The organism is Cupriavidus sp. 05N39, assembly GCF_056397325.1.
In genome coordinates this window covers 1-48937 of the sequence record NZ_JBFTNE010000057.1, presented here as the reverse complement: position 1 = coordinate 48937, position 48937 = coordinate 1, and the positions used below count along the sequence as shown (strand labels likewise).

Sequence of the window (48937 nt, the reverse complement as noted above, 5' to 3'; positions counted from 1 at the left end):
GAATACAGCAAGGAGACCAATGATTCCACGAAGGTCATCGCAACCTTCACCAAGACCGACTGGAAGCTGGACAAGGATGGCTACAACACGGTGACCTACACGTTCACCGCGGCCAAGAGCCAGTACTTCCGCCTGCGGGGCACCAATCTCGGGCTGAACGTGCCGGGAGAAACCGCGAACGGCAACCCGCTGCCCGACACCAAGACCGACCTGGTCGAGAATGCGGCACGCTTCGATGCCATCAACGCGCGCAACTACAACGACCTGTGGTTCTATTCGAACCCGGTGTTCGTGACGGTCGCGTCCGGCGCGTAAGCGCGTAGGCACGTAAGGCCGCAAGCCGCTGGACCGGCATGGCGATACCATGCGATCTGAACGTTTTCGATTGCAGTGTTCAGATCTTTGCGCATTGCCATGCCGGCGGCACGATTACGCGGCACCGCGTCTTGACGACAGCGATGAATCGGCTTTCACTGGCGGGCCGGACGCGCAATGCACCGGCCCTTAGCGGCGCGGCCTGCCCGGCAATGGCAGGCGCGCTTGTGAAGCCTCCTGGAGCAAGGACACGGATCGCCATGGCCATTACCCCCAGCGTCAGCAAGAAGACGTAGCGACACCAGCGGACCACCCTCGATCAACAGAACCCACTCGCGCACCAGTTCAAAGGCAGCCTGGCCCCGGAGAGCCTGGCCGCGCGGAGCGTGACATCGCGCGAAATCCGCTCCGGAGCGTGTCTCAGGGCACATTCAACGGCCGGGACGCYGGCCTACACTGGCGACATCCATCCGGGGAAGGCCGCCATGAACAAGCTAAGGTCCAGCCGTCTGCTCGATCGTATCTCGCCGCTGGTGCTCGCCGACCTGCGCCGCATGCAGGCCGCCGCCGAAGCGGGGCGCGACCCGGCGTCGCAGGTGCAGCCCGCGCCGCTACCCGTGGTGGGTGCGGGTGAATTCGATAAAAATCAAAAAAATGCTGCCAATTGCGCGGAAATTGCCCGCTATGACCCGGAACGGGGTATTTTTGTGATGGAGCTTCGCCTCGCCGGCCGGCGTATCCGATAAGCGCGCCGCCCGCGCAGTTCCGCTGCTGCTCTTGTCGCACGGCTCCGGCTCGCGCCCCCCGCCAACACCCACCTTCGGCTGCCGGCCGCGCCCATGGCGGGACTTGGTATAATTGCCCACTACCCCAAACACATGCCGCCTTGTGCTGCGTGCCTGGCCGCGGCGACTAGCCAGGGCGAGGCAGCACAGCAGCACGGCGGTTCAACGCGTGACGAGGAGTTACGTGGCCGGAACAGAAATCGCAGTGCAAACCGTCCCGCCAGCGGGCAATGCCGTCTCGTCCGGCAGCTCATTCCATACCGCCCTCAAGATCCTGCCCCCCGCGCAACGCGAGGCGATGTTCGAGATCTATGGCTTTTGCCGCGCCGTGGACGATATCGCCGATGGCGACGGCCCGCGCGCCGCGCGCCTCGCCGGCCTGGATGCGTGGCGCGCGGATCTCGCCGCGTGCTATGCCGGTGCGCCGCCGGCCGCGCTGCGTGGCCTGGCCACCCAGATCCAGCGCTTCGGATTGCTGCAGGAAGACTTCCTCGCCGTCGTCGATGGCATGGCGATGGACGTCCTGGCCGATATCCGCGCACCGGACAACGCTACCCTTGACCTGTACTGCGACCGCGTGGCGAGCGCGGTAGGGCGGCTCGCAGTGCGCGTGTTCGGCATGGAGCACGACACCGGCGTGGCGCTGGCGCATCACCTCGGCCGCGCGCTGCAGCTCACCAATATCCTGCGCGATATCGACGAAGACGCCGGGCTCGGCCGCGTCTACCTGCCGGCCGAAGCGCTGGCGGCCGCCGGCGTGCCGCTCGGCGCGCCGCAAGCTATCGTCGGCCATCCCGCCATCGGCCGTGCCTGCGCGGAAGTGGCGCAGCAGGCTCAGGCGTACTATGCGCAGGCTTTCGCTATCATGGCGGGTTGTCCTCGCCGGATCGTGCGCTCGCCGCGCATCATGGGCGAGGTCTACCACGTAGTCCTGCAGCGTTTGCTGGCCCGCGGCTGGGCCAATCCGCGCGCGCGCGTTCGCGTGCCGCGGGCGCGGCTGTTCTGGATTCTGCTCCGGCATGGCCTCATCTGAGGCGATCCCGCGAGGTATTGCTGATTGCGTTGTTGAAAAGAGGACATCGAGACCGATGAGCCAAGTAGCACTATCCCCCACGCCGGCCACGGCCGTGCAGGGTGCGCCGGAGCATCACGAGCTGCAAGGCACGCTCGACCGTGCGCTTGACGCTTTGCTGGCGACCCAGCGGCCGGACGGCCACTGGGTATTCGAGCTGGAGGCCGACGCCACGATCCCGGCGGAATACGTACTGCTGGTGCACTACCTGGGCGAGACCCCGGATGCCGTGCTGGAAGCGCGTATCGCGCGCTACCTGCGCCGCATCCAGAATGCCGACGGCGGCTGGCCGCTGTTCCATCAGGGCCGCTCGGACATCAGCGCCAGCGTGAAAGCGTATTTCGCCCTCAAGATGATTGGCGACGATACCGAATCCGAGCCTATGCGCCGCGCCCGCGCGTCCATCCACGCCCAGGGCGGCGCCGAGGCCAGCAACGTCTTCACCCGCACGCTGCTGGCGCTGTACGGCGTGATGCCGTGGCAAGCGGTGCCGATGATGCCGGTCGAGATCATGCTGCTGCCGCTCTGGTTCCCGTTCCATTTGTCCAAGGTCGCGTACTGGGCCCGCACCGTGATCGTGCCGCTGCTGGTGCTCAACAGCCTGCGCCCCCAGGCCAGGAACCCGCGTGGCGTGGGCATCGACGAATTGTTTATCCGTCCTTGCCAGGCGGCCCGCCTGGCCCCGAGGGCGCCGCATCAGAACCGGGTCTGGTTCACCGTGTTCAGCGCGCTGGATGCTGGCCTGCGCGTGGCGGAGCCGTTGTTCCCCCGCAGCCTGCGCAAGCGTGCCATTGCCCGTGCCGAGAAATTCGTGCGCGAACGCCTGAACGGCGAGGACGGCCTGGGCGCCATCTTCCCGGCCATGGCGAACGCCGTCATGATGTTCGACGTGCTGGGCGTACCGCGTACCGATCCGGACGTGGCGGTGGCGCGCGCTTCCATCGAAAAGCTGCTGGTCGTGCATGGCGACGAAGCCTATTGCCAGCCGTGCCTGTCGCCGGTCTGGGATACCTCGCTGGCCAGCCACGCCTTGCTGGAGGTCGGCGGCCCGCGCGCCGAGGCGGCGGCCGAGCGCGGCCTGCAATGGCTGCGCCCCCTGCAGGTGCTGGACGTGCGCGGCGACTGGATTGTGCGGCGTCCCGACGTGCGTCCCGGCGGCTGGGCCTTCCAGTACGCCAATCCGCACTACCCGGACGTGGACGATACCGCCGTGGTGGCCATGGCCATGGACCGCGCGGCGCGTTCCGGCGCGGCGGCGCCGGCCGTCGCCCCGGCGAGCCATCGCGCGCGCTATGACGAAGCGGTTAGCCGCGCGCGCGAGTGGGTGGCCGGCATGCAGAGCGGCAACGGCGGCTGGGGCGCTTTCGAGCCCGAGAACACGCATGAATTCCTGAACAATATTCCGTTCGCCGACCACGGCGCCTTGCTCGATCCGCCCACCGCCGACGTCTCGGCGCGCTGCCTGTCGATGCTCGCGCAACTGGGTGAAAACTCGGCGAGCAGTCCGGCGTTCAAGCGCGCGCTGCGCTACCTGCTCGACGAGCAGATGGCCGACGGCAGCTGGTACGGCCGCTGGGGCATGAACTACATCTACGGCACCTGGAGCGCGCTGTGCGCGCTGAACGCTGCCGGCCTGCCACCGGAGGCCCCGGAGATGCGCCGCGCGGCAGCGTGGCTGGTGTCGATCCAGAACGCCGACGGCGGCTGGGGCGAGGATGGCAGCAGTTACCGCCTCGACTACCAGGGCTATGAGCCCGCGCCCAGCGTCCCTTCGCAAACCGCATGGGCCTTGCTGGGCCTGATGGCGGCGGGCGAGGTCGATCATCCCGCCGTGGCGCGGGGGATCGATTACCTGGTGCGCACGCAGCAGGCCGATGGCCTGTGGAACGAGGCACGCTTCACCGCGGTGGGCTTCCCGCGCGTGTTCTACCTGCGCTACCACGGTTATGCCCGCTTCTTCCCGCTCTGGGCCGTGGCGCGCTACCGCAACCTGCGCCGCGACGGCACGCGGGCAGTGGCGTGGGGGATGTGAGCGCGCCAGCTTCGCCCGGTTTGTCCGCGCGCCTGCCGCAACGGCAGGCCGCCGGTCCCACGCTGGTGGTGACCGGCATGCGCTTCGAGGCCCGCATTGCCGCGGGCCCCGGCATTGAAACCCTGCACGGCCTACGCGCCGAAGCCTTGGCGCAAGGCTTGCGGCAACGCCTGGCGCATCCCTGCGCGGGCGTGATCAGCTTTGGCGTGGCGGGCGGGCTAGATCCCGCGCTTGCGCCTGGCAAGGTGATTGTCGCCACCGCAGTACACGACGGCGATACGTCGCGGCCGGTCGATGCAAGCTGGTCTCGCGCACTGTCCCTTGCGTTGCCGGAAGCCGTTGCCGGGACGCTGGCGGGCTCAGACCAGGCGGTGACCTCGGTGGCTGCCAAGACGGCATTGCACGCTGCCACGGGGGCGCTGGCGGTCGATATGGAGTCTCATATCGCGGCGCGGATCGCCCAGGAATTCGGGGTGCCGTTTGCCGCCTGCCGGGTCGTGATCGATCCCGCGCAACGGGATGTGCCGCCCGCCGCGGTGGCGGGGATGGGGCCCGATGGCGGCACCGATATCCTGGCGTTGCTCAAGGCGCTGCTGGCGGGGCCGGGGCAGGTGCCGGACCTGATCCGGCTGGGTCGGGATGCCAGGCTGGCGAGGTTGGCGCTGGAGGTGGCGCGGGGCCGGGTGGGGGCGGGGTTTGGTTTAGGGTGAGCCGCCGCCCGGCCTTTGACCCGGGCGGCCGGATCGAAGACCGGGCAGCAAAAGCTTAAGGCTTCGTCCCTTCCGCTTCAGGCTTTTTCTCTTCCCCGCCGGCCGGCGCGGGCGCCGCTCCTTCGGCGGGCGCATCCGTATCCTCGTAATCCGGCAGCTTCCCGCCACCACCCTGGATCAGGTACTGCCGGCGCTGCCGGTACCCATCCCGCACGAAACTGTATTTATCCAGTGCCGCCAGCGACAACAGATCGGTCGCGGCCAGTGCATTGGTACGTGCATCGAGGAAACCCACGCCCCACAGCGCCCACTGCACGTCCTTTTCGACCCACGTGGTAGGCGACAGCTGGAAGTTCACATACAGGCCCACCCCGTCGCGGATCGAACTGGGACCGAACAGCGGCAGCACCAGGTACGGGCCGGCGGGCACGCCCCACACGCCCATCGTCAGCCCGAAGTCGGTGGAGTGCTTGCTCAGGCCGGCTGGCGTAGCGATATCGATCAGGCCGCCGACCCCGAGTACCGAATTCATGGCGACGCGCATGAAGCTTTCCGCCGCGTCCACGCCCTTGCCTTGCAGCAGGTTGTTGACTGTGTTGCCGACGTCGGCCAGGTTCGAGTAGAAATTGGTGACAGCGGTGCGCACCGGCTGTGGCGTGACGGCACGGTAGCCCTTGGCCAGCGGCGTTGCTACGTACTCGTCAGCCTTGTCGTTGACCTTGAAGACTGCGCGGTTGAGCGGCTCCAGCGGGTCGTCCGGGTTGGCTTGCGGGCCGGTGGCGCATGCCGTGGCCAGTAGCGACAGGGAAAGCGCCGACAGTAGGCGCGAGAAGCGAGGGACGGGGCGGTTCATCATGTTGAGATGGCGTTTCAATGGGCCGGTCCGGTAGCGGGCGCGGACCGCTCGCGCGGACGTCCCATCAGGATCGGCTGGAAAAATACGGCGCCGACCAGCGTGCATGCCAGCGCCAGCGCCAGCAGCTTGCCCATGCTGGCCGTGCCTGGATGCTGGGACAACCACAGGCTGCCGAAGGCGGCGGCCGTGGTGGCGGCGCTGAAGAGCACGGCGTGGGTGAGCGGGGACTGCAGCAAGTGTGTCTTGCCCTCGCGCCAGGCGAGCACGTAGTAGATCTTGAAGGCCACGCCGATGCCAAACAGCAGGGGCAGGGCAATCACGTTGGCGAAATTGAGCGGGATGCCGAACACCACGCAAAGTTCCAGCGTGACCAGCGCGGACACCAGCAGCGGCACCAGCGTGCGCAGCACATCGCCCACGCGGCGCAGCGTGATCCAAAGCAGCAGCGTGATCGACAGCACGGCCCAGATGCCGGCTTGGGCAAAGGCGGTCATGATGGTGTCGGCGGAGCCCCGGATCGAGATCGGGCCACCTACCGCGGCGGGCTCGACGCGCTGCACGGCATCGATAAAGCGCGTCAGCGCGGCGTCGCGCGCATCGCTGTTGCTGCTCGACGCATCTCCCGGCTTGGCCGCCGGGGGGAGCTTCGGGCTCACGCTGACCAGGGCCTGTCCGTCGGGGGCGACCCAGTCGCGTACCAGGGCGGGCGGCAAGGTCTCCCGGCTGATCGGCTGCGGCGACAGCATCCGCTGCAGGCGGGCCAGCGCGAGGCGCAGCGGCAGGGCGATGGCCTGTTCGGCGCGCGCGCGGGTGGCGGCGTCCGCGCCGGCAAGCTTGCGCAGCCCCGTAGCCAGGTGGGCGGCTTCGGTGGCGCCCGGGCCGGGATGATCCTCCGCCGCGAGGGTGAGCTGGCGCGCCGCGTTCTTGAGCGAATTGACGAGCCGCGCATCGTCCGCAGGCGTGGCCACGGTCTGCGTCAGCACCGGCATCAGGCTCGCCGATGCTTTGGCGATCAAGGCCAGCCGCGCTGGCTGGTCGTCGGGTATGAAAGTCTGCAGCGTGACGACGCGCGACACCTCCGGCAACGCTGCCAGGCGGTTGGCGGCGGCGACGGCCACGGCAAGAGAGGGCGCCAGCACGTTGACGTTGTCGGTGCCGGCCTGGGGCGCATCCTTGAGCGAGAGCAGGGTTGCCATCGATTCCGAGTGCGGATCCTTGAGGTGCAGCGGATCGAAGTCGAACCGCAGGTGCAACAGCAGGGGCGAGCCGGCCAGGATCAGGCCGCAGGTGACCAGCAGCACTTGCTTGCGATAGCGCTCGAAGAACACATCGGCCGGTGCCAGCCACTTGAAGCCAGGCACTTCGGTCCGTCCCGCTTCGTCCTTCGGGCGGAATACCGTGATCAGCGCGGGCAGCAGCGTGATGGTGGTGGTGAACGCGATCAGCATGCCCACCCCTGCGATCTGGCCCAGCTCGGCCACGCCGCGGTAGTCGGTGGGCAGGAAGCAGAAGAAGGCAGCCGCGGTAGCGGCGGCGGCAAGCGCCAGTGGCACGCCGACCGCCTTGGCGGCACTCGCCAGGGCTACCGGGATTTCGGGATGCACATGGCGCTCGGCGCGGTAGCGCACGCCGAACTGAATGCCGAAATCCACGCCAAGCCCGACAAACAGCACGGCGAAGGCCACGGAGATCATATTGAGCGCGCCGACCATGGCCAGCCCGAGCGCGGCGGTGATGACCAGGCCCACCAGCATGCTGGCCAGTACCGCCAGGATCAGCCGCTTGGAGCGCAATGCCAGCCACAGGATCAGGATCACCACCAGCAACGTCAGCACGCCATTGAAGGCGGCCCCTTCCTTGACCGAGGCAAATTCGTCATCCGCCAGCGCTTGCGAGCCGGTCAGGCGCACCGTGGCGCCGTACCGCTGGGCCAGCCCGAGCTTGGCCGCCGTGGCGCGAATAGCGCCGGCGGCATCCGCGCCGGCTTGCAGGCCGGCGTAGTCGAGCACGGGGCTGAGCGCGACGAACGCCGTGGCGACGCCGCCGGGCGCAGGTTGCAGGCTGCTGTCGACCAATCCGGTCCAGGACAGCGCTCCGGGCTTGCCTGCCAGTACCTGGTCCACCGTGCGCGCGCTGCTGCCGAGCAGCTTGGCCATGTCGCCCAGCTTGACCTGCCCGAGTTGCAGCGGCAACGACAGCGTAGTCGATAGCGTATCGGACAGGCCGCGCAGGGTCGGGTCATGCGCAAGGGCGTTGAGCAGGGGACGTGCCTGGGTCAGTTGCGTGGTGGTATCGCGCAGCTTTTCCGTTTCGACGAAGAGCAGTCCGTTACGCTCGAAGAATTCCCCGCCGCCCGGCTGGCTGACGGCGCGAAAGCGCTCGCCCTGCTGGCGCAGCGCCTTGGCCAGCTCGTCGGCGGCGGCGTCCGCCAGTTCCGCGGCCGGCGCCTGCACCACGGCCAGGATCATCTGGTCGCGCTGGGGAAAGGCGGCGCTCACGGCGGCATCGCGGCGCGCCCAGGGCTGGTCCGACTGGAGCAGGCGGCTGATATCGGTGTTGATGGCGAAATGGCCTGCCACATAGACGCCGCTGGCGGCAGTCAGCAGCAGCGTCAGCGCGATCACGGGCCACGCGCGGCGGGTAGAAAACTGGACGATGCGGATGACCAACGACGTCAACATGGGCGATAAGGGGGACAGTAACTGTGTGGCGCGCAACGAGGCGCGAAAAAAAGCGCAGCGCAGCGCGCAAAGCGGCAGCCGCGAGTATAACGGCAGGACGCGGCATAGCGCTGCCGCTTTGGCCGCGCCGTCATGCAATGCGCGGTTGCCGCCGGCGCGGCGAGCGCCGGCTTCGGTACGCTATACTGCCCCGGCACACGCGCGCGAGCCGGGCTGCGGTCTCGCAGCCCGCGGCGCGGCATGTTTCCCTTGGCAAGTCTGCCGGGCATTTCCGGCGGCGAACCGACTGGCATATTCAGGTCCAAATTCGCATGAAGAAATACGGTATTGCTTTCCAGGCTCTGGCCCCGCTCGCCGTGGTGGCGATGGTTTCCGCCGCACAGGCGCAAACGGTCGACAGGTCTTCGCCGGACCGCATGGTGCGGGCCGCCGTCGAAGGCGTGATCGGCACCATCCAGTCCAGCCCCGACACCCGCGGCGGCGATCTGGGCAAGATTACCGCAGTAGTGCAGCGCCAGTTCCTGCCCTACACCGATTTCGAGCGTACCACCCGGCTGGCGGTCGGCAGCGCGTGGCGCAATGCTACGCCCGAGCAGCAAAAGCAACTGTACGAGCAATTCCAGACCCTGCTGGTGCGCAGCTACGCGGTTTCGCTGTCGCAACTGCGCGAGCAGAACGTCAAGTTCCGCTACAAGCCCGCGCTGGCCGCCAGCGGCGCCACCGATGTGGTGGTCGAGACGCGCGTGCTCAACAACGGCGACGAGATGCAGATCGACTACCGCCTGCAGCGCGTCGGCAACGGCTGGAAGATCTACGACATCAATATGATGGGCGCCTGGCTGATCGAGGTCTACCGCCGGCAGTTCGCCGATATCGTCGCGCGTAACGGCATCGACGGCTTGCTCAAGTACCTGGCCAACCACAACGCGCGCCAGAACGCCGACGCTTGAGCCCCCGGCGTTACCGCCGGCATGGACGATAAAAGGCTCGCCCCCGGTACACGCGGTACCCAGGGTGCGAGCCTTTATGCATTCCGGATTGCCTGCGCTTCAGCGCGTGGCGGCTTTCCGTGTGGCGGCGGTGTCGTTGGCTGCCTTGGATGACTTGGCGCGGCCGATCTCTTCAAGCTTGATCTCGACGTGCTTCGAGAACACGTAGTCGGCAGGGCGTTGCTTGGTCAGGTCGATATCCGGCGCCATCGGGCCCGAGGTGCGCACGCCGCGCAGGCTAACGCCCAGCGCCTTGAGCGGATGGGCGATGGTGTCGGCCACCGCGGTGGCTTCAAAGCCGCTGTGGACCATGCAGTCGGCGCACTTCTCGTAGTTGCCGACGCCGTAGGCGTCCCAGTCGGTGCCTTCCATCAGTTCCTTGAAGGTGCCGACATAGCCTTCGCCGACCAGGTAACACGGACGCTGCCAGCCGAACACGGTGCGCGCCGGATTGCCCCAGGGCGTGCACTTGTAGGTCTGGTTGCCGGCCAGGAAGTCCAGGAACAGCGTGGACTGGCTGAAGGCCCAGTTCTTGCCGGCACGGCCGCGCGACAGGATGTCGCGGAACAACTGGCGGGTCTTGCCGCGGTTCAGGAAGTGCTGCTGGTCCGGCGCGCGCTCGTAGGCATAGCCCGGCGATACGGTGATGCCGTCCACGCCCATGGCCTTCACGGAGTCGAAGAAGCGGGCCACTTTTTCCGGCTCGGCATCGTTGAACAGCGTGCAGTTGATGTTGACGCGGAAGCCGCGCTTCTTGGCCGCGGCGATCGCCTCGACGCAACGGTCGTACACGCCTTCCTGGCTCACCGAACGGTCATGCATCTCGCGGTCGCCATCCAGGTGCACCGACCAGACGAAGTAAGGGCTGGGCTCGTACTGGTCCAGCTTCTTTTCCATCAGCAGTGCATTGGTGCACAGGTAGACGAACTTGCGGCGCGCAATGATGCCCTTGACGATGGTGGGCATGTCCTTGTGCAGCAGCGGTTCGCCGCCGGCGATGGAGACCACCGGGGCGCCGCATTCGTCGACCGCGCCCAGGCACTGCTCGATGGACAGGCGCTGGTTCAGGATGGGGTCCGGATAGTCGATCTTGCCGCAGCCGTTACAGGCCAGGTTGCAGCGGAACAGCGGTTCCAGCATCAGTGCCAGCGGATAGCGCTTGTTGCCGGAGAGATGCTGCTTGACGACATAGGCGCCCACGCGGGCAACCTGCAAAAAGGGAATGGCCAAAATGTACTTCCTTGTTATGGGGCGGCCGGGGTCAGCCAGCGGCGGTTTGCGGGTCCGGCTGCGGCACGGCCTCGGTTGCGGCCGTGCCGGCTGCCTGCCTGCGCGGCGACGGATCGGCCAGCTCGGCGGGCAAGCGGAATTCGGCGTGCTCCTCGCGGCCATCCATGGTGGACACCTCCACCGGTCCGAGCCTGCGCAGCGCGGCGATCACGTCCTTGACCATTTCCTCGGGCGCGGACGCACCTGCCGTGATACCCACGACTTCGACGCCGCGCACCCATTCGGGGTTCAGCTCGCTGCCGTCGGCAATCAGATAGCTCGGCACGCCACTTTCCGTACCGATCTCGCGCAAGCGGTTGGAGTTGGAGCTATTGGTGGCGCCGATCACAAGGATCACCTCCACCTGCTTGGACAGCTCGCGGACTGCGCTTTGCCGGTTTTGCGTGGCGTAGCAGATATCGCGCGTATCCGGCCCCACCAGGTTGGCAAAGCGCCGGCTCAGGGCGGCAATTATATTACGTGTATCGTCCACGCTCAGCGTGGTCTGCGTGACGTAGGCCACGGGGGTATCCGCGGGCAGGTCGAGTTGCGCGACCTCCGCCTCGCTTTGCACCAGGATGACCTTGCCCGGGATCTGTCCCATGGTGCCTTCGACCTCCGGATGGCCGGCATGGCCGATCAGGATCACCGTGCGGCCGCTGGCGGCATATTGCCGGCCCTGCGTATGTACCTTGATCACGAGCGGGCAGGTCGCGTCGATCGAGTGCAACTGGCGGGTCCGCGCATCGCTCTCGACGTCCTTGGAGACGCCATGCGCGCTGAAAATCGTGACGGCGCCGGTCGGCACTTCATGCAGTTCTTCCACGAAGCGCGCACCCTTTTGCCTTAGCCCTTCCACCACGTGCTTGTTGTGCACGATTTCGTGTCGCACGAACACCGGGGCTCCATGCTTGAGTAGGGCACGATCTACAATCTCGATCGCGCGCACCACGCCGGCACAAAAACCGCGGGGTTGAGCAAGAATCACCTGCATAAAAATAGGCCCCCCGACCCAGTCAACGGGTTCAGCATTAGTTGATATTCCGGAATCACTTTCCCGTCATACGGTGGTTACTATATACCCGTGCCGCAACCTTTGTCTGGCACCTGGCAAACGCCTGCAACACTTTGAGGGTTATTCCTGTGGGGAACATGACGTCAGGAGACTATGTCCTGGTAACGGGCGCATCGGGTTTTCTCGGTTCGGCGGTAGCGCGGCAGGCGCTGGAGCGCGGGTTCCGGGTGCGCGCGATGGTACGCGCGGGCAGCCCGCGCCGCAACCTGGAGGACCTGCCGGTTGAGATCGCCGAGGGCGATATGCGCGATGCACGCGCCATGGAAAGTGCGTTGAAAGGCGTGCGCTATCTGTTTCATGTGGCGGCGGATTACCGCCTGTGGGCTCCGGATCCCGAGGAAATCGTACGCACCAATGTGGCCGGGACCGAAACCGTGATGGGCGCGGCACTCGCCTGCGGCGTGGAACGCGTGGTGTACACAAGCAGCGTGGCGACGTTGCGGGTAGCGGGCGCCACGGCGCCGGTGGCAGAAGACGCCGCCATGGGCGACCATGAGGCGATCGGTGCCTACAAGCGCAGCAAGGTGCTGGCCGAGCGCGTGGTGGAGCGCATGGTGGCCCGCGACGGCCTCGAGGCGGTGATCGTCAATCCCTCCACGCCGATCGGCCCGCGCGACGTGCGGCCGACGCCTACCGGCCGCATCATTGTCGAAGCCGCCAGCGGCAAGATCCCCGCCTTTGTCGATACTGGCCTCAATCTGGTGCATGTGGACGACGTGGCGGCCGGGCATATGCTGGCGCTGGAGCGCGGCGTGACCGGCGAGCGGTATATTCTTGGCGGGCAGGACGTCTCCCTGCAGCAGATGCTGGCCGACATTGCCGCCATGACCGGGCGGCGCCCGCCCACCATCAGCCTGCCGCGCTGGCCGCTTTACCCGCTCGCTTTCGCGGCGGAGGCGGTGGCGCGCATGACGGGCAAAGAGCCCTTCCTGACGGCCGATGGCCTGTCGATGTCGAAATACCGGATGTTCTTCAGTTCGGAAAAAGCCCGCCAGGTGCTTGGCTACCAGGCACGGCCCTACCAGCAAGGCCTGGGCGAGGCGCTCGACTGGTTCCGTACCGCCGGCTACCTGCGCTGAAACTGGCTGGCGGCGCAGGCGCGCTGCCAGCCTCCGGCCCGCTGCCGTCAGCCGCGCTGCGGCGCTTGYGCACGGCCTTTCCACTGCCCGCCCTTGCGCAGCCAGTAGCGGCGCGCGGAATCGATGGTGGCGCCAAGGTAGAACAAGGCCGTCAGCGGCAGCAGCGGCGCCAGCCACAGGGGCTGGCGGTATTCGCGCAGCATGGGCATGTAGGCCAGCGTCATGGCCAGCCAGGCCGCCCATGCCGGCCATAGCCGCAGGCCGCCGCCAAGCGCCAGCAGGGGTGGCGCCAGGTAGGTCAGCACCATGCCAGCCACGGCGCCGGCCAGCAACAGCGGCGAGTAGCGCAGCTGGGTGTAGGCGCTGCGCGCGATCATATCCCACAGGCTGCGCCAGTCATCGTAGGGGCGCGCCGAGATGCTGTCGTCGGCGAGGTCCAGGCGGATCGAGCCGCCTTGCTTGATACAGGCTGCCAGGCTGCAGTCGTCGATCAGTTCTCCGCGGATCGCGGCAAATCCGCCGATGCGGGCCAGCGCGCYGCGCCGCGCCAGCATGCAGCCRCCGGCGGCCGCGGCCACGCCGCTGCGCGGGTTGTTGACGCGCGCGAACGGGTAGAGCTTGGCAAAAAAGAACACAAAGGCCGGGACGATCATGCGCTCCCACCAGGATGCGCAGCGCAGCCGCACCATCAATGAAACCAGGTCCCGCTGCTCGCATTCCGCGCGCGCCACCTGCTGCGCCAGCACACCGTGGCCGTGATGGATGTCGGCATCCGTCAGCCACACCCAGGTGGCCGCGGGAGCCAGCCTGTCAGCGGCTTCCAGGCCTTCCGACTGCGCCCAAACCTTGCCGCTCCAGCCGGGTGGCAGCTCGCGCGCCGTGATCACCGCAAGCGATTCCGCCTTGCCCAGCGCAGCCGCGGCGCTGCGTGCAATGTCGGCGGTACCGTCGGTGCTATGGTCGTCCACCACCATCAGCCGCAGGGGCGCGGGATAGGACTGACCCAGCACGCTGGTCACCGCGCCGCCGATGACGGCCGCCTCGTTGCGTGCCGGGATGATGGCGACCACTTCCGGCCATTGCGCCGGGGCGGGCGCGGGGCCGGGCTTGCGCACCCGCCAGAAGCCGGCGCGGCCAGCCAGCAGCACGCACCAGATGGCGAGGGGGATCAGGGACAACAGGAACATCTCAAAAGGCTCCAGAACAGCTTCAGGTGGGTCAAGGTGCGCTCAGCGCAGAAAGCGGCGGGCAAGCCGGGCCAGCTTGGGAACGGTCTCCGGCCGCAACAGGCGCGGATCGTAACCCGCCATGCGGCGTTCGTTCTCGGCCAGGCAAAGATCGATCATCTCGCGCGCGGACAAGGTCTCGGCGATCGCTGCCGTACTGTTCATCGGGAAATTGGCGTCCTTGGCCATGCCATCGGCATCGATGCCGCGCGCAATGCCAACGCGCTCCCAGATCAGGAAAGCCCACACCCGCATCACCTTGAGCGCGTACAGGGGGCGCCGCCACCAGGGCAGGCTGCGGCGGTACCAGGCGGCCCAGTTGACGAAAAACAGGATGTGCCGGCCTTCCTCCTGGATGACGGGTTCGAAGGTTTCGACCAGTTCGGCGGGAAAGAAGCCCGAGCGCCTGGCCGCGGCGAACAGTCCGAACGCGGCAAAGCTGTCGATACACTCGCTGTAGCCGGTCACCAGCCAGCCCCATTCGGCGTCGGCGGGGGGCAGGTACTCGGGTTCAGGCGCCAGCGCGATGCCATATGCCTCGACCAGTTTCGATAGCACCACCTTGTGCCGCGCCTCCTCTGCGCCGTCCATCTCAAGCGCGCTGCGCAGCAGCGGCTCGGCCACGGTATTGGCGAAGGACTGCACACGGATGGACGCGCGTCCCTCGGTCTGCACCGCGATATCCCAGATCGGCAGGGACGTCACCCGGTGCAAGGCGTCGGGGTCGAGGCTCGGCCAGTCGATGACGGCCGGTTTATAGGGGTTGTGGGTTTGCAGCAGCATGTTGCAGAACATGCGCAAGTGCCGGGGCGAGCCAATGCGGACCGGCCCGGGTTCGGGATCGGTCCAGTTGCGCATGGCATGGTCGGCCTGGTCGATCGCGGCCTTCGCGATGGTCGCTGCGACGGCGGTTGCGCGCGCTTCGGCGCTCGGCTTTTCGGATCTGCTGGGCGCCGCAAGTGCGTCTGACATCCCGCTCCCCCCTGGCTGTGGATGGTTTGGGGGTCATTCTAGCTTGGCCGACGCGCCCGCGCGTGCCGGACAAGCATCACGGCGCGGCGGGCGGGGACAGGGCTGGCCCTAGCCCTGGTACTGCACCGGCGAACGGGACTGCATGCCCAGCCGGTAATACAGCAAGGTCAGCAGGATCAGCCAGGCCGGGCCCACGTACAGCGCGATGCGCGTATCCGGGAAGTACGCCATCAGCGCGACCACCAGCCCCAGGAAGGYCAGCGCCACCCAGGAGCCATAGGGCCAGAACGGCATGCGGAAGGCGAGCTTGCTGCGTTCCGCCGAGGACAGGCCGCGGCGGAAGTTCATCTGCGTGACCAGGATCACGGCCCAGGTCCAGATGGCGCCGAAGGTGGAGATCGAGGTGACCCAGACGAACACCTTCTCGGGGACCAGGTAGTTCAGCAGCACGCCGCACAACAATGCGGCAATCGAAACGAGCAGGGCGCGGCGCGGCACGCCGTTGCGGTCCGTCACGGCAAAGGCGCGCGGCGCCTGGCCTTGCTGTGCCAGGTTGTAGAGCATGCGGCCCGTGCTGAAGATGCCGCCGTTGCAGGAGGACAGCGCGGCGGTCAGCACCACGAAGTTGATGATGCCGGCGGCGGTCTTGATGCCGAGGCGTTCGAACGTCATCACGAAGGGGCTGCCCTGCGTGCCGATTTCGTTCCAGGGGTAGATGGCGAGGATCACGAACAGCGCGCCCACGTAGAAGATCAGGATGCGCCAAAACACCGAGTTGATGGCGCCTGGGATCGATTTCCGCGGGTTTTTCGCCTCACCGGCGGTCAGGCCGATCATCTCCACGCCGAGGTAGGCGAACATCACCATCTGCAGCGACATCAGCACGCCGGAAGCGCCGTTCGGCATGAAGCCGCCATGGGTCCACAGGTTGGAAATGCCGATCGCCACGCCGCCATTGCCAAAGCCAGCCACGATCATGCCGGTGCCGCCGATCAGCATCAGCACGATGGTGACGATCTTGATCATGGCGAACCAGAACTCGAATTCGCCGTAGGCCTTGACCGCCAGCAGGTTGACCGAGCCCATCGCGGCCAGCGCCGCCAGCGCCCAGATCCAGCGGGGCACGTCGGGGAACCAGATGCCCATGTAGATGGCGACAGCGGTRATTTCSGCGAYGCAGGTCACCAGCCACAGGAACCAGTAGTTCCAGCCCGTCAGGTAGCCGGCCAGCGGCCCCATATAGTCCTGCGCGTAGCGGCAGAAGGAACCTGCCACCGGGTTGTGCACGGCCATTTCGCCGAGCGCGCGCATGATCAGGAAGATCATGGCGCCGCCGATGATATAGGCCAGCATGATGGCCGGCCCGGCCATCTTGATGGCGCTCGCCGAGCCCAGGAACAGGCCCACGCCAATGGCCGAGCCCAGCGCCATCAGCCGGATCTGGCGTTCGCCAAGGCCGCGGTGCAGCGCTTCTCCGTTTTCACTCATCTCTTGTCTCCGATCGGTAATTGTCCGGAATCGCCCCTTTTGGGAGCGGTCCGGTTGCGCCTCCTGGCTTCCGTGGACAAGTCGCGCAGATGGTGCGGACAAGGCCGGCGCCGCATCTTCATAGGGGATGCCTGGTGGGCATGTCCTACTGAAAACTGGCCTTCCGGCGCAATTGTTTGCCTTTTAAGACAAGCATTGGCTGGAAAGCAAGCAGTCCGATGCGGTGCTATTGGACGGAAGTGGCGAGCAGATTAAAGACAATCGACCAGCATTTGTTTTTGAAATTTATATGAATAGCAGGAAAAAATGCTGAAATGGCTCCGGCGGGGTGGAAGTGCGGCGCGGCCGGGACACATCGTGTGGGGTCGCGCGGCGGCGGAGCGGCTAGCGGCGGCGCGATGCGCGGGCGGCGATACGCTCGGGCCCGAGGCCGGCGCGCCATGCGCCCGGCGGCATGCCAAAGCGCTGGGTGAAGCTGCGGGTAAAGGTGGTCTGGTCGGGAAAGCCGAGCGTCAGCGAAATATCCGCCAGCGCCTGGCTCCGGTCGGCCAGCAGGCGCGTGGCCTGGTCCAGCCGCATGCGTGTCTGGTAACGATGCGGCGTATCGCCAAAGGCGTCGCGGAACAGGGTGTGGAAACGCCTTACGCTCCAGCCGAAATGTGCCGCAAGCTGGCTGGCGCGCACAGGTGCCTCCAGATGCTGGCGCAGGTAGGCGTCGATTTCCGCCAGGGGGAAATGCGCCGGCCGGACACGGCCATCCACGCCGAGCGCTTGCGCGAGGTCGGAGGCAAGCGTGGCCGCCAACTGCCAGTGATGCTGGCGCGAGCCGGCCTGGCTCGTGCCTTGCTGCAGCATGGCCACGCGCCGCACGCCGGCGCTCCAGGCGTCGGTGACGGCAAACGCCCTCACACGGTCCGTCAGTGCCGCCGGCAACGCGAGCGAACCGGGCGGAACGTCCAGCACCAGTTGCCGGTTGTTCCCCAGCCCGAGGAAATCGTGGCACTCGCCGGCAGGTACGATCAGCCCGCTACGGGGATCGAGCCGGTGCAGGTGTCCGCCGATTTCCAACTCGCAGGCACCGTCCAGGCCGAACAGTACCTGGTAATAGTCATGGCGATGCCGCTCTGGCTCCGGCTGGTAGACGCGAGTCTCCACCAGCGGAGCCGGCAGGCTCGCCGGTATCGCCGGCAAGGCGCGCTTATCGGGCGGCGACATGGCCGGTTTTCCCAATGGCGTCGCCGCGCTTGCCGCCCTGGCCGGTCTGGCACAGCCAGACCCCAAGTCCGGCAACGATCAGGCCGAGCAATTGCAGGGGCCCGAGCCGGTCGCCAAACAGCCCCCAGGCCTGCAACGCGGCCAGCGGCGGAGCGAGGAACATCAGCGAGGCCGCCTTGGCGGCCTGGCCGCGCCTGACGATGCGCAGCAACAGGTAGGTGCCCAGGCCCGACAGCACCAGGGTGGCCCACGCCAGCGCGGACCACAGCGCCAGGCCCGGCTGCCAGTGCGTCTCGCCCAGCATCCAGGCCAGCGCGCCGGCCACCAGTGCGCCGCCCACGTTCTGCCACGCCGAGCTGGCACGCAGGTCGGCGGCGGCAATCGAGGTTTTTTGCAGGATCGTGCCCATGGTGATGGAGAGGATGGAAAGCCCCGCCACCAGCACCACCCACGGCGATACCGGGCTGGGCGCGCTGGCCAGGGTGGCCGGGGCCACTACCAATACTACGCCCAGCGAGCCCAGCGCAAGTCCGCCCCAGCCCCGGCGGGACGGGAATTCTCCCAGCAGCGGGATCGCCAGCAGCGCCGTCAGCAGCGGCTGCAAGGCGCCGAGCAAGGCCATGGCCGATGGCGCCAGGCCATGTGCAATGGCCCAGTAACCGCCACCCAGGTAGCTGCCGTGCAACAGGCCGCCGGCCAGCAAGTGTTTCGGCACATCGCGCAGTGCCGGCCAGCGCGCGCCGCCGGCCAGGGCTACGCCGGTGAACAGCAGGGCCGCCAGCGAGAAGCGGGCCAGCAGGAAGAGGCTGGGCTGCGCCACCGGCACGATCGCACGGCCCACGATGAAGCCGGTCGACCAGATCAGCACGAAGGCGAGGCTGGACAGCCAGATGGCGCTGGGTGGAACGGTGTGACGGGGTGACGGCATGGCGTATTGGGGTTTTGGGCGCGCGCGGCGCGGGCAGGGCGGACAACAATGAGCTGCAGGTTAGTAGCCGGATACCGTGCTGTCTTGGCGAATCCGGCAACGCGCGCCGCTGTGCGGCCGACCGGCCTCGGCTTCGGTTTATAGTTGGCCTTCGCCCCGGCCGGCCACATCATGGCCGTTGCAACGCCTTGCGCTGCGCCTGACGCTGTTTCCCGCGCAAGGCAGCCCAGGATTCGTCAATCTACAGCCCCCTTTCTCCATGTCCGAACTCTTGCTGGAACGCGTACTCCTTACGAACGATGACGGCATCGACGCCCCCGGCCTGGCCGTGCTCGAGGCCGTGGCCGCCAAGCTGGCGCGCGAGGTCTGGGTGGTCGCGCCCGAGCACGACCAGAGCGGGACCTCGCACTCGCTGAGCCTGCACTCGCCGTTGCGCATCAGCCAGCAGGGCGAACGCCGCTTTGGCGTGTCCGGCACGCCGGGCGACTGTGTCGTCATGGCCGCGCGGCACCTGATGGCCGATGCCCCGCCGAGCCTGGTCCTGTCGGGCATCAACCGCGGCGCCAACCTTGGGCTCGAAACCGTGTTCTCAGGCACCGTAGGCGCCGCCATGACCGGCGTATTGCTGGGCATCCCGGCGATCGCGCTGAGCCAGGCCTTTACCGATCGCAATGCGGTGCGCTGGGAAACTGCGGGCGAGCTGGCCCCTGAGGTGATCCGCCGCCTGCTTGCGGCAGGCTGGAACCAGCAGGCCTGCCTGAACGTCAACTTCCCCGATGTGGTACCCGAGTCGGCCGGCCCGCTGACGGTGACGCGCCAGGGCGTCGGCCTGGTCAAGGATCTCGCCGTCAGGGCGCATGTCGACCCGCGCGGGATCCCGTATCACTGGCTGCAGTTCTCTCGCGGCCCGCGCCCCGACGCCGAGGACAGCGAGGCCGTCGTGATCGGCCGCGGCGGCATCTCCGTCACGCCGCTGCGCTTCGAGCGCACCGACGAGGAGGCGGCGGCGGAACTGGCGGGGCGCCTGTGATGGCGCCGGGCCTTGATCGCTGGACCCAGGCGCAGGCCGCGACGTTCGGATAGCGCCCGGCGATGGGGGGCGGCCTTCAGCGCGGGGCCCGCTGCAGGCGCCGCCGAACGCGAGTCGCCGGCGCGCGCGTCAGGGCTCGTCCACGACAGGGTTGGAAAGCACGCCGATGCCATCGATCTCAATCTCGATCTTGTCGCCGGGCTTCATGAACACCGGCGGCGTGCGCGGATAGCCCACGCCGGCGGGCGTGCCCATGGCGATCACGTCGCCCGGCTCCAGGGTCAGGCATTCCGTCAGCAGGGCAATGGTTTCCGCCGCGTCCCAGATCATGTGCCTGGTGTTGGAATCCTGCATGACCTGCCCGTTCAGGCGGGACTGAATGCGCAGGCCGGCGGCGCCCGCCGGCAATGCGTCCGGTGTCACGATCCACGGCCCGAACGCCCCGGTGGCATCGAAATTCTTGCCGATCGTCCACTGCGCCGTCTTGCGCTGGTAATCGCGCAGCGACGCATCGTTGAAGCAGGCGTATCCGGCCACGCAGTTCAGCGCATCGGTGCGGCTGGCATGCCGCACCCGCTTGCCGATGACGACCGCGAGTTCCGCTTCATAGTCGAGTTTGTCGGAGCAGCGCGGGCGCTGGATCGGGGCTTCCGTCGCCAGCAGGGACGTGGCGCCGCGGAAGAAAAAGGCCGGGTATTCCGGTTTCGCATTCCCGCCTTCCGCGGCGTGATCGTAGTAATTCAGGCCAAGGCAGATGATCTTGCCCGGCCTTGCCAGCGGGGTCAGCAGCCGCACCGCGGCAAGCGGCAGGCGCCTTGCCCCCGCCAGGGATTCGGACAGGCGGCCTCGCGCCGCATCGGGCAGCGCGAACCACTCGCTCCAGTCCGCGACACCCGCCACGGTCTCGACGATCTCCGCACCGTCCACCACCCCGAGGCAGATCTTCCCCTCGAATTCATATCTTGCCAGCCGCATCGCACACTCCATCCAGGTTTCGAACATCGCAAAATATCGATATTTATTAATATGCTATTAAATATCGATATTTTTTGAGATTAGGGTTTACATCAGGGCCGCACGTATCAACGCGTGACGAAAATCGATAAAATCTCCCGATGCGCACCATGTCACCGTCACTTCCCGAAACCGCAGCCACCGGAGCCAGGACGCCGGCCGTCACGGTTGCCAGCTCCGTCTATGAACGATTGCGGGATGACCTCCTCACGGGTGGCATCGAGCCGGGTGTCAAGCTGCGTATCGAAACCATCTGCGAGCGCTACGCCGCCGGCAACACGCCAGTGCGCGAAGCGCTGAGCCGGCTGGCCGCGGAAGGGCTGGTAGTGCGCCACGACCAGCGCGGCTTCACGGCCGCTCCGGTGGACCTCGACGAGCTCGAAGCGCTCACGCGCACCCGCGCCGACATCGACCAGATGGCGCTGAAAGACGCGATGGCGCATCCGTCGACGCAATGGGAAGAGCAGATCGTGCTGGCCTTGCACCGGCTCTCGCGAACCCCGCGCTCGGCACAGGACGATACCTACGTACCCAACCGGGAGTGGGAGCGGCTGCACCGCGAGTTCCATCGCAGCCTGATCGCGAATTGCCGCTCCCGCTGGCTCCGGCAATTCAGCGAGGAGCTTGCCGACCAGGCCTATCGATACAGGCAATGCTCGATCCGCAATGCCTATGGCGTGCGGGATGTGCATGCGGAGCATGCGGCTGTGGCTGAAGCGGTATTGGCCGGGGATGTTGAGCGGGCAGTGTCATTGCTGACGCGGCACTACTGGCAGACGGCGGAATTTATTCAGGCGGCTGTCGGGCGGGATGACTAGACGGTGCTTTGGCGGTGGCGGAGCCTGTGCCTGCCAGTATCGAGACCCTCGAGGGACCGAGGGTCGCTGAGGGGGATATCTACCAGCATTTGCGCAGACAGGAGCGAGGGCGCCTCGAGCAGGAGTTCTTGCCGGGCGAACCCGTCGCCGCGGCGCTGTGTGCGTGGCGCGGCGGAGCGCCGGGTTGACGTCTGCGCGGCCAGTTCAAGCCGCTCCCGAAAATGGTCCTTCGGCAAACGGCCGTCTTGCGGCACTGCGTTGCTCGTTTGATAATTTCGCCTGCCCAGGCAATTTCATCAAACCGGTTTTGAATGTACTCCCTAGACGACCTGCGACTTTTTGTCCGCACCGCCGAACTTGAAAACCTCTCCGCCGCCGCCCGCGAGCTGGGCCGTACCGCGGCCACGGCCAGTGCGGCGTTGATCCGGCTTGAGCAGCGCCTGAGCGCGCGCTTGTTCGCCCGCACCACCCGCCGCATGCGCCTGACCGAGGAGGGGCGCGTGTTCCTGGAGGCCGCACGCAAGGCACTGGCGGCGTTGGAGGAGGGCGAGGGCGCGCTGGCGGAACAGCGAGAGGAACTCGCAGGGCCGCTGCGATTGTCGGCGCCGGCGGACCTCGGGCGCACCTTGCTGCGAGGCTGGCTGGACGATTTCCTGCTGGCGCATCCGCAGCTTTCGCTTGAGTTGTCCATCGGCGATACGCTCGCCGATCTTTATCGCAGCAACGTCGACCTGGCCGTGCGGGTGGGCTGGCTGGAGGATTCGGGGCTGGTGCGCCGGCAGCTTGCCTTGACGCGGCGCGTTGCGGTGGCCGCGCCGGGGTATCTCAAGCGCTGCGGTACACCGGCTTCGCCCGACGCGCTGGCGCAGCACCAGATGCTGTGCCTGGCACCGGGTGGCCAGGCGCGCATGCGCTGGCCGTTCCGTTCGCGCCAGACGAGGGTGGAGGTGGAAGCCAACGGGCGGCGCACCAGCGATGATGGCGCCGTGGTGCGCGACTGGGCCCTGGCGGGCCACGGCATCGCGTTCAAAAGCTGGTTCGATGTGGCGGCCGACGTCAGTGCCGGCCGCCTGGTGCTCCTGTTTCCCGACTGGTACCAGGACAGCGTGCCGCTGCAACTGGTGTTCCTGCAAAGCCGGTTTCCGTCTTACCGGCAGCGCCGCCTGATCGAGTTCCTGCAGGCCCGCTTCGCGGCGTTCGACGCCGATTACCCGTTCCCTGCCTAGCCCGCGGCGACACGCTTCGCGCGCAACGGGCGCGCAACCATTTACATCATGGCGTGCCATACCCGGCCGGTGCCTGCTTGCGCCTGTCTGCGCCCGCTCTCGCTCTCACCTGAATGACATCAATACAAGACATTCAGCCATTAGACATATGGCTTTCATATAAGACATGGACAATGCGTCTCACCGCTACGGGTGCGGTTCATGGCGTTTCCCGCATGGTTGCCCGCGGGCGGTGGCAGACCGCCTCATCCATCCATAAGACAGAGAAAATCCAGTGAAGAAAGCTCTCCTTGCAATGACTGCCGCAGCAGCAGCTGCAGCTTCCGGCGCAGCGTTCGCCCAAACCGCGTCCGGCGTCACGCTGTACGGCATCGCCGACGTCGGCATTGAAGTCATCAACCACATGCCTGCCGCCGGCTCCGCGGGCGGCACGGTCACGCGCATGAACTCCGGCAACTTGTCCGGCTCGCGCTGGGGCCTGCGCGGCACCGAAGACCTGGGCGGCGGCCTGAAGGGTATCTTCGTGCTGGAAAGCGGCTTCGATATCGACTCCGGCACGTCCGGCCAGGGCAACCGCCTGTTTGGCCGCCAGTCTTATGTCGGCCTGCAGGGCARYTTCGGCGCCGTCACGCTGGGCCGCCAGCAGAACTCGCTGTATGACCTGTTCGGTGCCTATGATCCGATGGCCGTCGGCCCGCGTTACTCGCTCAACAGCGTCGATTCGCAGTTCAACGGCCGTGCGGACAACGCCATCAAGTACACCGGCAAGTTCGGCGGCCTGACCGCTACCGGCTTCTACAGCACCGGGCGCGATGCCACCGTGGCCAATGGCAGCGAAGTGCCGGGCGAAAGCAAGGTCGGCCGCAACTACGGCGCGGGCCTGGCCTACGCAGCGGGTGGCTTCTCGGTCGGCGCCGCCTATGACCAGTTCCAGGGTTCTTCCGTCGCATTGAAGGATCGCAGCGCCAAGCGCGCCGCCATTGGCGCGGCTTATGCCTTTGGCGATGCCAAGGTGTTTGCTGGCTATCGCTGGCTGCGTGACGATGGCACGGCAAGCGCCACGGCCGCCGTCACCCGCAGCAATGTGTACTGGACCGGCGCGCAGTACAAGTTCACCCCCGCCTTGCAGCTGACGGGCGCGGCCTACTACACCGACATGAAGGACAGCGACGCGGATCCGTGGATGTTCGTGCTGTCGGCCGACTACTCGCTGTCAAAGCGCACCGACGCCTACCTGAACGTGGGTTATGTGAAGAACAAGTCCGGCTCCACGCTGGGCCTGAACGGCAGCGGCACGGCATTGCCGGGCGCGAACCAGACCGGCGCCACCGTCGGCATGCGTCACCGCTTCTGAGCGGAGCGCATGCGCGGTTGCCGGGGGCGCCGCGCTGACCGGCGGCTCCTTCCTGGGGAGGATGCCGCCAATCATCATATCGACCTTGCCTTGCCGCGAGGATCGTTGGGCCGGTTGATCGACTGGCCTTTTTTCTCTGCTTCGCCGAAGCGGGTGAGGTGCTGAAGGCTGCCGTCGCCGTAGACGCGCTCCACCCTGGATACCACGACGTGATAGCCGTCATACCATTTGCGGTACTGGCGCTTCGCGTCCAGGTGCCGCGGGTCGGTGGCGAAGGCACGCAGGGCTTCCTGGTCCCGCCAGTAGTAGCTGGCGTTGACCAGCTTGCCGTCCGGCGAGCGCCATGACTCGGCGCCCAGAAACCCGGGGCTGGCGGCCGCCACTTCGTCGATGACCGCGCTCAATCGCCTGAATTCCTCGTCGGTCTCGCCTGGCTTGTAGATAAAGGCTGCGATGTACATCTCATGCTCTCCGTTGCTGGTTTGCTTGGGGATGGGGCTGTCGGCCTAGGACGCCCTCGGCATGGCGATCAGCCTTAGCGCCAGCAGCGCCAGCACCACCGCCAGCCCGTACTTCTGGAAGATGGCGGCGCGCGGATTGCGGCTCAGGAAACGGCGCGCCGAGCCGCCGGCCGCGCCCAGCAGCGCGTGAAAGACGGTACTGATCAGCGTCAGCACGCAGCCAAGGACAACCAGTTGCCTGGCTACGTTCCCCTTGGCCGGGTCGACGAACTGCGGCAGGAAGACCATGAAGAACAGCAGGGCTTTCGGGTTCAACAGGCTGTTTAGCGTGGACCGGAAAAAAACGGATATCAACGAGGCTTGCTGTGCCACCGTGCCCAGCGGCGCAAGGGGGCGGCGCAGCGCCTTGCAGGCCATCCACAGCAGGTATAAGGCGCCGGCGTAGCGGATGAGGTCGAAGGCGGGCGGCCACGCGGCGATGACGGCAGTGATGCCGGTGGCGGTCAGGACGGTCAGCACAAGGTCCGCCGCCGCGATGCCCAGCGCCGCGGCGGTGCCGCCGCCTGCTCCGTAGGTGATGCCGTGCGCCATGACAAAGGCCATGTTTGGCCCGGGTGACAGCAGCAGGACCATCACTGCCGCGGCGAATACGGACAAGGTTGCGAGTTCGATCATGCCTGCAACTCCCCGGTGCTCGTGGAAGCCCGCCGGAGCCCTTTACGTTGATGAGGGTGGTAGCGTAATCTTTGTGTCTGGTACAAACAAAAAATTGTTCTAGATACAAAGACAAGGCAGAAAGCGGAAGGCAGAACGCAGAAGGCAGAGGATGATCCCCGCACCGACCCGGTACAAAACCATCATGGACGAGATCGCCGGCCGCATCCGCGAGGGGATGTTGCCGCCAGGCACGCAGCTGCCGACCGTTCGTGCCCTGATGAAGCAGCATGGCATCGCCCTGGCCACGGCTTCGCGCATCTACAAGGAACTGGAATCGATCGGACTCGTCGTCGGCGAGACGGGCCGGGGGACGTTCGTGCGGGACACGTCGCTGCCGCGCGGCCTGGGCATGGAGCAGCATCCCGCGCGCTTCGGCGCGGTGGATCTCACCTTCAACTATCCGTCCTTGCCGGGCCAGGCCGATATGCTCCGGGACGGCCTGCGCACCATCGCCGCCTCGGGCGATCTCGATGCGCTGCTTCACTCGGCGCCGCAGGGCGGGCGGCCGCACGAGCGGCAGACGGCGGCCCGGCACCTGCGCAACCGGGGTATCCGGGTGGGCGGCGATCAGGTGCTGATCGTCAACGGCGCGCAGCAGGGACTGGCCGTGACGGTGATGGCGCTGCTCAAGCCGGGCGATGTACTGGCCGTCGATGCGTTGACCTATCCGGGCATGAAGATGCTGGCTCAGGCGCATCGCCTCGATCTGGAGCCGGTGCCGCACACGGTTGGCGGCATGGACGTGGACAGGCTGGCCGCGCTTTGCAAGCGGCGTCCGGTACGCGCGGTCTACGCCATGCCCACGATGCACAATCCGCTGGGCACGGTGATGGCGGAGGCGGAACGCATCGGTCTGGCCGAACTGGCCGCGCGTCACGATTTCCTGATCATCGAGGACGGTGCGTATGCCTTCCTTGCCGAGCCGGCGCCAAGGCCGGTCTTTACCTACGCACCCATGCGGACGGTCTATGTATCGGGCCTGTCGAAGAGCGTGGCATCCGGCCTGCGCGTGGGGTTTGTCGCAGCCCCCGCCGCGCTGGTGCCGGCGATCGAGCGCGCCATCCGTGTCTCGACATGGAACACCCCGTCACTCACCGTGGCGCTTGGCTGCCATTGGATCGAAACCGGTCAGGTCGACGATCTGGAAGACCGGAAACGCAAGGACGCGCGGCTGCGCCAAAGCCTGGCGCGCCGCGTGCTGCGCGGCAGCGATATCGTGGCGCACCGCTCGTCCTACTATCTCTGGCTGACCTTGCCCGAGGACCTGCGCGCCGACCGCGTCGCCGCCGCGCTGGAGGGCGAAGGCGTCCTGGTGACAACCGCGGAGCCTTTCGCCGTTACGCCCAACGTGCCGCATGCGTTGCGGCTCGCCATTGGCTCCATCTCACATGAAGCCCTGGAAGACGCGCTGATGAAGGTGCGCCGGGCGGCGGCCGCTTAGCCGTTTAGCCGCCTAGCCGCCCGGCGCGGTTCGCCCTCACTCGATGACATCGCCCACCCAGACACGATCGAAGCTCGCCGCCGCTTCGTGCTGGATCTTGCGTACCGTCTCGGCATCGGCGGCCTCGTACTCGCAGACCATGCGCTTGCGGTCGGCAGCGATCAGGCTGCGTTTCCAGGTGACGTTGTAGAGGGCGAGGCAAGGGCGCTCGCGGTCGGCGACGATCTTCATATCTTCGTCGGATTGCGGGGTGGTGAAACTGCGCTCAACGATGATGCGTGACATGGCGGGCCTCCTGTCGGGGTGCGGAAAGTGCGGAAGTGCATGCAGGTAGGCTAGTGCCCCGGCGTTGGCGCAAGCGTTGGAATGGCACGGCATGCCAGCACCGCGCGATCCAGCGCCGCCGCCGCCCGCGCGCCCGGCTGGTGGCCGGCCGCCAGCCAGCGCAGGTCCGCGAGCCACCCGGCCGCGCTGGCCGCGTCGCCCGCGCTGGCGGCGGCCTGCACCAGGCAGGCGGCTGCCACCGTCATTTCGGTCAGCCTGCGAACGGCGCGGGCCGCTTCCAGGGCTTCGCTCGCGCAGGTACCGGCAACATCGCATTGTCCCCGGTCCAGGGCCATCGCGGCGGCGGCGTTGAGCGCATAGGCGAGGTGCGCCTTGTCGTCCACGCTGCGCAAGGACGCCAGCGATGCCGCCAGTTCGTCCTGCGCGGCGGGCTGGCCGAGACGCAGCCTGGCAAGGGCTCCCAGCGCGCCAGCGAACGGGGCGGCGGGCTCCACGGCATCCGCGGCTTCGGTTGTCTTGCCCGCCGTGCCCGTCTCGCCCATGCGCCGCGCAGCCTGCTCGATCTCAGCGCTGTGCCCGACGACCTCGTCGAAGCGGTCAAGCTCGAACGCGATGGTGGCCTGCCAGACGAGGCACTCGTACTCCCGCCAGTGATCCTGCCGCTGCCTGGCAAGGGCCACCGCGCGCGCCACCTGCCCGTGGCCGCTCGCCAGGTCACCATCGACACGCGCCAGCAGGCCGTGGCCCCACATCAGCTCGATCGTCTGCAGGTCGAGCGACTCGGCAAGCGCGTCTGCCTCGGCGATCATGGCGCGCGCCCTGGGCAGATCCGTCTCCACTTCCAGCAGGCAGCGTGCGGTATTGGCGAGCTGCTGGCAGCGCGTGGCGGCATCGGCCTTGCGCGTCATGCGCTCGGCCTCCAGGATGGCGCGCCGCGCGCCCTCGGTGTCGTTGCCTTGCTGCCGCAACCACGACAGGATATGCAGGCCGGTGGCGGCTTCTTCGTGCAGCGAGAGCGCTTCCGCGGCGCGGATCTCGCTTTCCATCTCGCCGATGAGCGTGGGCAGGCGCCGCGCGCCGGCGCTGGTAGCGGCAACCGCGCGCAGCTTGAGCAAGCCGATCGCCAGCCGCACGCGCTCGGCGCCCTGCGGCAGCCGCTCAAGCTGGGCCAGGCCGCGCCCGGCAACCAGGGCAGCTTCGTCGTTGGCATAGACGCGCAGGCAATGCTCGCCCGCCGCCAGGCAAGCTTGCGCGGTCATCGGCGCGTCGTCGGCGAGACTCGCATGGTGCACCAGTTCGCCATATAGCCTGGGGTCTTCCGCGCATGCCACCACCAGCTGCTGTGCGATCAGGCGATGCATGATGCGGCGCCGGGGCGGCGAGATGGCGCGATAGGCCGCCTGGCGCACCACGTCGTGGCTGAAGTCGAAGTGACCCTCGCCGGTCGGCTTGAGGAGTCCGCGCCGCTCCAGTTGCTCCAGGGTCGTCAGCAATTGCGCTAGGGGAATGCCGGACACCTCGGCCAGCAGCCGGGGCTGCAGTTCGCGGCCCATCGCGGCGGCGCGCAACAGCAGTTCGCGCGATGCGGGTTCCAGCGCATCCAGGCGCTCCGCGATCAGGGCGTCAAGCGTACGGTGCGAGCCGTTGCCGCCGCGCGCCCTGTCGCTGGCGTTAGCCAGGGCAAGCACGAACAGCGGGTTGCCGCCACTATCGCGCGCTACGGCGAGCGGATCCATCGCGGCCAGCGCCGGGCCGAGCAACGCAGCGACCTCGGCCACGGCCAGCGGGGCGAGCGGCAGCCGGAGCAGGCGGCCTTCGCGCGCCAGCGAGTGGAGCAATCCCTTGGCCCATGGGTTGTCGTCGACCTCGCCCGCCCGCGCGCCGCCGGCGAAGATCATGCGCGTGCCGGTTTCCAGCGTGCGGCACAGAAAATGGAGCAGCGCGGCAGAACCTTCATCCAGCCATTGGAGGTCGTCCAGGGCCAGCGCCAGCGGTTGGCCAGCGGCGAGCCCGCGCAGCAGGCTGGCGACCGCGCCGAAGAGTTGTTCACGGCTGCCCTCGCGGTGCCCGGCAGCCAGTACGCCGCCGGCCAGCAGCGGCGCCGCCTGCTGCGCCTCGCCCGCAGGCACGGTGTCTTGCGCGATGCCGCGCAGCGTGTCGAGCCACAGGCCGTAGGGCCGCACCATCTCGGCCTCATAGCAGCGGCCGCGCAGGACCTGGAAGCCGGACGCCTCGGCACGCCCGGCGAAATGGTCGAGCAGCGTGGTCTTGCCGATACCGGGCTCGCCGAGCAGGAGCAGCAGTATGCCGCTTTCGCTGTCGCTGCCGCCGGCTACCAGCCGCTCGATGGCGTCGCGCTCGGACAGGCGTCCGATCAATGGCCGGCTCAGCAGGGCGGGCTGCTCGGCGGCGTTGGCCGTAGCGGCCGGGATGTCGTTGCCGTGCGCTTCTTGCGCGTTGCTGTTCTCCCAGGCCGCCGCGCCTGCGGCCTGCATCTCCCGGCGCGCGCGGTGGATCGCCGCGTCCAGCGGGCCATTGGGCGGCGTGGACAACTCACGCCGCAGCATGTCCCGTGCGTAGGCGTAGTGCTGCTCGGCGTCCGGATAGCGCCCGGCCGCCGCCAGTAGCGAGACCAGCGTGGCATGCGCGGATTCGGCGAGCGGATCGGCGGCCACCATGGCTCGTCCGTAAGGCAGCGCCAGTGCGGGCGTGGCGTCCAGGCGCGTCACCAGCGCGCACAGCACGGCGCGGCGCAGGCCGTCGTAACGCTCCCGCTCCGCCGTGCACCAGTGATAGAAACGGTAGCAGCGCGCAAGTTCGAGGCCCGCGAGGAACTCGCCGCGCAGCAGGCGGGCAGCTTCCTCGAGCGCCTCGAGCGAGGCAGCATCGGGCCCGGCGCCAAGCAGCGCATGGACGCGTGCGATATCCACCGAGGCGCCTTGCGCGGCAAAGGCGACCCGCTCCCTGTCCGCGACCAGCCTGATCGCCCCGGCACCAGCGTCGTCCAGCAAGGGTCGAAGCTTGGTCAGGCTCCAGCGCAACGCCGCGCGCGGGTCATCGGGCCCGTCCCAGAGCAGGTCGCAGAGCGACTGCCGGGATTGGGCCGCGCTGGCACAAACCAGGTAGCCCAGCAGGGCGCGAGTGCGCTTGGAGGCTGGCAGCGGTAGCGGCTCGCCATTGCGGGTCACGCATAAATCACCCAGCAGGCGGATTTCCAGTCGGGCAGTGGCCTGCGGTGAAGCGGCATCTCTGGCAGCCACGCTTTCTCCAACCGTGATTCCAACGGTGCCAGCCGATAGTGGAACTGGAGGGGCGGGGCTGCGGATGCACAGCGGCCTGCCGCGCCGCACCGTTGGCGACGCTGTTCAAAAAAGGTAGCACACGGGCCGGGCGGTTGCCAGCCGATGCGCGCACCCGCCCGCGGCCCATCCCATCCTCCACCAACCATTCAAGGAGAAACATCATGCTGATCGCAAGATGGCAGATCGATGCCCGCTTTGGGCACAAGCAAGAGGTCATCGACCGGCTGCAGGCATGGGCGCGCGAGATCGCCCCGCAAGCCGGCCTTGTCACCGGGCGCCTGCTGACCGGCTCGATCGGCGCGCTCGAAGCGACGGTGGTCCATGACTGGGAAGTGAACGATCTCGGCGAGCTGGACCGCGCATGGGGCCGGCTCGCATCGATACCGGCCCACGCGCAATGGGGCAAGGACCTGGAGCCGTTCGTGGTTTCCGGCACCGCGCGCTGGGAGATCTATCGTGTATTGTGAGGCGTCTTGTGAGGCGTGTTGCGAGGTGTGCTGTGAGGCCGCGCAGCGCACGGCAACTTATCCATCCAGGGAGCCCGTCATGCCAATCGATGACACCAGGCTGAATGCGTTCATGGACAACTTCGTTCGCGATCTCGGCGCGGTGATGCATGCCGCGACGATCGTGGTCGGCGACAAGCTGGGACTCTACAAGGCGCTTGCCGGCAAATCGCTGTCGGCGCAGGAACTCGCAAGCGACACCGGCACCGACGCGCGCTACGTGCGCGAGTGGCTGTCGGCCCAGGCGGCCAGCGGCTACGTGGAGTACGACGCGGCCACCGACCGGTTCAGCCTCGGCGAGGAGCAGGCTTTCGCGCTCACCGTGGAAGGCGGCCCGGCATTTATTCCCGGCGCGTTCGAGATCGCCGTGGCGCAATTCAAGGCGATCCCGAAAATGATCGACGCATTCCGCACCGGACAGGGCCTGGGATGGCACGAGCACGACGCGGCGCTGTTCCACGGCACCGAGCGCTTTTTCCGTCCCGGCTACGCGGCGCATCTGGTGAGCGACTGGATCCCGGCGCTGGACGGCGTACAGGCGCGGCTGGAAGCTGGCGCTCGCGTGGCCGACATCGGCTGCGGACACGGCGCGTGCACCATCATCATGGCGCAGGCCTACCCGAACTCCACGTTCCACGGCTTCGACTATCACGAGCCGTCCATTCGTTATGCGTCCGAGGCGGCGCAACGCGCGGGGGTTGCCAGCCGGGTGCGCTTCGAGGTCGCCAGTGCAAAGAGCTTTCCGGGCAGCGACTACGATCTCGCCGCCATGTTCGATTACCTGCACGACATGGGCGACCCGGCCGGCGCATCGCATCACGTGTGGAACAGCCTCAAGCCCGACGGCACATGGATGATCGTGGAGCCGTTCGCGCAGGACCGGCTGGAGCAGAACCTCAACCCGGTGGGGCGGATCTTTTATTCGGCGTCGACCTTCATCTGCACGCCGGCGTCGCGCGCGCAGGAAGGCGCCATGTGCCTGGGCGCGCAGGCTGGCGAGAAGCGTATCCGGGAGGTGGTTACGCGGGGCGGCTTCCGCCGCTTCCGCCGCGCCACGGAAACGCCGTTCAACCTGGTCTACGAAGCGCGCCCTTAGCGTGGGCCGGCGGGTGGGCGGCAAGCAATGCGGCGTTTTCGCCCTTCCTGCCGTCGCCGCGCCTGCGTAGTTGTTCCCATTGTCTGCCCGTGGGCTTTCCATTAGGCTTGGCCTCCACCTTCGAGGACTTCCGGCGCGTTCCCCAGCATACCGCCGGTTACTGGAGATGCCCTGATGCCCGCTGTGCAGAATCTGCAGCAGAAACCGGCACGGATGTCCATCGTGACGTTCGACCAATGGTGCGAAGCCATCGATACCAGCTTCCTGCCGCTAGCCTATACGCGCCAGACGCGCGGGTGCTTCCATAGCAACGTCAGCTATGCCCGCTTCGGCGCCTGCGCGGTGGCGGACATGGATGTCGATGCGCACAGGGTGGCGCGCGAGCCCCGGCACGTGGCGGCGTCCGATGCGGGTTTCTTCAAGATCTTCTGGCAAATCAGCGGACAGAGCCGGGTTGCGCAACGGGGTAACGAGGCTTCGCTCGAACCCGGGATGTGGTCGATTTACGATACCGCGCAACCCTATAGCATCGAGATGCCGGACCGCTGCCGGGTGCTGGTGCTGCTGGTGCCGCAGGAGCGCGCCTTCGGCTGGCGGCAGGCGGCGGCCAGCCTGGGCGGCCGGGCGTTGCGGGGCGAGGGCGCGGCGCGCATCGCGTTGTCGGCGCTGGGTGCCATGCTGCACGATACCTGCTCGGGCCACTTGCTGGATTACCAGGGACAGATGGTGCTGCAGGATTCCGTCGTTTCGCTGGTGGAGACCGCGCTGCAAGGTGCGGATACGCGGCCGCCGGCGCTTGGCGATGGCGCGGACGCAGCCATGGCGCGGCATCTCGGCGAAGCGCGGATGCATCGCCTCGCTGAATTCATCGACGCCCAGTTGCATGATCCGGAACTCTCCGCGCAGCGGCTGGCCGCGGTTCTGAACGTCTCGCGGCGCACCTTGTATAACCTGTTCCGCGAGTCTGGCCAGACCCCGCATGCCTATATCCTGTCGCGCCGGTTGCGGCAGGCGGCTGTGCGGCTGTCCGGCAGCGCGGACGCCGGGCGCAGCATTACCGAGATCGCCTTTGCCCTGGGGTTTGCCGACGCGGCGCACTTCAGCCGTGTCTTCCATGAGCGCTTTGGCATGAGTCCTTCGCAATGGCGCCAGCAGAATGCGGGCGGGACGCGTATTGCGCTGCGTCATTAACCGCGCCAGCGTGCGCTTTGCACGCATCGACAAGCTTTCTGCACGGCCAGACAAGCCGTGACAAGGACGCGGTGCTAACTTCGGTCTCCACAACGAGGCATCAAGCCAAGACCAACCGGAGACGAAGATGAATGCACCCGTGGAAGCCCGCAGCGGCCTGAACCAGGCCATCCGCAATGCCATGCTGATCGACGGCGAGTGGCGCCAGGCCGAGTCTGGCGAGACCTTTGCCGTGTTCGATCCCGCCACCGGCGAGGAGATCGCGCGCGTGCCCGCCGGCGGGGCGGCAGATATCGATGCCGCCGTGGCGGCCGCCGGGCGCGCCTTTGCCGGCGGCACATGGCGCGCCATGATGCCGGCCCAGCGCGAGCGCCTGCTGCTCAAGCTGGCCGACCTGGTCGAGCAGCACGGCGACGAACTGGCCCGGCTGGAGACGCTCAACAACGGCAAGCTGCTGGCCTTCTCGCAAGGCCTGGAGGTGGGCGGCAGCGCGCAATGGCTGCGCTATATGGCCGGCTGGGCCACCAAGATCGAAGGCAGCACGTTGGATGTGTCGGTGCCGTTTCCGCCGGGAACGCGCTACAGCGCCATGACGCGGCGCTCGCCGGTGGGCGTGGTGGGCGCCATCGTGCCGTGGAATTTCCCCTTGCTGATGGCCGTCTGGAAGATCGCGCCGGCGCTGGCCTGCGGTTGCACTGTGGTGCTAAAGCCGGCGGAGGAAACCCCGCTGACCGCGCTGCGGCTGGCCGAGCTGGCGCTCGAAGCGGGCTTCCCGCCGGGCGTGCTGAATGTGGTGACTGGCGACGGCGTGCCCGGCGCGGCGCTGGTGGCGCATCCCGGCGTCAACAAGATTACTTTCACGGGCTCCACGGAAGTCGGGCGCCTGATCGGCGCGCGCTGCGGCCAGGATATCCGCCGCGTGTCGCTGGAGCTGGGCGGCAAGAGCCCGGTGATCGTGCTGGACGATTGCGATCCCGCGCACGCCATCCAGGGCGCGGCCGGCGCCATCTTCCTCAACCAGGGCCAGGTCTGCACGGCCGGCTCGCGGCTGTACGTGGCGCGCCGGCACTATGACCGGGTGGTCGAGGGGCTGGGCAAGGTGGCCAATGCCACGGTGCTGGGTTCCGGGCTCGATCCCGCCAGCCAGATGGGGCCGCTGGTCTCGGCACGCCATCGCGACAAGGTGATGGGCCTGATCGGCACCGGGCGCAGCGAAGGCGCGGAGATCGTCGCGGGCGGCGATGCGCTGGACCGTCCCGGCTATTTCGTGCGGCCCACGGTGGTGGCCAACGCCGCGTGCAAGGACCTGACCCTGGTGCGCGAGGAAGTCTTCGGGCCGGTGGTGGTGGCCATGCCGTTCGACGATCCCGAGGCCGTGCTGGCCGAGGCCAACCGCTCGGAGTACGGCCTGGGCGCCAGCATCTGGAGCAACGACCTGCGCGCGGTGCAGCGCCTGGTCGATGGCCTGGATGCCGGCACGGTCTGGGTCAATACGCACAATATCGTCGATCCCAACATGCCTTTCGGCGGCTACAAGGCGTCCGGCGTCGGGCGCGAACATGGCCGCTCGGCGATCGAGGCCTACACCGAGATCAAGTCGGTCTGCATGGCTTACTGAGCAGAGCGGCACTGCCGCAAAAGGCAGGGGCGTGCCTGGCGTCATCCTCGGGGTAATCCCGAGTGTGTATAACGCGCCTCTGCCGCCATCCTTAGGATCGCTGCAATCCGGTGGTGCGGCGGGCAATGTCCGCCGCACCATTGGCCAGCCGCTGGCACAGAACCAGCCTGGCTTCCCCCCCAGAAGAAGCAAGAATAAATAAAAGAAGAGGAGACACAATGAGCCAAGAATCCAAGCGGGCTTTCTCCTGCTGGCCGGGCGCCGCGCGGCGCACCGGCAAGCTGGCCATGCTGGCGGCAGGACTGGCCGCGGCCTCGCTCGCGGCCGCGCAAACCAAGCCGCCTGCCAGGGTTGCCAGCGCCGACCACATCCGTGCCGTGACCCGCGGCGTGGATGGCGCCTTTATCGAGACCAACGCCGCCAAGACCCCCGACTGGCCCAGCTACGGCCTGGACTACGCGGAAACCCGCTTCAGCCGGCTCTCGCAGATCAATGCCGACAACGTGAAGGACCTGGGGCTGGCGTGGTCCTATGACCTGGAATCCACGCGCGGGGTGGAAGCCACGCCGCTGGTGGTGAACGGCATCATGTATGTCAGCGCCTCGTGGAGCGTGGTACACGCCATCGACACCCGCAGCGGCAAGCGCATCTGGACCTTCGACCCGAAGGTCGACAGGTCGATCGGCTATAAGGGCTGCTGCGATGTCGTCAATCGCGGCGTGGCGCTTTACCAGGGCAAGGTGTTCGTCGCTGCCTACGATGGCCGGCTGATTGCGCTCGATGCGGGCACCGGCCGCAAGGTCTGGGAAAAAGACACCATCATCGACCGCAGCCACTCCTACACCATCACCGGCGCGCCGCGCGTGTTCAAGGGCAAAGTCATCATCGGCAACGGCGGCGCGGAATACGGCGTGCGCGGCTATATCACCGCCTACGACGCGGGCACGGGCGAGCAGAAATGGCGCTGGTTCACGGTGCCGGGCGACCCAGGCAAACCGTTCGAGGACGAGTCGATGGCCAGGGCAGCCAAGACCTGGGACCCGGCCGGCAAATGGTGGGAAGCCGGCGGCGGCGGCACGGCATGGGACACGCTGGCCTTCGACCCCGAGCTCAACCTGATGTACGTGGGCACCGGCAACGGCTCGCCCTGGTCGCGCAGCAAGCGCAGCCCGGCCGGCGGCGACAACCTCTACCTGGCCTCCATCGTCGCGCTCGATCCCGATACCGGCAAATATGTCTGGCACTACCAGGAAACGCCTGGCGACAACTGGGACTACACCTCCGCCCAGCCCATGATACTGGCCGACCTCAACATTGGCGGCAAGGCACGCAAGGTCATCCTGCACGCGCCCAAGAACGGCTTCTTCTTCGTCATCGACCGCACCAACGGCCAGTTCATCTCGGCCAGGAACTTCGTCGATGTGAACTGGGCCAGCGGCTACGACCAGAACGGACGCCCGATCGAGCTGCCCGAGGCGCGTGCCACGGACAAGCCTTATGACGCCATCCCCGGTCCCTATGGCGCGCACAACTGGCATTCGATGTCGTTCAACCCGCAGACCGGACTGGTCTACCTGCCGGCGCAGCATGTGCCGCTGAACCTGATGGACGACAAGAACTGGACGTTCAACGGCAAGCAGCCTGGCCAGCCGCATGGCAACGTGGGCTGGAACACGGCGAAGTTCCTCAACGCCGAGCCGCCCGCGAGCAAGCCCTTCGGCCGCCTGATTGCCTGGGATCCGGTACAGCAGAAAGCCGCGTGGACCCAGGAATACGTCTCGCCGTGGAACGGCGGCACGCTGACCACCGCCGGCAACCTGGTGTTCCAGGGCACGGCCGACGGCCGCTTCATCGCCTACAACGCCGCCACCGGCGCCAAGCTGTGGGAATCCCCCACGGGCACCGGCGTGATCGCGGCACCCGTGAGCTACATGGTCGACGGCAAGCAGTACGTGTCCGTCGCCGTCGGCTGGGGCGGCGTCTACGGGCAGGCCCAGCGCGCCACCGAGCGGCAGGGGCCCGGCACGGTCTACACCTTCGCCGTGGGTGGCAAGGCGCCGATGCCCGCCTTCGTGCAGTACCGCGCGGAAGGATTGCTGGCGGGCGTGAAATATGACCCCGCCCATGTCGCGGCAGGCACCGCGCTCTATGTCAGCAATTGCGTGCTGTGCCATGGCGTGCCTGGCGTGGATCGCGGCGGCAATATTCCCAACCTTGGCTATCTGAACGCCGCCTATATCCAGAACCTCGACAAGTTCATCTTCAAAGGCCCCGCCCTGGCGCGCGGCATGCCGGACTTCACGGGCAAGCTGAGCATGGAGGATGTCGAGAAGATCAAGGCTTTCATCCAGGGCACCGCCGACGCGATCCGGCCCAAGGCCAATTGATCGCCGCGCAGGGCCGCCCGCGCGGCAGGAAGGGGAGCGATCAACGGACCCAGGGCAGGAAGATGGCAGGCAGCAAGGGCGGTGCGCGAAGCCGGAAACCAGTTTCCGGGCTGGCTTCTTACCGTCTGTGGTGCCTGGCAGCCGCCATGCTCGCGGCCGCGCCGGGCGTGGCTTGTGCCGAGGAAACGCTCCCCGACGTGGTGGTGAGCGTCAGCCGCGCCGAGCAGAAGCGCTTTGACGCGCCGGCCGCGATCGACAATGTCCCGGTCGATTCGCTGGCGACCCCGAGCCCCTTGATCAACCTCTCGGAGCTGCTGACACTCGTGCCTGGCGTGGCCGCGCGCGAGCGCCAGAACTACTCGCAAGACCTGCAGCTTGCGGTGCGCGGCTTTGGCAGCCGCTCCACGTTCGGCGTGCGCGGGGTGCGGCTGTATGTCGACGGCATTCCCGCCACCATGCCGGACGGGCAGGGGCAAGCATCCACTGCCGATCTCACCAACGCCAGCCGCATCGAGGTGCTGCGCGRCCCCTTCGCCCAGCTCTACGGCAACGCCTCGGGGGGCGTCGTGCAGATCTTTACGCCCGATCCGCCCAAGGCGCCGATGGCACGGGTGGGGAGCGGCTTCGGCTCCGACGGGCAATGGATGACCAGCGTGGCCGTCGGTGGCGGTAACGACAAGATCGGCGGCGTGCTGGACGCATGGACCTTTGAAACCGACGGCTACCGCGACCACAGCGCGGCCCGGCGCCGCCAGCTCAACGCCAAGGTGGTGGCGGAACCTGTCACCGGCACCCGCGTCACCCTGTTGTTCAACGCCTTCGACCAGCCGCAGGCGCAGGACGCGCTCGGCCTTACCCGCGCCCAGGCCGATGCCAACCCGCGCCAGGCGGTGCCGCTGGCCACGCAGTTCAATACCGGCAAGACTGTCCGGCAGAACCAGGGCGGCGTGCAGGTGGAGCAGCGCCTGAGCGAGCGCGACAATCTTGAGTTCCGCCTCTACGGCGGCACGCGCCAGCTAACCCAGTACCTGGGCTTCAGCGGCATCGCGCCCTCGTCGGCGGGCGGCATCGTGGATATCGACCGCAGCTATGGCGGCGGCGCGCTCTCGTGGCACCACAACACCACGTTGAACGGCCTGCCGCTGCTGTGGAGCGCCGGCGTCGACGCCGATGGCATGCGCGACGCGCGCACCGGCTTCGTGAACCAGAACGGCACGCAGGGCGCGCTGCGCCGCGACGAGACCGACAAGGCGGGCAGCCTCGGCGCCTTTGCCCAGTTCGACTGGACCTGGAACCCCGCCTGGCGGCTCGTGGGCGGCGTGCGTGCCAGCAAGGTCAGGCTGCGCATCGACGATCACTACATCACGGCGGCCAGCCCCGATGACAGCGGCACCGCCACGTATAACAACGTGAGCCCGGTGCTCGGCGTGGTCTGGCAAGCGCTCGACTCGCTCAACGTCTATGCCAACCTGGGCCGCGGCTTTGAGACGCCGACGCTGACCGAGGTGGCCTACGGCCCAGGCGGCACCGGCACCAACCTTGGCCTGCAGCCATCCACCAGCCGCCAGGGCGAGATCGGCGTCAAATGGCAAGGCCAGGGACACCGGCTGGAGGCCGCGCTGTTCGATGCCGACAGCCACGACGAAATCGTGCCGCTGGCCAACGACAACGGCCGCTCCGTCTACCAGAACGTCAATGGTGTGCGCCGGCGCGGGCTGGAACTGGGATGGCGCGGCGTCTACGGCCCCGGAGAACGCTACGGCACCGGGCTGGCCTACACCTGGCTCGACGCCTTCTTTGGCGACGCTTTCCGCAATGCGCAGGGCGCAACGGTTGCCTCCGGCAATCGCCTGCCCGGCACCGCACGCCACAGCTTGTTCGCCGAGGCAACGTACAAGCCGGTGGCCGACCTCACGCTGGGCGTGGAGATGCGCGTGGAAGGGCGCGTCTTTGCCGACGACCTCAACACGCAATACGCGCCGGGCTACGCCATCTTCAACCTGCGTGCCGGCTACAACTTCCGCGTGGGGCGCATGCGCTGGTACGCGTATGGGCGCATCGACAATGTCACCGACCGGCGCTACATCGGCTCGGTGATCGTGAACGAGAGCAACGGGCGGTATTTCGAGCCGGCGCCGGGGCGGCGGTTTTTTGTGGGGTTGCGGGCGGAGATTTGAGCGGTGGATGGGGGGCGCACAGCAAGCATTGGCGGGCGATGCGTCAGCGCGTGCTTCTTCGTGCCGCAAGTTTGCGGCCGATACTGGTGACCTCGATCTATCGCCAGATCTGACGCACATGCTTTTGCCAAAGCCGCTTCCAGGCGAAGTGCAATCTTTGCGCCTTCGCAGTACGACCGGGTTGCAGTGTTGTTTCAAAGGCGCCATTCTTGCTACCCTGTTCAACCACCGGATCCTCGAACCAGAGAATCTCATTGCCGACCAGCCTGTCCATCGCATCGAAGGCGAGGTCGATCGGCAAATCCATCTTGTTCGCAGACATCCATTCCAGCCTCGCGGATGCCTCGGTAATGCCAATGACATAGGAATCGGTAAAGCGTCCGCGGTTGTTCTTGTACAAGTGCTGACCAGCAATCCGTTGACTGCGAGGGGTGTACTGGTTTCCACCACAACCAAGATAAATGACGTGCGGGCACCGATGTCTCGACGACTCGATCAACGCTTGCTTCAGGCCGGCTGGAAAAGTCTCCGCCAACACTGCGTCATCCTCCAAAATCAGCGCACGTCGCCAGCCTCGAGAGCAAATACGCTCAAGTGCGACGATATGCTTCAGCGAGCAGGATTTCTGCGCTGGCCGAAGCCCCGTGCCCTTGAAGTATTTGTCATTGATTTGCTTGTCGATGTCGACGGCGTCAAACGCATGGACAAATTCGCCTTCTAGTCCGAATCTGAAAAGCTGCGCTTGAATATGCTTGCGGCGCTCGACAAACGAGCGAACGTTAATGATCAGGATGCCATCAAGTCCCAAGCGGCGAAGATCACTTGGAATAGTGCATGCGCTTTGCATCGGAAATACCCGCTAACGTTGTTGATTGAACCCGGATGGCAAGCACTATCCGTTGCGTCCCAGCTTCGAATCATGCTGGGACGCCCCCAATTAGTAACTCGCTCGGAGTGGCCGCCAGGCTTCAGGGATGGTCCGGGCTAGAACGCAATGCCGATTTGCGCCGCGATGCAGGGCTGCCGCGTGCGGAAGAATTCGGGCTTCCTGACGGCCAGCCAGGCGTCACCTTGCAGGCCAACGCGGTGTAGCCGCCCATGGAGCACTTGCGGGTGAACACTACCGGCGGGCGGCAGCACTGCGGCAGCAGGCGCTGCACCATCAATCCGAGCCGTACCTGGCGGAGCGCGGACCGTACAGGATGCTGCCCGGGCTGCCGGCCGACAGCAGCTGCAGGCTCGCTGTTCCCGCGACCGAATAGCTTGCATCCGACACGCTGTTGATCACCTGCGCGATCGCCGCAGCCACGAGCATCCCGACCAGGCCTCCGCCGGCGTTGCCAGATTGGCTGTTGGATGCCGAAGCGGCGCCAGTCCAGAGCGTGCCCCCTGTCCGCAAATCCACGAGCGTCGCCTTCGCGCTTACGACCGTGGCGCTGTTAACCACCTGGAACTTGGTCCCGTAGTCCGTTACCGTGATGTAGAGGGCGGCATCCGCGCCGAAGATGTCTCTGAGCTTCGCTGGCGGGACGGCATGGATATCACCCGGCGTCGTCAGGCCATTCTGGCGGAAGGTCTCGTCCACCAGGGCCACCGGCAGCACGTAGTACCCGGCCTCGGCAAGCGGATAGCTGACCTGCGACAGCATGCTGTAGGTCGCCGCGACGTCAGGCGACTCGTTCAGCGGTGGCAGGACCACGATCGAGCGCGGCTTGCTCTCCTTGTAGGCGGCGTAATCGACATTCCTGGATGGCGCCGCGCACCCGGCGGTCAGCGCTGCGACGGCCAGGAACGCGAGCGCGCGCTTGAACATATCCCTCATTTCTTGCTCCCCCCTTGCTTGATGTTCTTCATCAGGAAATCCACATAGGCGGACGACTCCGGAAACAGGGTCTTTTCCGTCTGGAACTCGCGGACCATCTGGTCATCCTTGCCAACATCGGCGTACAGCATGCCAAGATGCGCGTGGTAGCCCGGCGGCGGCGTATTGCCCGCTGCCATGATCTTCTGCAGATCGCGTTCAAGCGCTTCAATCTGGGCTTGCTTCGATTCGCCCTTGAAGTACTGATAAACCTGCGGCTGGTAGCTCTCCCACTGATACAGGGGCTTGGCTGGCGCGGCGCAACCCGCCAGCAATGCGCTTGCCGTGAGCGCGAGTGTCGCCAGGCGGCACGGCTGGAATAATGTCTTCACAGTTTTTCCTCTGGATATTGGCATTCAGGGATTGCGCGGCGTCAAGGCGCCGGCCTCGACCCCGTTGACCAGATTCGTCACGGCCTCGCGCATGGCGAGATCCAGCACCTTGCCGTTGAGTGTCGAGTCATAGCTGGAGCTGCCGCCAAAACCGATGACCTCGCGGCTAGACAACGCGTACTCGCCCGCGCCCTGGCTGCTGAACACCACTTCCGATGTCGCGATATTGACCACGTTCAGGGCCACCTTCGCATAGGCCACCTGCGACTTGCCGCGGCCGAGAATGCCGAAGAGTTGCTGGTCGCCCACTTCCTTGCGCCCGAACTCGGTCACGTCGCCGGTGATCACGTAGTCGGCACCCTTGAGACGCTGCGCCTGGCTCTTGATGCCCGCCTCGCGCTTGATCTCGTCCAGGTTGTCGCGGTCGAGAACATGGAAGCGGTTGGTCTGTTGCAGGTGCGTGATCAGGACAGTCTTGGCCTGGCCGCCCAGCCGGTCGATGCCATCGGAAAACACGCCGCGCATATAGCTCGAACGGTTATCGAACTTCCCGACTGCGATCGGCGTGCGCACGCCCACGTAGGGGCGGCTGGCACTCTCGACCTTCTGCACGGGCAAGGCAGTCGATGATTCGGTCGCGCAGCCGCCAAGCAGGGCGAGCAGCCCAGCCGCGGCAAACAGCGATCCTGCTGTCAGTCTGTTCATTCGGTCTTCTCCTCTTGGTTAATCAAACATGCAAACGATTCACGTTCTTGGGCGCGCATCGATTGCGCGATACCCCCGGGCTGCGGGGCCTAAAATTCCACACCGATCTGCGCCGCGATATTGGGCGTGTGCGTGCGGAAGAACTCTGGCTTCCTGACCGGCCTGCCGAGCGTGACCTCGTAGGTCAGGGCGGCGTAGCCACCCATGGCCCAGCGCCCGCGCGCTCCTATCACGGCACCCATCAGCGACTGGCCCGCCAGGAACCCGGCGGATGGGCCGCTGACATGTCCCATGTCGAAACCCAGGAAGGCTTCCTGGCCCGTATTCGCGAGTTGCCAGGCCAGTTCGTTGCGCCAGGTGATGCCGTTCTCGGCGGCAAGGGTCAGCTGTTCATCGAAACCGCGCACCGAATAGCGGTTGCCGATGACGAAGTAGTCGGACGGCAGGATGCGGGTGCGGGCGTACTGCATGCGCACGTTGCCCTGGTAGCGCAAGCGCTCCCCGGCGGCCTGGAATGGCACCATCAGTCCGGCGTTCGCCAGCACGATCTCCGACTTGCCATCCCAGCCGGGCTCGCCCAGCACAAAGCCGGGCGACCTGGAGTGCGCGGGCAGTGACGCGCGCCATGCCGCGCCGACATCCAGCACCGTATTGCCGAGGTACTGGCGGTGCGCGGCGCCGGCCTCGAAGCCGACGAAATCGCGGTGCTGCACTTCGATATCGATGCCATCCAGGGTGGAACGGGCGGTCTTGCGGAACACCTTGCCGTACAGGCTTGTCTTGCCCGAGGCATTGCGGAACGGCACGTAGCCAAGTCCTGCCTCGATCTGCGTGCTGCGCCCGCCATAGACGATGTCGCTGTCGAAACCCGCCACCGTCTGGTGGTATCGCGACTGGTTGGCATTGAAGAAGGCGTTCCAGTAGCCGAAGGGAATGCTGTAGCTGATCGCCGAAGAGCGCGTCCCCGCCGCGCCGTTGCCGGCATTGGCATTGGTGCTGCCGGAGACGGTCAGGCTGTCGTACAGGAACAGTGGCGAGTCCACCGTCAGCGTGCCACCCATCTGGTAGCGTCCGGTGCTATCCAGCCCGGCGTTGTCGCCTGTCACGAGGGCATGCCAGCGTTTGCCGGTGCCGGCCTTGATGATCAGCTCGGTGTCGCCGGGGTTCTCGCCGGGAACGAGATCGATGCTGGCATCGGCCTGTCCCTGCAGGCGGCGCACGTTCTCCGTGCCCTGGTCCAGGTCGCGCTGATTCACCAGGCCGCCGGGGCCGGTGGGCAAGGCCACGCGCCACCAGCCGGGCGCGCCCTCGGCCTTGACACCAGAAATGCGTCCGGCCACCACGCGCAGGCRCAATTCGCCGCCGGCGAGATTCTGGTCCGGGATCACCACGCGCGTGGTCATGTAGCCTCGGGCGAGCAGCCGCGCGGAAAAATACTCCTGGATGGTCGCCAGCCCCTTGCCACCGACGCACTGGGTGGGCAGGATGCCGGCCTCGGCCTGGAGCCATGCAAAGTCCTCCGCACCTTCCCAACGCACCATCTTGATGAGAAAGCAGGGCGACTCCGCGGGCAGCATCAGCGGTCCCGCGATGCCGTTTTTAATTGGGGGAAGCCGTGAGTACGTCAGGGCGGGCCATGGCGCGCTCACGCGCGGCTTCCTGCTGTTGTTCCTGACGGCGCTCGATGGCGGCGTGCGGGGTGGCCGGCGGGAAGAAGGGCAGGGCCTGGGCAACCGCGAGCGAAGGCAGCGTCAGGATGAACGGGACAAACGGGGCGACACCGCGCGTCATGCGGCGCGCGTTGCGGAAGTGCATTGACATAGATTGACGCGGTTTGCATGTCAGTCAATTCGACTCGGAGGTTAGTGATTTGGTCGGGTTGAATCTCTGTATTCTTTTGTGCGACTACCGCTTCGCTTTTATATGCGGAGTGCAACAGATGGCGCGGAAAACAGCGCTCATTGATAATCCGCGAGCGAGAATAAATGATCGAAATTTTCGCAACATCGAGAAGTGGTGTTGCTGTGGCAAAAGAAATCCGATCATCTTCTCTCCTTCGGGTTTGACTAGGCATTGTTGGCGCCAGCACCGCTAGCCTCGGTGCCGATGCATCCCCCGCGCAAGCGCGTTGCCGCTTGCCGGAGACGGGCTACGCCCACGCAAGACGGAAGATACCGAGTCTGAGTCCAGATTGAAATCGGACAGATCCGAAAATGGGTTAGGAAATTTCCTAATTAATTAATTCAGGGCCAAATTTGACCAGGTTCTGAATAATCTGCAGTCGTTGGGGAGTCACTGCTGGTAGGCGGCCTGCCGCTGCAGGCGGCGTATGTTTTCGATGCTTTGGTCGATGTCGTGCTGGTTCGCGGGTGCGCCGGGCATGCATCACAGGGCGGGTCATGGCGCGCTTATGCGCGGTTTCCTGCTACTGATCTGGCGCCGCTCAATGGCGGCGTTCGGGGTGGCCGGCGGCAAGAAGGGGAGCGACTGGGCAACCGCGAGCGAGGGCAGGGGCAGGATGAATTCTTCTCTTTTTCATCGTCTCCGGTGCTGAAAGGCTGCAATGGCCACGTAGCCAACACCGATAAAGGCACCGAGAAGTGCGGCCTTCTTGAGCCGAGTCTCTGTCGCAACTAGGTCCCAGCTTGTCCAGGGCGCGCCTGCTTGAAGGTGCTCAATGAATGACCTTTGAGTCCCGCTGGCACAACGCGAGAAAATCCCGCACCAATTTCGTTGATAAGGTTCAAGCAGTAACTCTCGAAGGATCGGTGAGGCGAGTAAGTCCAGGCAGGATACCAGCACAACCATCATCGCGAAAAAAATTAAGGCCACATAGATAGTGCTACGGATTACTAAGTTTCTATTATTTTTCATCTATTTATGCCTTGCGTTCGATGTGGAGGCGAGAGTGAAGGGGGCGGAAAGCTACCTCTTTGGAGGTTTTTTGCGTACTAGGAGAATAATCGCGTAGACTAGCTCAAGAGATAGCCAAAATAGGCCTAAGAAGCTAAATGTAAATATGGCATGTTGATGCTGCTCAATAGTTATAACGGTGTGGGTGCGAAAAATGTCATTGTATAGCCATAGTATAAAATCCCGTAACCAATGCACGGCAATAATAATCAGGATGCAAAATGTCACGCGTGCGGATATTCCAAGCCATCCCGGATTTTTAAAAGCTCTGTCCATAAGATTTGTCACACCTATCATTTCGATTCCTTGCCGGGGAGAAATGGCGGCCATGACCCGCCAACTGTACCAGTCGTGACTGATGTATTTCCGGGTAGTATGTTCGGGGTGCCTTGCACTCCCTGGTCAGCCGTATCGACGGCGGCACTAGCTGGCAGTGAGAGAGCATTCTGCGCGTAGAAATTATTGATTCGGTCCTGCGGCAGATAGTTGGCATACATCCAAGCATCCGCCTTTTGTGCGGCGGTCGGCTGAAACGAATAGCTGATGCCGCACGCAGCGCACGAAGGATCCGCAGGGAGCATCATGCGAGCCTGACTCAGGAAGCTACTTGCCGCTTGGTCCCATGCATTGCCAACGCCATGTTGCACTTGCCGGAATCCTTGTTGTGCGAGGCGCTGCTCTGCGTCAGCAACCTGGACATCGGACGGAGCTTGCCCGCCATTGAGCCGCTGTGCGAAAGCCTTGGCATTGTCTTTGATCCACTTCTGCTCATCCGGATGCAACTGCCGAATGAACCGGTCATGTCGCCCAGCCCTCTAACGCATGCGAATACTGAGCATGGGCCTCGCCCAGGTCGTCATACTTGAACAGGGGCCCTTCGGTATTCGCGAAGTACCATCGATATTTGTCATGAACCGGCGGGAATACTTCACCGCGCTCAATATCGAAAAACAAACCAGTCATAAAACCCAAAACCATCTCTGCGTCCTCATCAAACTTTGCATGGCGAGTCAACAGAGCATGCAGTATCCGCGCCCTTTCTTGCAATTGCTCGATCTGATCCATGTTTCACTATGTAATGTGAACGGGTCAATCTTCGTCGGTGTTTTCCATTGTTGGTACTATGACCTGTTGCGCGCCACCCGGCATTGCTGCGGAAATCCAAGGTTATACGATACGCCGGCAGTGGACTTTTTCATGCCGGCTCGCGAATTCACGAAGGCCATCTACGGTTTTTGTCTGTCAATTTTCTTTTTCCTTTCAATCTGCCGTGTTTTTATCCACGCATATAAATACCAGGCTGAAATTTCTAGCATCCATAGCAGACACAGAGCTGAAACAGCGTAAAAGTATTTTTTGGTAACGTTAAACCCAAGTAGTTTTAGAATTACCAGCGGTAGTAGCATGATCCAAGGGGCAGTAATTCCCTGGGCTGCCCACAAAATTTTCTGCAATGTGTTCTTCATTTATTTGGTTTTTGTGGGGGTGGGAGGGAGGAGCCATCATCCTGAGCCGCATTACCGAATCCGATGCCAATGAGAGGTGCCGATTGATTTGGCTTCTGAAGTAACGCTGGAATTCCAGAATTAACGTATGCTGGGAACAGGAGGGCTGCTCTTCCTTTTATATATTACCCGGATTTCGCGCCAGAGGCGCCAAAGAGGGAGCCAACGGTGGCTGCACCTACTAAGCTATTGCTATCCCCGTAAAGCATATTTTGAAACTGCGCATTTAAAATGGAATATACGCTACCGAGTACGGCATTTCCATACGCGCCTGTGTTCATGCCTACGGGTTTCAAGATTGCCCCGCTAACCGTAGCCATAGCGGTTTGTCCGGGTCGAATTCCACCAGTTACCAAAACTTGTCCTACCATATCTGCAACGCTGCTCACAACACCGCCAATACCTCCGGCGGCGGTGCAGGTCGTCGGATTGATCGAGCAATTCGCAACGACGTTTCCCGCCATTGAGTTGCTGTGCGAAATGCATGGGATTATCCAGAATCCACATCTGCATCGTCCCGATGAAACTGCCGATTGAAGCGTTCAGCGATCGACTTTTGTGTCGCGCGACGCAACTAGCAGCTTGATCGCGTTAATAGCTTCTACGAAAAAACCTACCGCGATCATGCACATGAAGATGCGCACTAACAGCATCTCCTTGTCGCGATCAATAATTTAAGTTTCGGTCGAAAAAATGCCGCTCAATCCACACAGAAGCATCGCCAGCGTGAAATATAAAAAATAGGAAGAGAAACTCAAATCCGACTCTGAAGAAGATACCAGCCCAACCATTCTGTCGCAGTAGATCATCAATCTTTCGCATCATTGCTTTCCCGTTTTTTTACTCGGAAAAAACGATCCAAATCCTTGGGTGAAAGAGCCCGCCGTTGCCCCAGTGTTTGCAGGATAGGGATTTGGCGAACCTTGGAGCAAGGCGGGTATGTTTGGCTTCAGCCCATTGGGGTAGACCAGCGACGGCAGAGTCTGCCCCGCCAGCTTTGTTACTCCTAAGCCGATTGGGTACGCAGCACCGCTGAATGTCGAGCCAACGGCACCCGCGAATAGAATGCTATTGTTTTCGCCATAGAAAATATTATTGAACGCTGTATTTGCAGCCGCACCGGCCCCACCGACCAACACGTTGCCTATGAAGCCGACGTTACCACCAATCGGTCCCGTGATGGCCCCTGTTCCACCAGCAAACAGAGACTGGAAAAGGCGAATGGTGCCTGTTTGCGCATATTGGCCGGAAGCATCCATTCCACCACCCACCGTCCCACCAATTGCTGCATATCCAAAGATTCCCCCAGCAGCAGTTGCTATAGGCGCCCCAACCAACAGTGCCGCCGCAACCGGGGCGGCGATCGTACTAGCCCCCATCAAATTGTTAATAGTCTGCGCTCGCTGGTTAGCTGCACTAACAGCGGCGCTCGTTGGTTGTGAGAGGTCATTCTGCGCGTAGAAACTACTGTTCCGGTCCTGCGGCAGATAGTTGGCATACATGTCAGCATTGGCTTTTTGCGCTGCGGTCGGCTGGAATGAGTAACTAATCCCGCATGCGGCGCAGGAAGGATCGGCAGGGAGCATCATGTGCGCCTGGCTCAGGAAGCCGCTCGCAGCTTGGTCCCATGCATCGCCAGCACCGTTCTGCACTTGACGAAAGCCCTGTTGTGCAAGGCGCTGCTCTGCGTCAGCAACCTGGACATCAGACGGAGCTTGCCCGCCATTGAGCCGCCGTGCGAAAGCCTTGGCATTGTCCTTGATCCACTTCTGTTCATCCGGATGCAACTGCCGGTTGAACCGATCCACATTCGCTGCCGCCGCCGCACCCGAGCCACCACCCACGATCGTACCAAAGCCACCCGCTGCGATATTGGCCGCCACATTTCCGAGCGCTTCATTCAGCCCCGCATTGCCAGTATCCAAACTCTCTGACACCGCATTGCCAAGCTCTTGAAGCTTGGGCGCAGCCAGCGACGACGCACCCGCACCGACTGCGCCGGCCACCGCGTTGCCGCCACCCAGGCCCGCAACAAGCGCGCCGCCTGCGGCGTGCAGCGCCGCACGGTAGTCGCCGCCTTCCTCCCAGTTCTTCGCGTCGGCAAGGTACTTGTGTTCCATCTCGCTATCCCCGGCGTCATGGGCGGCCTTGGCATTCGCACGCGCCTCCTTCTCCTTGGCGCCGGCCACGTCGCCCACCGTCTTGGCGACCGCCTCGCCGGCGGCCTGGGCGGCGGCCATCATGTCGGACTGCTTGTTCAGCACCTGGTCCAGGTTGGGGTTCTTGCCGACCGTGCTGTTGGTGCC

The 48937-nt window shown here is 65.6% G+C and carries 39 protein-coding genes and 2 pseudogenes; 18 read left to right on the top strand and 23 right to left on the bottom strand.

The features are described 5' to 3' along the window. The 5 genes and pseudogenes from AC1DN0_RS25085 to AC1DN0_RS25065 all read left to right on the top strand — a co-directional run. Positions 1 to 315 (top strand): annotated as a pseudogene (locus AC1DN0_RS25085) (S-layer protein); the annotation flags it as partial. A gap of 485 nt (positions 316 to 800) precedes the next feature. Further along, on the top strand, positions 801 to 1061 hold the full coding sequence (locus AC1DN0_RS25080; protein ID WP_441632395.1) for a hypothetical protein: 261 nt from the start codon (positions 801 to 803) through the stop codon (positions 1059 to 1061). Positions 1062 to 1284: 223 nt separating this feature from the next. Further along, positions 1285 to 2133, top strand: a complete 849-nt coding sequence (hpnD, locus tag AC1DN0_RS25075; protein ID WP_441632393.1) for a presqualene diphosphate synthase HpnD — start codon at positions 1285 to 1287, stop codon at positions 2131 to 2133. A 55-nt stretch (positions 2134 to 2188) separates the two neighbouring features. Continuing rightward, positions 2189 to 4204 carry a squalene--hopene cyclase gene (shc, locus tag AC1DN0_RS25070; RefSeq protein WP_441632391.1) on the top strand — a complete coding sequence of 672 codons (2016 nt, stop codon included), beginning with the start codon at positions 2189 to 2191 and terminating at the stop codon, positions 4202 to 4204. 32 nt (positions 4205 to 4236) lie between these two features. Then, complete coding sequence (locus tag AC1DN0_RS25065; RefSeq protein ID WP_441632424.1) at positions 4237 to 4914, top strand: phosphorylase; 678 nt, start codon at positions 4237 to 4239, stop codon at positions 4912 to 4914. A gap of 55 nt (positions 4915 to 4969) precedes the next feature. Here the strand turns inward: AC1DN0_RS25065 and AC1DN0_RS25060 are convergent, their stop codons facing one another. Together AC1DN0_RS25060 and hpnN are read right to left on the bottom strand one after the other, a co-directional pair. Next, positions 4970 to 5767, bottom strand: coding sequence for an MlaA family lipoprotein (locus AC1DN0_RS25060; RefSeq protein ID WP_477102210.1), 798 nt, complete (start codon positions 5765 to 5767; stop codon positions 4970 to 4972). Positions 5768 to 5784: 17 nt separating this feature from the next. Continuing rightward, positions 5785 to 8451: a hopanoid transporter HpnN gene (gene hpnN, locus AC1DN0_RS25055; RefSeq protein ID WP_441632389.1), complete on the bottom strand. Its 2667-nt coding sequence runs from the start codon at positions 8449 to 8451 to the stop codon at positions 5785 to 5787. Positions 8452 to 8762: 311 nt separating this feature from the next. Here hpnN and AC1DN0_RS25050 point away from each other — a divergent pair, with 311 nt between their 5' ends. After that, complete coding sequence (locus AC1DN0_RS25050) at positions 8763 to 9401, top strand: MlaC/ttg2D family ABC transporter substrate-binding protein (protein ID WP_441632387.1); 639 nt, start codon at positions 8763 to 8765, stop codon at positions 9399 to 9401. Between the two features lie 99 nt (positions 9402 to 9500). Here the strand turns inward: AC1DN0_RS25050 and hpnH are convergent, their stop codons facing one another. Both hpnH and ispH read right to left on the bottom strand, forming a co-directional pair. Continuing rightward, a complete protein-coding gene (gene hpnH, locus AC1DN0_RS25045; protein WP_441632385.1) occupies positions 9501 to 10670 on the bottom strand; it encodes an adenosyl-hopene transferase HpnH in 1170 nt (389 codons plus the stop codon). Positions 10671 to 10701: 31 nt separating this feature from the next. Beyond that, on the bottom strand, positions 10702 to 11703 hold the full coding sequence (gene ispH, locus AC1DN0_RS25040) for a 4-hydroxy-3-methylbut-2-enyl diphosphate reductase (RefSeq protein ID WP_441632383.1): 1002 nt from the start codon (positions 11701 to 11703) through the stop codon (positions 10702 to 10704). Positions 11704 to 11861: 158 nt separating this feature from the next. On the opposite strand from ispH, the gene hpnA reads away from it, so the two are divergent. Then, positions 11862 to 12863: a hopanoid-associated sugar epimerase gene (gene hpnA / locus AC1DN0_RS25035; protein WP_276285979.1), complete on the top strand. Its 1002-nt coding sequence runs from the start codon at positions 11862 to 11864 to the stop codon at positions 12861 to 12863. A 47-nt stretch (positions 12864 to 12910) separates the two neighbouring features. On the opposite strand, the gene AC1DN0_RS25030 is transcribed toward hpnA, so the two are convergent. The 5 genes from AC1DN0_RS25030 to AC1DN0_RS25010 all read right to left on the bottom strand — a co-directional run bounded on the left by AC1DN0_RS25030 (position 12911) and on the right by AC1DN0_RS25010 (position 18692). Beyond that, complete coding sequence (locus AC1DN0_RS25030) at positions 12911 to 14050, bottom strand: glycosyltransferase (RefSeq protein WP_477146084.1); 1140 nt, start codon at positions 14048 to 14050, stop codon at positions 12911 to 12913. A 42-nt stretch (positions 14051 to 14092) separates the two neighbouring features. Next, positions 14093 to 15061: a ferritin-like domain-containing protein gene (locus AC1DN0_RS25025; protein ID WP_441632380.1), complete on the bottom strand. Its 969-nt coding sequence runs from the start codon at positions 15059 to 15061 to the stop codon at positions 14093 to 14095. A gap of 108 nt (positions 15062 to 15169) precedes the next feature. Continuing rightward, on the bottom strand, positions 15170 to 16549 hold the full coding sequence (locus AC1DN0_RS25020; RefSeq protein ID WP_477146083.1) for an amino acid permease: 1380 nt from the start codon (positions 16547 to 16549) through the stop codon (positions 15170 to 15172). Positions 16550 to 16933: 384 nt separating this feature from the next. Continuing rightward, positions 16934 to 17764 (bottom strand): helix-turn-helix transcriptional regulator, encoded by an 831-nt coding sequence (locus tag AC1DN0_RS25015; RefSeq protein ID WP_441632376.1) that lies wholly within the window; start codon positions 17762 to 17764, stop codon positions 16934 to 16936. Beyond that, positions 17748 to 18692 carry a DMT family transporter gene (locus tag AC1DN0_RS25010; RefSeq protein WP_441632374.1) on the bottom strand — a complete coding sequence of 315 codons (945 nt, stop codon included), beginning with the start codon at positions 18690 to 18692 and terminating at the stop codon, positions 17748 to 17750. Before AC1DN0_RS25010 ends, AC1DN0_RS25015 begins: the two co-directional genes overlap by 17 nt. A 259-nt stretch (positions 18693 to 18951) precedes the next feature. On the opposite strand from AC1DN0_RS25010, the gene surE reads away from it, so the two are divergent. Then, positions 18952 to 19722 carry a 5'/3'-nucleotidase SurE gene (gene surE / locus AC1DN0_RS25005; RefSeq protein WP_441632372.1) on the top strand — a complete coding sequence of 257 codons (771 nt, stop codon included), beginning with the start codon at positions 18952 to 18954 and terminating at the stop codon, positions 19720 to 19722. Between the two features lie 129 nt (positions 19723 to 19851). On the opposite strand, the gene AC1DN0_RS25000 is transcribed toward surE, so the two are convergent. Continuing rightward, on the bottom strand, positions 19852 to 20697 hold the full coding sequence (locus AC1DN0_RS25000) for a fumarylacetoacetate hydrolase family protein (protein ID WP_441632370.1): 846 nt from the start codon (positions 20695 to 20697) through the stop codon (positions 19852 to 19854). A 149-nt stretch (positions 20698 to 20846) separates the two neighbouring features. Here AC1DN0_RS25000 and AC1DN0_RS24995 point away from each other — a divergent pair, with 149 nt between their 5' ends. From AC1DN0_RS24995 to AC1DN0_RS24985, 3 genes are all read left to right on the top strand, one after another. Further along, positions 20847 to 21554 (top strand): GntR family transcriptional regulator, encoded by a 708-nt coding sequence (locus tag AC1DN0_RS24995; RefSeq protein WP_441632368.1) that lies wholly within the window; start codon positions 20847 to 20849, stop codon positions 21552 to 21554. 311 nt (positions 21555 to 21865) lie between these two features. Beyond that, positions 21866 to 22780: a LysR family transcriptional regulator gene (locus tag AC1DN0_RS24990; RefSeq protein ID WP_441632366.1), complete on the top strand. Its 915-nt coding sequence runs from the start codon at positions 21866 to 21868 to the stop codon at positions 22778 to 22780. 274 nt (positions 22781 to 23054) lie between these two features. Beyond that, on the top strand, positions 23055 to 24134 hold the full coding sequence (locus AC1DN0_RS24985; RefSeq protein ID WP_477146082.1) for a porin: 1080 nt from the start codon (positions 23055 to 23057) through the stop codon (positions 24132 to 24134). Positions 24135 to 24208: 74 nt separating this feature from the next. On the opposite strand, the gene AC1DN0_RS24980 is transcribed toward AC1DN0_RS24985, so the two are convergent. Both AC1DN0_RS24980 and AC1DN0_RS24975 read right to left on the bottom strand, forming a co-directional pair. Next, positions 24209 to 24595 (bottom strand): antibiotic biosynthesis monooxygenase family protein, encoded by a 387-nt coding sequence (locus AC1DN0_RS24980; protein ID WP_441632362.1) that lies wholly within the window; start codon positions 24593 to 24595, stop codon positions 24209 to 24211. A gap of 45 nt (positions 24596 to 24640) precedes the next feature. Then, entirely contained in the window at positions 24641 to 25270 is a 630-nt protein-coding gene (locus AC1DN0_RS24975; protein WP_441632360.1) for a LysE family translocator, read from the bottom strand. Between the two features lie 184 nt (positions 25271 to 25454). On the opposite strand from AC1DN0_RS24975, the gene AC1DN0_RS24970 reads away from it, so the two are divergent. After that, positions 25455 to 26753 carry an aminotransferase-like domain-containing protein gene (locus AC1DN0_RS24970; protein ID WP_441632358.1) on the top strand — a complete coding sequence of 433 codons (1299 nt, stop codon included), beginning with the start codon at positions 25455 to 25457 and terminating at the stop codon, positions 26751 to 26753. A gap of 36 nt (positions 26754 to 26789) precedes the next feature. Here the strand turns inward: AC1DN0_RS24970 and AC1DN0_RS24965 are convergent, their stop codons facing one another. Next, entirely contained in the window at positions 26790 to 27038 is a 249-nt protein-coding gene (locus tag AC1DN0_RS24965; RefSeq protein WP_441632356.1) for a nickel-binding protein, read from the bottom strand. Positions 27039 to 27088: 50 nt separating this feature from the next. Next, entirely contained in the window at positions 27089 to 30298 is a 3210-nt protein-coding gene (locus tag AC1DN0_RS24960) for an ATP-binding protein (protein ID WP_477111519.1), read from the bottom strand. A 203-nt stretch (positions 30299 to 30501) separates the two neighbouring features. Here AC1DN0_RS24960 and AC1DN0_RS24955 point away from each other — a divergent pair, with 203 nt between their 5' ends. The 6 genes from AC1DN0_RS24955 to AC1DN0_RS24930 all read left to right on the top strand — a co-directional run bounded on the left by AC1DN0_RS24955 (position 30502) and on the right by AC1DN0_RS24930 (position 39315). Continuing rightward, positions 30502 to 30807: a hypothetical protein gene (locus AC1DN0_RS24955; RefSeq protein ID WP_441635245.1), complete on the top strand. Its 306-nt coding sequence runs from the start codon at positions 30502 to 30504 to the stop codon at positions 30805 to 30807. A gap of 79 nt (positions 30808 to 30886) precedes the next feature. Further along, entirely contained in the window at positions 30887 to 31942 is a 1056-nt protein-coding gene (locus AC1DN0_RS24950; protein WP_441635243.1) for a class I SAM-dependent methyltransferase, read from the top strand. Positions 31943 to 32116: 174 nt separating this feature from the next. Further along, positions 32117 to 33133, top strand: coding sequence for a helix-turn-helix domain-containing protein (locus tag AC1DN0_RS24945; protein WP_441635241.1), 1017 nt, complete (start codon positions 32117 to 32119; stop codon positions 33131 to 33133). Positions 33134 to 33260: 127 nt separating this feature from the next. Beyond that, complete coding sequence (styD, locus tag AC1DN0_RS24940) at positions 33261 to 34751, top strand: phenylacetaldehyde dehydrogenase StyD (protein ID WP_441635239.1); 1491 nt, start codon at positions 33261 to 33263, stop codon at positions 34749 to 34751. 218 nt (positions 34752 to 34969) lie between these two features. Beyond that, positions 34970 to 37138: a PQQ-dependent dehydrogenase, methanol/ethanol family gene (locus tag AC1DN0_RS24935; protein WP_441635237.1), complete on the top strand. Its 2169-nt coding sequence runs from the start codon at positions 34970 to 34972 to the stop codon at positions 37136 to 37138. 146 nt (positions 37139 to 37284) lie between these two features. Continuing rightward, complete coding sequence (locus AC1DN0_RS24930) at positions 37285 to 39315, top strand: TonB-dependent receptor family protein (RefSeq protein WP_477146081.1); 2031 nt, start codon at positions 37285 to 37287, stop codon at positions 39313 to 39315. Positions 39316 to 39412: 97 nt separating this feature from the next. Here the strand turns inward: AC1DN0_RS24930 and AC1DN0_RS24925 are convergent, their stop codons facing one another. The 9 genes and pseudogenes from AC1DN0_RS24925 to AC1DN0_RS24885 all read right to left on the bottom strand — a co-directional run. After that, entirely contained in the window at positions 39413 to 40162 is a 750-nt protein-coding gene (locus AC1DN0_RS24925; protein ID WP_441635233.1) for a glycosyltransferase family 25 protein, read from the bottom strand. A 315-nt stretch (positions 40163 to 40477) separates the two neighbouring features. Next, positions 40478 to 41137 carry a DUF799 domain-containing protein gene (locus AC1DN0_RS24920; RefSeq protein WP_441635231.1) on the bottom strand — a complete coding sequence of 220 codons (660 nt, stop codon included), beginning with the start codon at positions 41135 to 41137 and terminating at the stop codon, positions 40478 to 40480. Further along, positions 41134 to 41508, bottom strand: coding sequence for a DUF4810 domain-containing protein (locus AC1DN0_RS24915; RefSeq protein WP_441635229.1), 375 nt, complete (start codon positions 41506 to 41508; stop codon positions 41134 to 41136). Before AC1DN0_RS24915 ends, AC1DN0_RS24920 begins: the two co-directional genes overlap by 4 nt. 24 nt (positions 41509 to 41532) lie before the next feature. After that, entirely contained in the window at positions 41533 to 42213 is a 681-nt protein-coding gene (locus AC1DN0_RS24910) for a CsgG/HfaB family protein (protein ID WP_441635227.1), read from the bottom strand. Between the two features lie 89 nt (positions 42214 to 42302). Continuing rightward, positions 42303 to 43790 carry a ShlB/FhaC/HecB family hemolysin secretion/activation protein gene (locus tag AC1DN0_RS24905; protein WP_477146080.1) on the bottom strand — a complete coding sequence of 496 codons (1488 nt, stop codon included), beginning with the start codon at positions 43788 to 43790 and terminating at the stop codon, positions 42303 to 42305. Between the two features lie 22 nt (positions 43791 to 43812). Next, the gene (locus AC1DN0_RS24900; protein WP_441635223.1) at positions 43813 to 44034 is read right to left on the bottom strand and encodes a hypothetical protein; all 222 of its coding nucleotides are present in this window, start codon (positions 44032 to 44034) and stop codon (positions 43813 to 43815) included. A 1385-nt stretch (positions 44035 to 45419) separates the two neighbouring features. After that, positions 45420 to 45908 carry a hypothetical protein gene (locus tag AC1DN0_RS24895; RefSeq protein ID WP_441635221.1) on the bottom strand — a complete coding sequence of 163 codons (489 nt, stop codon included), beginning with the start codon at positions 45906 to 45908 and terminating at the stop codon, positions 45420 to 45422. A gap of 16 nt (positions 45909 to 45924) precedes the next feature. After that, positions 45925 to 46191 carry a hypothetical protein gene (locus AC1DN0_RS24890; protein WP_441635219.1) on the bottom strand — a complete coding sequence of 89 codons (267 nt, stop codon included), beginning with the start codon at positions 46189 to 46191 and terminating at the stop codon, positions 45925 to 45927. A 1261-nt stretch (positions 46192 to 47452) separates the two neighbouring features. Further along, positions 47453 to 48937, bottom strand: a pseudogene (locus AC1DN0_RS24885) (hypothetical protein); the annotation flags it as partial.

Bases quoted from the DNA above. Each gene is read 5' to 3' on its own strand.
- AC1DN0_RS25080 (WP_441632395.1), top strand. From the start codon at position 801: ATGAACAAGCTAAGGTCCAGCCGTCTGCTCGATCGTATCTCGCCGCTG.
- shc (WP_441632391.1), top strand. From the start codon at position 2,189: ATGAGCCAAGTAGCACTATCCCCCACGCCGGCCACGGCCGTGCAGGGT.
- AC1DN0_RS25060 (WP_477102210.1), bottom strand. From the start codon at position 5,767: ATGAACCGCCCCGTCCCTCGCTTCTCGCGCCTACTGTCGGCGCTTTCC.
- hpnN (WP_441632389.1), bottom strand. From the start codon at position 8,451: ATGTTGACGTCGTTGGTCATCCGCATCGTCCAGTTTTCTACCCGCCGC.
- AC1DN0_RS25050 (WP_441632387.1), top strand. From the start codon at position 8,763: ATGAAGAAATACGGTATTGCTTTCCAGGCTCTGGCCCCGCTCGCCGTG.
- ispH (WP_441632383.1), bottom strand. From the start codon at position 11,703: ATGCAGGTGATTCTTGCTCAACCCCGCGGTTTTTGTGCCGGCGTGGTG.
- hpnA (WP_276285979.1), top strand. From the start codon at position 11,862: ATGACGTCAGGAGACTATGTCCTGGTAACGGGCGCATCGGGTTTTCTC.
- AC1DN0_RS25025 (WP_441632380.1), bottom strand. From the start codon at position 15,061: ATGTCAGACGCACTTGCGGCGCCCAGCAGATCCGAAAAGCCGAGCGCC.
- AC1DN0_RS25015 (WP_441632376.1), bottom strand. From the start codon at position 17,764: ATGTCGCCGCCCGATAAGCGCGCCTTGCCGGCGATACCGGCGAGCCTG.
- AC1DN0_RS25010 (WP_441632374.1), bottom strand. From the start codon at position 18,692: ATGCCGTCACCCCGTCACACCGTTCCACCCAGCGCCATCTGGCTGTCC.
- surE (WP_441632372.1), top strand. From the start codon at position 18,952: ATGTCCGAACTCTTGCTGGAACGCGTACTCCTTACGAACGATGACGGC.
- AC1DN0_RS25000 (WP_441632370.1), bottom strand. From the start codon at position 20,697: ATGCGGCTGGCAAGATATGAATTCGAGGGGAAGATCTGCCTCGGGGTG.
- AC1DN0_RS24995 (WP_441632368.1), top strand. From the start codon at position 20,847: ATGTCACCGTCACTTCCCGAAACCGCAGCCACCGGAGCCAGGACGCCG.
- AC1DN0_RS24990 (WP_441632366.1), top strand. From the start codon at position 21,866: ATGTACTCCCTAGACGACCTGCGACTTTTTGTCCGCACCGCCGAACTT.
- AC1DN0_RS24980 (WP_441632362.1), bottom strand. From the start codon at position 24,595: ATGTACATCGCAGCCTTTATCTACAAGCCAGGCGAGACCGACGAGGAA.
- AC1DN0_RS24975 (WP_441632360.1), bottom strand. From the start codon at position 25,270: ATGATCGAACTCGCAACCTTGTCCGTATTCGCCGCGGCAGTGATGGTC.
- AC1DN0_RS24970 (WP_441632358.1), top strand. From the start codon at position 25,455: ATGGACGAGATCGCCGGCCGCATCCGCGAGGGGATGTTGCCGCCAGGC.
- AC1DN0_RS24965 (WP_441632356.1), bottom strand. From the start codon at position 27,038: ATGTCACGCATCATCGTTGAGCGCAGTTTCACCACCCCGCAATCCGAC.
- AC1DN0_RS24955 (WP_441635245.1), top strand. From the start codon at position 30,502: ATGCTGATCGCAAGATGGCAGATCGATGCCCGCTTTGGGCACAAGCAA.
- AC1DN0_RS24950 (WP_441635243.1), top strand. From the start codon at position 30,887: ATGCCAATCGATGACACCAGGCTGAATGCGTTCATGGACAACTTCGTT.
- AC1DN0_RS24945 (WP_441635241.1), top strand. From the start codon at position 32,117: ATGCCCGCTGTGCAGAATCTGCAGCAGAAACCGGCACGGATGTCCATC.
- styD (WP_441635239.1), top strand. From the start codon at position 33,261: ATGAATGCACCCGTGGAAGCCCGCAGCGGCCTGAACCAGGCCATCCGC.
- AC1DN0_RS24935 (WP_441635237.1), top strand. From the start codon at position 34,970: ATGAGCCAAGAATCCAAGCGGGCTTTCTCCTGCTGGCCGGGCGCCGCG.
- AC1DN0_RS24925 (WP_441635233.1), bottom strand. From the start codon at position 40,162: ATGCAAAGCGCATGCACTATTCCAAGTGATCTTCGCCGCTTGGGACTT.
- AC1DN0_RS24920 (WP_441635231.1), bottom strand. From the start codon at position 41,137: ATGAGGGATATGTTCAAGCGCGCGCTCGCGTTCCTGGCCGTCGCAGCG.
- AC1DN0_RS24910 (WP_441635227.1), bottom strand. From the start codon at position 42,213: ATGAACAGACTGACAGCAGGATCGCTGTTTGCCGCGGCTGGGCTGCTC.
- AC1DN0_RS24900 (WP_441635223.1), bottom strand. From the start codon at position 44,034: ATGTCAATGCACTTCCGCAACGCGCGCCGCATGACGCGCGGTGTCGCC.
- AC1DN0_RS24890 (WP_441635219.1), bottom strand. From the start codon at position 46,191: ATGGATCAGATCGAGCAATTGCAAGAAAGGGCGCGGATACTGCATGCT.